General features: G+C 60.5%; 53 protein-coding genes and 5 pseudogenes (1 of these 58 running past the window's edge). 37 read left to right on the top strand and 21 right to left on the bottom strand.

The window, feature by feature from the left end; genetic code table 11:
• From AB4Y36_RS36225 to AB4Y36_RS36115, 23 genes are all read left to right on the top strand, one after another.
• Window positions 1–368 carry the 3' portion of a lytic transglycosylase domain-containing protein gene (locus AB4Y36_RS36225; RefSeq protein WP_069268379.1) on the top strand. It extends 304 nt beyond the left edge of the window, so the window shows 368 of its 672 coding nt (coding positions 305–672); its start codon lies off the left edge, out of view; the stop codon is at window positions 366–368.
• A 12-nt stretch (window positions 369–380) separates the two neighbouring features.
• Entirely contained in the window at window positions 381–725 is a 345-nt protein-coding gene (locus tag AB4Y36_RS36220) for a hypothetical protein (RefSeq protein ID WP_028215745.1), read from the top strand.
• Window positions 726–731: 6 nt separating this feature from the next.
• On the top strand, window positions 732–1160 hold the full coding sequence (locus AB4Y36_RS36215; RefSeq protein ID WP_069268378.1) for a VirB3 family type IV secretion system protein: 429 nt from the start codon (window positions 732–734) through the stop codon (window positions 1158–1160).
• Window positions 1153–1362, top strand: coding sequence for a hypothetical protein (locus AB4Y36_RS36210; protein WP_368685522.1), 210 nt, complete (start codon window positions 1153–1155; stop codon window positions 1360–1362). The genes AB4Y36_RS36215 and AB4Y36_RS36210 overlap by 8 nt, the downstream gene beginning before the upstream one ends.
• Window positions 1353–3752 (top strand): transporter, encoded by a 2400-nt coding sequence (locus AB4Y36_RS36205; protein ID WP_368618993.1) that lies wholly within the window; start codon window positions 1353–1355, stop codon window positions 3750–3752. Before AB4Y36_RS36210 ends, AB4Y36_RS36205 begins: the two co-directional genes overlap by 10 nt.
• A 123-nt stretch (window positions 3753–3875) precedes the next feature.
• Window positions 3876–4487 carry a type IV secretion system protein gene (locus tag AB4Y36_RS36200; protein WP_368619013.1) on the top strand — a complete coding sequence of 204 codons (612 nt, stop codon included), beginning with the start codon at window positions 3876–3878 and terminating at the stop codon, window positions 4485–4487.
• Between the two features lie 14 nt (window positions 4488–4501).
• Window positions 4502–5434 (top strand): type IV secretion system protein, encoded by a 933-nt coding sequence (locus AB4Y36_RS36195; protein ID WP_368618994.1) that lies wholly within the window; start codon window positions 4502–4504, stop codon window positions 5432–5434.
• A 25-nt stretch (window positions 5435–5459) separates the two neighbouring features.
• On the top strand, window positions 5460–5816 hold the full coding sequence (locus AB4Y36_RS36190; RefSeq protein WP_368618995.1) for a hypothetical protein: 357 nt from the start codon (window positions 5460–5462) through the stop codon (window positions 5814–5816).
• A 185-nt stretch (window positions 5817–6001) separates the two neighbouring features.
• A complete protein-coding gene (locus tag AB4Y36_RS36185; protein ID WP_368685521.1) occupies window positions 6002–6904 on the top strand; it encodes a virB8 family protein in 903 nt (300 codons plus the stop codon).
• Window positions 6901–7737, top strand: coding sequence for a TrbG/VirB9 family P-type conjugative transfer protein (locus AB4Y36_RS36180; protein WP_069268372.1), 837 nt, complete (start codon window positions 6901–6903; stop codon window positions 7735–7737). The genes AB4Y36_RS36185 and AB4Y36_RS36180 overlap by 4 nt, the downstream gene beginning before the upstream one ends.
• On the top strand, window positions 7730–8938 hold the full coding sequence (gene virB10 / locus AB4Y36_RS36175; RefSeq protein ID WP_368685520.1) for a type IV secretion system protein VirB10: 1209 nt from the start codon (window positions 7730–7732) through the stop codon (window positions 8936–8938). Before AB4Y36_RS36180 ends, virB10 begins: the two co-directional genes overlap by 8 nt.
• Window positions 8939–8959: 21 nt before the next feature.
• On the top strand, window positions 8960–10111 hold the full coding sequence (locus AB4Y36_RS36170) for an ATPase, T2SS/T4P/T4SS family (protein WP_368618998.1): 1152 nt from the start codon (window positions 8960–8962) through the stop codon (window positions 10109–10111).
• 97 nt (window positions 10112–10208) lie between these two features.
• Window positions 10209–12530, top strand: a complete 2322-nt coding sequence (locus tag AB4Y36_RS36165; protein WP_368685519.1) for a type IV secretory system conjugative DNA transfer family protein — start codon at window positions 10209–10211, stop codon at window positions 12528–12530.
• Window positions 12523–15138 (top strand): DUF5710 domain-containing protein, encoded by a 2616-nt coding sequence (locus AB4Y36_RS36160; protein ID WP_368619000.1) that lies wholly within the window; start codon window positions 12523–12525, stop codon window positions 15136–15138. The genes AB4Y36_RS36165 and AB4Y36_RS36160 overlap by 8 nt, the downstream gene beginning before the upstream one ends.
• A 41-nt stretch (window positions 15139–15179) precedes the next feature.
• Window positions 15180–15908: a StbB family protein gene (gene stbB / locus AB4Y36_RS36155; protein WP_368619001.1), complete on the top strand. Its 729-nt coding sequence runs from the start codon at window positions 15180–15182 to the stop codon at window positions 15906–15908.
• Complete coding sequence (locus tag AB4Y36_RS36150; protein WP_069268367.1) at window positions 15905–16396, top strand: hypothetical protein; 492 nt, start codon at window positions 15905–15907, stop codon at window positions 16394–16396. Before stbB ends, AB4Y36_RS36150 begins: the two co-directional genes overlap by 4 nt.
• Window positions 16397–16435: 39 nt before the next feature.
• Window positions 16436–16771: a killer protein gene (locus AB4Y36_RS36145; RefSeq protein ID WP_256095006.1), complete on the top strand. Its 336-nt coding sequence runs from the start codon at window positions 16436–16438 to the stop codon at window positions 16769–16771.
• Window positions 16772–16833: 62 nt separating this feature from the next.
• Entirely contained in the window at window positions 16834–17235 is a 402-nt protein-coding gene (gene mobC, locus AB4Y36_RS36140) for a plasmid mobilization relaxosome protein MobC (RefSeq protein ID WP_069268366.1), read from the top strand.
• A complete protein-coding gene (locus AB4Y36_RS36135) occupies window positions 17225–20257 on the top strand; it encodes an LPD7 domain-containing protein (protein ID WP_368619002.1) in 3033 nt (1010 codons plus the stop codon). The genes mobC and AB4Y36_RS36135 overlap by 11 nt, the downstream gene beginning before the upstream one ends.
• 331 nt (window positions 20258–20588) lie before the next feature.
• On the top strand, window positions 20589–20855 hold the full coding sequence (locus tag AB4Y36_RS36130; protein WP_069268364.1) for a BrnT family toxin: 267 nt from the start codon (window positions 20589–20591) through the stop codon (window positions 20853–20855).
• Complete coding sequence (locus AB4Y36_RS36125) at window positions 20842–21144, top strand: BrnA antitoxin family protein (RefSeq protein ID WP_069268363.1); 303 nt, start codon at window positions 20842–20844, stop codon at window positions 21142–21144. The genes AB4Y36_RS36130 and AB4Y36_RS36125 overlap by 14 nt, the downstream gene beginning before the upstream one ends.
• A gap of 514 nt (window positions 21145–21658) precedes the next feature.
• A complete protein-coding gene (locus AB4Y36_RS36120; protein WP_368685518.1) occupies window positions 21659–22114 on the top strand; it encodes an antitoxin Xre/MbcA/ParS toxin-binding domain-containing protein in 456 nt (151 codons plus the stop codon).
• The gene (locus tag AB4Y36_RS36115; RefSeq protein WP_368685523.1) at window positions 22111–22581 is read left to right on the top strand and encodes an RES family NAD+ phosphorylase; all 471 of its coding nucleotides are present in this window, start codon (window positions 22111–22113) and stop codon (window positions 22579–22581) included. The genes AB4Y36_RS36120 and AB4Y36_RS36115 overlap by 4 nt, the downstream gene beginning before the upstream one ends.
• A 72-nt stretch (window positions 22582–22653) precedes the next feature.
• On the opposite strand, the gene AB4Y36_RS36110 is transcribed toward AB4Y36_RS36115, so the two are convergent.
• Together AB4Y36_RS36110 and AB4Y36_RS36105 are read right to left on the bottom strand one after the other, a co-directional pair.
• Window positions 22654–23055: a DUF6283 family protein gene (locus tag AB4Y36_RS36110; RefSeq protein WP_141710876.1), complete on the bottom strand. Its 402-nt coding sequence runs from the start codon at window positions 23053–23055 to the stop codon at window positions 22654–22656.
• A gap of 196 nt (window positions 23056–23251) precedes the next feature.
• Window positions 23252–23680: an H-NS family nucleoid-associated regulatory protein gene (locus tag AB4Y36_RS36105; protein ID WP_083245601.1), complete on the bottom strand. Its 429-nt coding sequence runs from the start codon at window positions 23678–23680 to the stop codon at window positions 23252–23254.
• A 511-nt stretch (window positions 23681–24191) separates the two neighbouring features.
• Between AB4Y36_RS36105 and AB4Y36_RS36100 the strand changes: the two genes are divergently transcribed.
• The gene (locus tag AB4Y36_RS36100; protein WP_368619005.1) at window positions 24192–24809 is read left to right on the top strand and encodes an H-NS histone family protein; all 618 of its coding nucleotides are present in this window, start codon (window positions 24192–24194) and stop codon (window positions 24807–24809) included.
• A 578-nt stretch (window positions 24810–25387) separates the two neighbouring features.
• Here AB4Y36_RS36100 and AB4Y36_RS36095 read toward each other — a convergent pair.
• From AB4Y36_RS36095 to AB4Y36_RS36085, 3 genes and pseudogenes are all read right to left on the bottom strand, one after another.
• Window positions 25388–25579 (bottom strand): hypothetical protein, encoded by a 192-nt coding sequence (locus tag AB4Y36_RS36095; protein WP_069268359.1) that lies wholly within the window; start codon window positions 25577–25579, stop codon window positions 25388–25390.
• Between the two features lie 516 nt (window positions 25580–26095).
• Complete coding sequence (locus AB4Y36_RS36090) at window positions 26096–26473, bottom strand: hypothetical protein (RefSeq protein WP_368619006.1); 378 nt, start codon at window positions 26471–26473, stop codon at window positions 26096–26098.
• A 415-nt stretch (window positions 26474–26888) separates the two neighbouring features.
• Window positions 26889–27809: pseudogene (locus AB4Y36_RS36085) on the bottom strand (IS110 family transposase); the annotation flags it as partial.
• Between the two features lie 393 nt (window positions 27810–28202).
• On the opposite strand from AB4Y36_RS36085, the gene AB4Y36_RS36080 reads away from it, so the two are divergent.
• Entirely contained in the window at window positions 28203–28499 is a 297-nt protein-coding gene (locus AB4Y36_RS36080) for an H-NS histone family protein (protein ID WP_083245599.1), read from the top strand.
• Between the two features lie 40 nt (window positions 28500–28539).
• On the opposite strand, the gene AB4Y36_RS36075 is transcribed toward AB4Y36_RS36080, so the two are convergent.
• Window positions 28540–31008, bottom strand: a complete 2469-nt coding sequence (locus AB4Y36_RS36075; RefSeq protein ID WP_368685517.1) for a hypothetical protein — start codon at window positions 31006–31008, stop codon at window positions 28540–28542.
• Between the two features lie 67 nt (window positions 31009–31075).
• Window positions 31076–32647, bottom strand: a complete 1572-nt coding sequence (locus AB4Y36_RS36070) for a DASS family sodium-coupled anion symporter (RefSeq protein WP_368685516.1) — start codon at window positions 32645–32647, stop codon at window positions 31076–31078.
• A gap of 137 nt (window positions 32648–32784) precedes the next feature.
• On the opposite strand from AB4Y36_RS36070, the gene AB4Y36_RS36065 reads away from it, so the two are divergent.
• From AB4Y36_RS36065 to AB4Y36_RS36045, 5 genes are all read left to right on the top strand, one after another.
• Window positions 32785–33543 (top strand): GntR family transcriptional regulator, encoded by a 759-nt coding sequence (locus AB4Y36_RS36065; RefSeq protein WP_368685515.1) that lies wholly within the window; start codon window positions 32785–32787, stop codon window positions 33541–33543.
• A gap of 2339 nt (window positions 33544–35882) precedes the next feature.
• Window positions 35883–37103, top strand: coding sequence for a GSU2403 family nucleotidyltransferase fold protein (locus AB4Y36_RS36060; RefSeq protein ID WP_368685514.1), 1221 nt, complete (start codon window positions 35883–35885; stop codon window positions 37101–37103).
• Window positions 37104–38196: 1093 nt separating this feature from the next.
• The gene (locus AB4Y36_RS36055) at window positions 38197–38439 is read left to right on the top strand and encodes an H-NS histone family protein (RefSeq protein ID WP_368619011.1); all 243 of its coding nucleotides are present in this window, start codon (window positions 38197–38199) and stop codon (window positions 38437–38439) included.
• Between the two features lie 86 nt (window positions 38440–38525).
• Window positions 38526–39557, top strand: coding sequence for an IS110 family transposase (locus tag AB4Y36_RS36050; RefSeq protein ID WP_069268353.1), 1032 nt, complete (start codon window positions 38526–38528; stop codon window positions 39555–39557).
• A gap of 633 nt (window positions 39558–40190) precedes the next feature.
• Complete coding sequence (locus tag AB4Y36_RS36045; protein ID WP_368619638.1) at window positions 40191–40781, top strand: hypothetical protein; 591 nt, start codon at window positions 40191–40193, stop codon at window positions 40779–40781.
• Window positions 40782–41264: 483 nt separating this feature from the next.
• Here the strand turns inward: AB4Y36_RS36045 and AB4Y36_RS36040 are convergent, their stop codons facing one another.
• Window positions 41265–41612, bottom strand: a complete 348-nt coding sequence (locus AB4Y36_RS36040; RefSeq protein ID WP_069268351.1) for a transcriptional regulator — start codon at window positions 41610–41612, stop codon at window positions 41265–41267.
• A 416-nt stretch (window positions 41613–42028) separates the two neighbouring features.
• Between AB4Y36_RS36040 and AB4Y36_RS36035 the strand changes: the two are divergent.
• Window positions 42029–42880 (top strand): annotated as a pseudogene (locus AB4Y36_RS36035) (acyl-CoA dehydrogenase family protein); the annotation flags it as partial.
• Between the two features lie 46 nt (window positions 42881–42926).
• Here the strand turns inward: AB4Y36_RS36035 and AB4Y36_RS36030 are convergent.
• The 9 genes and pseudogenes from AB4Y36_RS36030 to AB4Y36_RS35990 form a co-directional block, all read right to left on the bottom strand.
• Window positions 42927–43457 (bottom strand): annotated as a pseudogene (locus AB4Y36_RS36030) (sigma 54-interacting transcriptional regulator); the annotation flags it as partial.
• Complete coding sequence (locus tag AB4Y36_RS36025) at window positions 43450–44220, bottom strand: IS110 family transposase (RefSeq protein ID WP_368619637.1); 771 nt, start codon at window positions 44218–44220, stop codon at window positions 43450–43452. The pseudogene AB4Y36_RS36030 and the gene AB4Y36_RS36025, both read right to left, overlap by 8 nt.
• Before the next feature lie 115 nt (window positions 44221–44335).
• Complete coding sequence (locus AB4Y36_RS36020) at window positions 44336–44821, bottom strand: hypothetical protein (protein WP_069268286.1); 486 nt, start codon at window positions 44819–44821, stop codon at window positions 44336–44338.
• 76 nt (window positions 44822–44897) lie between these two features.
• The gene (locus AB4Y36_RS36015) at window positions 44898–45197 is read right to left on the bottom strand and encodes a ferredoxin family protein (RefSeq protein ID WP_083245578.1); all 300 of its coding nucleotides are present in this window, start codon (window positions 45195–45197) and stop codon (window positions 44898–44900) included.
• Window positions 45194–46507 (bottom strand): FAD-dependent monooxygenase, encoded by a 1314-nt coding sequence (locus AB4Y36_RS36010; protein ID WP_368619636.1) that lies wholly within the window; start codon window positions 46505–46507, stop codon window positions 45194–45196. The genes AB4Y36_RS36015 and AB4Y36_RS36010 overlap by 4 nt, the downstream gene beginning before the upstream one ends.
• Window positions 46508–46518: 11 nt before the next feature.
• Window positions 46519–47631: an electron transfer flavoprotein subunit alpha/FixB family protein gene (locus tag AB4Y36_RS36005; protein WP_069268288.1), complete on the bottom strand. Its 1113-nt coding sequence runs from the start codon at window positions 47629–47631 to the stop codon at window positions 46519–46521.
• The gene (locus AB4Y36_RS36000) at window positions 47628–48479 is read right to left on the bottom strand and encodes an electron transfer flavoprotein subunit beta/FixA family protein (RefSeq protein ID WP_069268289.1); all 852 of its coding nucleotides are present in this window, start codon (window positions 48477–48479) and stop codon (window positions 47628–47630) included. The genes AB4Y36_RS36005 and AB4Y36_RS36000 overlap by 4 nt, the downstream gene beginning before the upstream one ends.
• 55 nt (window positions 48480–48534) lie before the next feature.
• A pseudogene (locus AB4Y36_RS35995) lies at window positions 48535–48733 on the bottom strand (nitrogenase-stabilizing/protective protein NifW).
• A gap of 145 nt (window positions 48734–48878) precedes the next feature.
• Window positions 48879–49997 (bottom strand): annotated as a pseudogene (locus AB4Y36_RS35990) (homocitrate synthase); the annotation flags it as partial.
• 408 nt (window positions 49998–50405) lie between these two features.
• Between AB4Y36_RS35990 and nifB the strand changes: the two are divergent.
• The 6 genes from nifB to AB4Y36_RS35960 all read left to right on the top strand — a co-directional run bounded on the left by nifB (window position 50406) and on the right by AB4Y36_RS35960 (window position 53810).
• On the top strand, window positions 50406–52007 hold the full coding sequence (gene nifB / locus AB4Y36_RS35985) for a nitrogenase cofactor biosynthesis protein NifB (protein WP_368619635.1): 1602 nt from the start codon (window positions 50406–50408) through the stop codon (window positions 52005–52007).
• 67 nt (window positions 52008–52074) lie between these two features.
• Entirely contained in the window at window positions 52075–52269 is a 195-nt protein-coding gene (locus AB4Y36_RS35980; protein ID WP_083245579.1) for a 4Fe-4S binding protein, read from the top strand.
• A gap of 64 nt (window positions 52270–52333) precedes the next feature.
• Complete coding sequence (locus AB4Y36_RS35975) at window positions 52334–52756, top strand: HesB/IscA family protein (RefSeq protein WP_368619634.1); 423 nt, start codon at window positions 52334–52336, stop codon at window positions 52754–52756.
• A complete protein-coding gene (locus AB4Y36_RS35970) occupies window positions 52728–53192 on the top strand; it encodes a nitrogen fixation protein NifZ (protein ID WP_368619633.1) in 465 nt (154 codons plus the stop codon). Before AB4Y36_RS35975 ends, AB4Y36_RS35970 begins: the two co-directional genes overlap by 29 nt.
• 119 nt (window positions 53193–53311) lie before the next feature.
• Entirely contained in the window at window positions 53312–53530 is a 219-nt protein-coding gene (gene nifT, locus AB4Y36_RS35965) for a putative nitrogen fixation protein NifT (RefSeq protein ID WP_069268344.1), read from the top strand.
• 1 nt (window position 53531) lies between these two features.
• Window positions 53532–53810 (top strand): hypothetical protein, encoded by a 279-nt coding sequence (locus AB4Y36_RS35960; RefSeq protein WP_069268291.1) that lies wholly within the window; start codon window positions 53532–53534, stop codon window positions 53808–53810.
• A gap of 620 nt (window positions 53811–54430) precedes the next feature.
• Here AB4Y36_RS35960 and AB4Y36_RS35955 read toward each other — a convergent pair.
• The 4 genes from AB4Y36_RS35955 to AB4Y36_RS35940 form a co-directional block, all read right to left on the bottom strand.
• Window positions 54431–56029 (bottom strand): neprosin family prolyl endopeptidase, encoded by a 1599-nt coding sequence (locus tag AB4Y36_RS35955; RefSeq protein WP_368619632.1) that lies wholly within the window; start codon window positions 56027–56029, stop codon window positions 54431–54433.
• Window positions 56026–56268: a zinc ribbon domain-containing protein gene (locus tag AB4Y36_RS35950; RefSeq protein WP_083245582.1), complete on the bottom strand. Its 243-nt coding sequence runs from the start codon at window positions 56266–56268 to the stop codon at window positions 56026–56028. Before AB4Y36_RS35950 ends, AB4Y36_RS35955 begins: the two co-directional genes overlap by 4 nt.
• A gap of 12 nt (window positions 56269–56280) precedes the next feature.
• The gene (locus AB4Y36_RS35945) at window positions 56281–56862 is read right to left on the bottom strand and encodes an ankyrin repeat domain-containing protein (RefSeq protein WP_069268293.1); all 582 of its coding nucleotides are present in this window, start codon (window positions 56860–56862) and stop codon (window positions 56281–56283) included.
• An 89-nt stretch (window positions 56863–56951) separates the two neighbouring features.
• A complete protein-coding gene (locus tag AB4Y36_RS35940) occupies window positions 56952–57560 on the bottom strand; it encodes a hypothetical protein (RefSeq protein WP_069268294.1) in 609 nt (202 codons plus the stop codon).
• Window positions 57561–57671 lie beyond the last annotated feature (111 nt).

Below are 57671 nucleotides of genomic sequence, written 5' to 3'. Positions count from 1 at the left end.
CCATCCTCGCCGAATGCTACACCCGCGCGGCCGCCGGCGGACGCGTGCCGCAGGATGCCGTGCGTGCGGCGCTTAGCTGTTACTACAGCGGCAATTTCACGCGCGGCTTCAAACCGGATGTGGGTGGCACGAGTTATGTCCAGCGCGTGGCTGCGAACGTCCCCGATAGCGAAGCCAGCGCTGCTGTCGTGCCGCCGATCGCTGTCGTACCGGAGGGCAAGGCACCCGTTGTGCATACAGCATCGCGCGCAGTAGTGCACCCGGCCCGTGTGCGGCGGGCCGATGACTCAGTGAGCACCGACACCGGGGCCGAGCACGCCCAACAGGTCAATCACCATCCAGCCTGGGACGCCCTGGGCGATTTTTGACGGAGCAGGCAGATGAAGAAGATTCTTCTCGAACCCTTGACCGGCCGTGCCGCGGCTTTGGTGCGTTTGCGTGGCAGGAATGCCGGGCGCATCGGCGCCGTGGTCATGTCGATGGCCGCCCGCGGAGCCCGGGCGGGCGGTGGCCTGGCAGCGGGCACGTCGGCGGCCAACACCTTCACGCTATGGTTTTACGGATTCTGTGGCGTGATGGCTGGTTCGTATCTGCTGTGGGTTGGGGTCCAGTGCTGGTCCAACAAGGCCGACTGGATTCATGACTTCGGCGGCGGCATCGCGAAGGTGGCCGGCGTGGGTTCGGCACTCGTGCTCGCCGGCTGGGCTTTCGGACTCTTCGCCTGAATCACCATGGAAGACGAACGCACGCTGTACCCCTCCTACGCGGGTCTTAACCGTACCGCGATGATCGGCGGCGTCCCGATGTTTCCGGCGCTGATCATCGGCTGTACATCGCTGATCACCAGTATGGTCGGTGGGTTCGTGCTCGGTCCCGGTGGTCTGTTGATAGGCTCGGCTGGTGTGCCCGTCTTCCTGTTTTTCCGGCATGTCTGCGAGACAGATGACCAGGCACTGCGCCTGACGTGGCTGGAATTTCGCTGCTGGCTGGACCGCCGTCGTGTGTCGGTATTCGGCAGGACATACACGCTCGCACCGATGCGGTATGGCCGCGACCTGAACGTGTACACCCGCTCGTTTTCGCGCGGCCGGGACCTTGAGCGCTTCGAGGCGCTGCGTCAGCGCCTGCTTGCGCAGGCAGAGGAGGACGAAGATGAATGACCGCAAGCCTGCGCACAATCCTGCGCTGTCAACAGATGGCGCTGCCAGTGCGTGCACGCCTATTGTGGGCTACGCCATGACGGCTGGTGCTCCCGGTTCGGGCAAGACAATGTATGACGTGTTTCGCCGGCTCGCGGAGGAGCGCCGTCGCATTTGCGGCGCGGACGACATGCCGTACGTGGGAGACGAAGCATGCGCGTGACCAACGAACTGAACCGGCTTGTTACGTCCGCGGAGGACAAGCTGCCGCGCATCGGCCGTCCGGTGTCGGAAACGGTGACAAGCGTCGACAACGGCGGCGCCTTCCTGGTGATGCGCGTGAACGGCGTGCCGTTCGAATCGGTGAGCCGTGGCGAGATCGAAGCACGCTACGACGGCTGGAACCGTCAGCTGGCCGCGATGACGCTGGAGAAAGGTAATCGCCTGTCGCTGTGGACCACGTTTCGTCGGCGCAGCATCTCGTTCGGCGACGAGTACCGCTTCTACAATCCGTTCATCCAGCAGGCCGTCGACAAATACCTGCGGCGTTTCCGCAGGCACGATCACTTCGAGAACAGTTTCTACATCACCGCGATCCTGCAGGGCGACGACCTGGACGAGACGGTGCGCGAGCTCGAGGAGCTGGGCGAGGGACTGATGAAGGCTATCGTTGCCTACGATCCTCAACTGCTCGAAGCATACGGGCACAACGGCATCCTGTTCTCGGAGGCGTATCAGTTCATTGGCGAACTCGTGAATGGCGTCGACGAGCGCGTGCCGGCCACGCAGGCCACCGGACGCGACCTGATCCCGACGTCGCACCTGCACTTCCACTACGACACGGTTGAGATCCGCACCGATCGCTCAACCCGGTTCGCGGTCTGCTACGACCTGAAGGATTTTCCGAAGGCCGGCTGGGGGCAGACGAATCCGCTGCTGTCGCTGCCCGTCGAATTCACCTTCACGCAGAGCCTGGGCTGTCTGAGCACTGCCGAAGCGATGAAGGCGATCGAAGACCAGATCAATCACCTGAGGTCGGTCGAGGACAAGGCGAAACACCAGATCAAGGAACTGGAGGATGCGGTGGCGCTGATCGCCGGTCGGGATCTCGCATTCGGCGACTATCACGGGGCGCTCGTCGTGTACGGCGACACGCCGGAGAAGGCCATCAGCAACGGCGCGTACGTAACCAGTCGGGCGCTGAACGATTGCGGTTTCAAGTTCGTGAAGGCGACGGCATCGGCACCGTTCACGTACATGAGCCAGGTGCCGGGATTCAGGACGAAGCCGCGGCCGATGCCGAAATCGACCCGCAGTCTCGCATCGTCGTTTTCGATGCATACCTATTCGGCCGGCAAGGCACGCGGCAATCCGCTCGGCGATGGCTCGGCCCTCATGCCGGTGCAGACCGTTGCGAAAAGCCTGTTCAGCCTGAACTGTCACGCTTCGCGCCTGGATGAGGACAGCGTGGGCGAGAAGGTTGCCGGCCACACGCTTATTCTCGGCTCGACCGGCACGGGCAAGACCACCCTCGAGACGATGCTGCTCGCCTTCCTCGAGCGGTTCGACCCGAAGATCTTCGCGCTCGATCTCGATCAGGGTCTGCGGATCTTCCTCGAGGAGATGGGAGCTGTCTACTACACGCTGCGCGAAGGCGAGCCGACCGGTCTTGCGCCGTTTGGCCTGCCCGAGACGAAGCGCAACCTCGCGCACCTTTACGACCTGGTGGGTGCCTGCTGCCGCGACGAGAACGGCAAGCTCAGTGCTGACGACCAGCGGCAGATCAAGCACGCGGTCGACACGGTCATGAAGCTCGAGAACATCGAGCACAGAACCTTCAGCCGCCTGCTGGAGTCGATCCCGGATACGGGCGACGAGAACGGCCTGTGGGTCCGTCTTAGCCAGTGGTGTGGTGCAACTAACGGTCGATTCTCGTGGGCGCTGGACAACATACCGGATGCGTTGACGAACATTGCCGAGGTGCGCCGGATCGGTTTCGACGTCACTGACTTCCTGAAGAAAGACTATGCCGCCACGGAGCCGGTGCTTGCACACCTGCTGTACCTCAAGGACCAGATGCAGAAGAGGGGCGGACTGCTCGCAACGGTGATTGCCGAATTCTGGCTGCCGGCCAGCTACCCCACCACGCAGGAGCTGATCCGCAAGTCGCTCAAGACGGGCCGCAAGGCAGACGAATTCCTGATCCTGGATTCGCAGTCGCCGGAGGACGCAATCCAGTGTCCGGTGTTCGCCGAGATCCGCGACCTGACGGCGACAAAGATCTATCTGCCGAACCCGGACGCGACGCGCGACGGTTACAAGCTCCTGAACCTGACCGACCGCGAATTCGACACGCTCAAGAGGCTGTCGAAGGAGTCCCGCACGTTCCTGATCAAGCAGAGCAACCAGTCGGCGTTTGCAACACTGGACCTGGGCGGCATGAACGACGAGATCGCGGTGCTTTCCAGCAGTCTGGACAACGTTGCGATCTGGGAAGAATGCACGCGCGACGCACATGGCGACACGGACCTGCGAATGCAGCTGTTCCAGGCACGCCGCAAGGGCAAACGCGATCGAAAGCACGAGGCCGAGGTTGTTGAGGAAACCGAATGACGACGACACACGATCTTCAGCGCTCGTCGTCGATCGAGCCAGCGACGGGCGAACATCCTAGCAGTCCAGCTTGGGAGCGCGACGATGAAAATTATTCGCAATTTGACGGGCGCCGCATTGATCGTGGCCACATTCACGATGCAGGCAGCGCAAGCGCAGGGTGTCCCGGTGATCGACCTGCAGGCGATCGCGCAGGCGATCTCGACTGTCAAAGAGCTGGAGCAGCAATACAGCCTGCTCTCTGACCAGTACCAGTCGACGATCGGCAATCGCGGCCTAGGAAACATCTTCAATGACCCGTCGCTGCGCAACTACCTGCCGGATCAGTGGCAGTCGGTCTACGACGAAGTGAAGAGCGGACAGTTGAACGGAATCAGCGGCCTCGCCAGCAGTATCGAGAGCCAGGAGGGGATGACCGCGTACACGCCCGGGCAGCAACGTCTGAACGATACTCTGGCCGCCAACAAGGCAATGGCGATGCGCTCGTATCAGGCGTCGATCGACCGGCTGACGAACATCCAGCAGCTGATGCAGCAGTCAAACCTCACGCAGGATCCGGCGGCGAACGCCGATTTGCAAAACCGGTGGGCGGCAGAGAACTCGTCGATCAACGCGGAAAAGATGCGCCTCGATCTCGCGGCGCGACTTCAGGATGCGGAGAAGGATTTCGCGCAACAGGCTGCCCATAACGACATGCAGCAACGGCTGAACGGCGACGACGACGCCGATCAATAACGCGGAGTGCGATCGTGCAACTGCAAATCTTTACCGAAATGTTCAACTCGTTCGATCAGAACGTGCTGAACACGATCAATACCGGCTCGGCCCGGATGATCTCACTCATCAGTCCGCTGGTCGCTGCCTGCTTTAGTCTCTATGTCCTGCTCGTACTCGTGTCGTACTGGCGTGGCCACAACGACAGCCCGATATCCGACTTCCTGCTGAAGATGGCAGGGTGGGCGGCTGTGCTCACGCTCGGGATGAATATCAGCTATTACAGCGAGTACGTGGTGCCGTTCTTCAATGGCCTCGGGGACGATCTAAGTAGTGCCTTGATGGGTGGCAACAGCCTGAGTAGTGGGCTCGATACGCTGTTGAATCTCTATATATCCGCTATCAAGAGCATGTACAACGGATTAGGCGTTACTGATGTTGGTCTATTCGTCGAGGTTTCAGTGCTCGCACTCTGCATCCTCCTAGTTGGTGTGCCATTTCTTGCTATTGCTGCGGCCTACATCATCCTTGCGAAGTTCGCACTTGGATTGCTGCTTGCGCTAGGGCCTGCGTTCATCGTTGCGGCGCTGTTTCCTGCCACGCGGCAATTTTTCCAAAACTGGGTTGGGCAATGCCTGAACTATGGTCTGCTCGTTGCGCTGTTCGGTGCCGTGGGTGCAATCGAGGTGAGTTTTATGACCTCGGTGCTGCCGAAGAACTTCAGTGTCAGCGATGTCATGCTGACCTACACCATTGAGGGAAAGATTATCGCTGCAGGGCTGGTGTTCATCGTGGTGTCGCTGAGCATGCCGTCACTTGCATCGCAATTGGCAGGTGGCGTAGGTATCTCATCGATGGTCGGTAAGATCGGCAACGCGGCCAGTGGAGCCATGAGGGCGATGAAGCTGATGGGTGGTTCCAGAGGTGACGCATCGTCAGCGTCCACTAACTCAATCGGCCGCGCCTGATCTTGACTACTACCAGGAGGAATCGATGAGGGCCATCGGGTTTATGACTGCGGCAGTTGTGGTCATTGTTTCATTGACACAATTCGGTTGCGGTAAGCATGACGGCAACGAATTTGTGGGCACATGGAAACGCGTCAGCCAGAACGGCTGGTTCGAAGTGAACATTGCTCGGAATGGTGATGGAGACGACTTCTACGTTTCACACAAGGTTCCCAATCTCGGTGCCGATGGCGAAGCGGATAAATGGAAAATCGTGCGGGAACCAGCAGTAGCGCAGGACGGAAAGATGGTTGTAAGTGGTGGGGTTCCGTACGTCATCACGATCGACAAGGCAACTGGACATCTTGTTGTTCCCGGTGCCGAGTTTGAACGCTCGAAGTAAATGATGCGCCGTCCGTCGGAGCAGCCAGCGACGGCGGACACTACACCCCGATCGGAGATTGACGTGAAATTAGTCGTCGTGCTTTTCGGCGCCGCGCTGCTTGCTGCGTGCTCGTCGGCGCCAAAGCCGACCCAACCTGAGGGGCCGTGGATGCCTGTCAACCATGCGACACAGGGGAGTGCGCCATGAAATGGATGCCATGGAAGCCGGCGCGGGTGCAGGCTGAGCCAGTCGCGGTTGCCGTCGACGGCAATTGCGCGGCCGCGCTGCAGCACATTGCGGCAAAACTCGCCGACGCCGAGCCGCGCGAGATGGCGCGGATGTATTTCAGGGAAGCGCTCTCGTTCGAGAAGTCCCGGCAGCAGCTGCAGGAAAACATGACGAAGATTGCATGGCGCGTTGCGGGCGGGGCCATGTTCATCGCACTTATCTCTATTCTTGGCTCGTCAGCCTTAGTACAACTAAAGAGACCGTCACCACCCGTGATTATTAAGGATAACACCGCGACCGGCGACGTGCAGGTGATTGATGTCGCGCACAGTGGATCCGTGACGTTCGGTGAACTCGAGGTGCGGGCAGCACTGCGCACGTATGTGAAGCTACGTGAGAAGTACGACTGGTACACGATCCAGGACGCGTACGACACCGTGACGCTGATGAACTCACCACGCGAGCAGGCGTTGTACGCGGCGCTCTACAACCGCAAGAACTCGCCGCAAAACGTGCTCACCGACAAATATCGCGTGATTGTGCGCCCAGGTGCAATTACGTTCGTCGGATCCACCGCACAGGTGTTCTTCTCGAAGACGATGCTTTCGCTGCCGTCGCAGGGCGGCTCGACGTCACCGCCGCCTAAAACCGAATACTGGATCGCGACGATCACCTACGATATAGGCGATCTGCCGACCCGCAGCGACGAACAGGAGCTCAATCCAACGGGCTTTCGTGTCACCAGCTACTCGGTTGACCGCGACTGGACGCGCAGCACCGCAGACGGCGCGACACCGATGCCGTCCGCGGCCACATCGTCCCAGTCGGCACCGTCGAGTATGTCGTTGAGTGCACCGGCCGGAGGGGCCAATCCATGACCATCCGGTTCCCGAAAGCGCTTACTGCAGCGTCGATCGCTGCCGCGCTATTCGGCATGTGGCTACCGGCTGTCGCCGAAGTCGTGCCCGGTGCATGCGGCAGCGACCGGCACATTGCGTGCGCCGTGTATGACCCGAATGAGACGTACCGGATCGCCTATCGCCCGGGCGAGGCGACTGTCCTCGTCTTCGAGAAAGGCGAAAAGATCGACGGCGGCGGCATGGGCGACGGCAAGGCATGGACGGCTGGCCCAGCCGGCAACGGCTTCTTCTTCAAGCCGAAGGCACCGCAGGCGGCCACCAACCTGATTCTGCTCACGAACAGACGTCGCTATGTGCTCAAGCTGGTCCCGGTCAGGAGGCACGAGGAAGCAGTCTGGTCGCTGACCTTCGATTATCCGGACACGCGTGCAAAGGCGTCGGCGGCGGCCGCGGTGCGCTCGGCCGAAGCGCGGGCACTGCTGGCGCAGACCGTCAGCGCGTCTGGCGTGGGCAACTTCAATTACGACATGCATGGTGATACGACACTCGCGCCAACGGCGCTGTGGGATGACGGCCGCTTTACCTACTTCGAGTTCAGTACGAGCCGCGACCTGCCGCAGATCTATCGCGTGTACGGGGACGGCAAGGAAGCGCTCGTCAATCCTGATGACGTGCGCGGCCCCGTGCTGGTGGTGCACGACACGGCGCAGCGCTTCAACCTGCGCCTGGGGGACGCCGTACTCGGCATTCGCAACAATGCATACCGGCCAGACGGCCAGCTGAACCCGACAGGCACGACGATTCCGGGCACGGTGCGGCTCGTGAAGCAAAAGGAGGCGGGCGGTGAGTGACGATATCAATCTGAGCGGTCCGAACCCGGCGAACCCGACCCCGGTCGAGCCCGCCGGCATAGGCGAGCGCGGGGTGCCGGGTGTTGGCCGCACGAAGCGCAAGAGCCCGTTCCGGATGTTACCGATCGTCATTGGGATGGTGCTGGTCCTGCTGTTCGGTGCGATCGCAGTGGGTGTCGCGATCAAACGGTGGTCGGCGCAGCATCACGCCGAGTCCGAGGCGGCAAGGGCGGAAGCGGCAAAGGACAAGCCGTCAGATGACCGGCACGACTTTGCGCGCGACAAGGCAAAGATCGAAAAGCAGCGGGCAGAGGAAGCGGCGATGGCGTCGGAAGCGGCTGTAGCAAGCGCGGCGCTTGCTACACCTGCGCATGCGAACGCAGCCAGTGCAGTGAATGGAAACGGCGCCGCTGCAGCGACGGCGGCCAGCGCCGCCGAGACGCCGGCGCAACGCAAGCTCGATGGCGACGTGCTGCTCACATCAAAGGATGAGAGGACGACCGACGCGGCAGCCCCTGGTGGCACGCCCGGGTTGACCGGTTCGCATGCCGGATTCGCGAAGGATGGACTGGACAGCAAGCTGCAGCCATCGAAGCTGGAAACGGTGAAGGCGGAACTGATGCCGTCGCGAGACTTCCTGCTGATTGCGGGGACGACGATCCCGTGCGTGCAGGGTGCGGAGATCGTGACCGACTACCCGGGCATGACCAACTGCCACGTGGCGAAAGATGTGTACTCGGCGAACGGCAAGGTGCTGCTGGTCGAGCGTGGCTCCGAGGTCGTGGGCGAGCAGCGGCAGGCGCTGATGCAGGGTCAGGCGCGGATCTTCGTGATCTGGACGCGGCTGACGACGCCTGATGGCGTAAAGGTGCAACTCGATTCGCCGGCGGCCGATGCGCTCGGCGGCAGTGGCCTGCCGGCCTACGTCGACAACCACTTCTGGACGCGGTTTGGCGGCGCCATGATGGTCAGCCTGATCAGCGATGCCGGTCAGGCGCTGTCGACACTGGCCGCGAACTCGGGCAGTAGCGGCATCCAGTTTAACAACACCACGAATGCCGGTGGTGAGGTAGCGGCCGAAGCACTGCGCAACACCATCAACGTGCCGCCGACCGCGTATTCGCAGTACGGGTCGATGACGACGATCTTCGTTGCGCGCGATGTGGACTTCTCCGACGTGTACGAACTGGCGACGCCTTGATTCATTTAATTCGAGGTGCTTATGAGTATGCAATACGACGACAGTCTTACGGTACGCAGTCACCTCAAGACACTCGGCATCGCCGCAATGCTGGCGATGCCCGGCGTCACTGAGTTTGCGGTTAACCGTCCGTATGAAGGCTGGACCGAAACGCTCGACGGCTGGCAGCGCCATGATCTTCCGAATGCGTCGCTGGAAATGCTGAACCAGTTTGCACCGGCTCTGGCCATCTACAACAAGGCGAAGCCGCCGCTATCGGCGGCCGAGCCGGAGAAGCCGGTGCGCCTGCCCGACGGGGAGCGCGGCCAGATCGTGATTCCACCGGCGTGCGAGCCGGGCACTGTGTCGCTGACGATTCGCGTGCCGAATTCAACGCGCCTTTCGGTACAGCAGTGGTCGGATGCCGGGCGGTTCGCCAGGTTCCGTGATGTGGTCCGGGGCGGACCCGGCGGTAGTAGCGCAATGACGCCGGGCGAGATCGACGCTGCGGCGGCACGGGCAGGCTCAGAGGGCATGGACGTCAGTCGTGCCACTGCGGTGTTCAATCCGTCCCGGGCGCTGGGCGCCTATGGCCTGGCGCGCTTCCAGCATGAGATGCTCGACGCGCTCGCGCAGCGCGATGTCGTGCGGTTTCTGAGGCTGGCCATCCTGAACCGGCTGAACATCGTGCTCGTGGGCGGCACGGGCTCCGGCAAGACCACGCTGATGAAGGCGCTGGCGGACCTGATCCCGATCATTCCGCGCGAGGCGCGTCTGGCGACGATCGAGGATACCCACGAGCTGCCGTTGCCACTGCATCGAAATCACGTTCACCTCTTCTACAGCGAGGCGGTTCCAGCGCGACGCCTGGTGAAGGCGACGTTGCGCATGAAATGCGATCGCGTGCTGCTTGCGGAGTTGCGCGGCGACGAGACCTGGGACTACCTGACGCTGCTCAACACCGGACACCAGGGCGGGTTGACGACGGTGCACGCGAACGACTCGATCGCGACGCTCACGCGCATCGCCACGCTGGTCAAGCAAAGCCCGGTCGGGCAGACGCTCCCGTTCGATTACCTGATGCGCGAGATCCGCATGACGGTCGACGTGGTGCTGTTTATGGAGAACCGGGACCTGACAGAAATCTGGTTCGATCCGGTCAGTAAAAACAGGCTGCTGCGAGGTGATGCATGAGATTGCGATCGAACGATTCCGCCATTGGTGACAGTGGCAGGCACACCGGCCGGGAACCCCTTGAGCGGCAGACGCACGCGGCAGCGGGAGCGTCAGCATGAAAGCCCGTCTCCTTGTTGGCGGCCTGCTTGGCATTGTGTCCGGCGCAGTCGTTTTCGCCGCCGGCCGTCTGCTTCATCTCGACGCGATCAGCGATCCTGTCGAAATGGGGGCCGTGATTGCTCTCGTCGTCGTGACGTGCGCGTTGTGGGGCGTGTGTGCGAGCGCCGTGCTGCTAAAAACCGCGACGCTTGCCGACCGGGTCATCGCGGCCGGTCTGCTTGCACTGGTGGTTCTGATCGGTCTCGCTGCGGCCGGCCAGTACGTCGGCGCGATGCTGTTTGCGAAGCTGGAAAAGTTGCCGGACTCCGCAATCGGGCTGTGGACGCTGCACGACTACTGGCGCGCCTTTGGCGACGTGAAGGCGGTGAAACGCTCGCTGCAGATGGCGACAGCGGCATCGATCATCGTGCCGCTTGTGCCGGTAGCGGCGATCGTCGCGGCGCTGGTCATGAAGCCGAAGCGCGAACTGCATGGCGATGCCCGCTTCGCCTACAGCTACGAGGTTCGGCGGTACGGCCTGCTCGATGAGGCTAACGGGCGCGGTCGAAACAGGGGCGGCCGCAAGGGCGATCACCGCGACCCGTCGATCATCGTAGGGCGGTACAAGGGCAAGTACCTGACGTTCCGCGGAACGGAGTTCGTGATGGTTGCTGCGCGAACGCGTTCACGCAAAGGTGCAGCCATTGTGATCCCGAATCTGCTCACCTTTCCGGATTCGGTGGTCGTACTCGATGTGAAGGGAGAGAACTACGACCTGACGTCGCGGTACCGGCAGGCCTGCGGCCAGCAGGTGTTTCGCTGGGCGCCATTTGATCACACTGGCTACACGCACCGCTGGAATCCGCTTTTCAGGATTGCGAAGAGTGCATCCTTCGTGCGGGTCGGTCGCCTGCAGGCGATTGCAGCGCGCCTGTATCACACGACCGACGGTCGCAACAAGTTCTTCTATGAGCAGGCGAGTGACCTGTTCATGGGCTTCGCGCTCTACCTGATGGAGATGACGGGTGACTGTACGTTCGGACAGGTGTTGCGGCTCGCGACCACGCCCGACAAGAAAGTGCGTGAGCACCTTTCGGATCTGATGCAGCACGAGCCGCAGAAGGGGGTGCCGCTGTCGGGCGATTGCCTGGGCGCGCTCTCGCGCGTGCTGGCCTCGCCCGACGAGACGATGCTGAACATTGTTGCGACGTTTAACGCCGGTCTGCGCCTGTTCAGCAACCCGATCGTCGACCAGGCGACGAGCGCATGCGACTTCGAGCTCGACCGCGTGCGGCGCGAGCTGATGTCGATCTACGTTGTGCTGCCGGTGCGTGAGCTTGCCGTCGCGAGCCTGCTCGGCAACCTGTTCTACACGCAGTGGATCGAGGACAACCTCGACGTGCTGCCGGGCGACGATCCGGCCATCAAATATCAGTGTCTTGGCGTGGGGGACGAATTTACCGCGCTCGGTCGCATCGAGGTACTCGACAAGGGCAACGCGTTCATCGCGGGCTACTGGATTCGCCTGCTCACGATCCTGCAGTCGAAGGCGCAGCTGGAGCCGAACGATCTGTACGGGCCGGCCGGGGCGCGCACGCTGATCACCAACCACGCAGTGCTGGTGGCGTACGCGCCTGGCAACCAGCAGGATGCAAAGGAACTGTCCGAGACGCTGGGGACGTTCACCGAGAAGGCAACCTCGAAAAGCCGTAATCACGGCCGCAACACGTCGACCGGCACGAACACGTCGGATCAGGGCCGCGCGTTGATGCTCGATCAGGAACTGAAGCGCATGGAGCAGGACCAGGAAATCGTGCTTGGTTTCCAGCGTCCGATCCTGTGCGAGAAGGCGACCTATTACGAGGATGACCTGTTCATCGACCGCATGCGCTCGGTCAGTCCGATGCTCGCTGCGATCAACAAGCGCCTGCCCACCGAAGACGAAATCAAGGCGGCCTGGCGTGCCGGTGAGCTGCGAGCGAACGGCATCCCGACGCACAACCCGGAGACGTATCACGCGGCGCTGTCCGCGAGGGCCGCTGGCGAAATCCGACTTGCACGTCAGGCCGGTGCGAAGCCGCTGACCGCGGCCGAGCTTCTCGTGCTCGACCAACGCGCGCCCGGGCCACTCGCGACCGGCATGGCGCTCGCGGGCTTCGAGGCTGACCTGGCCGAGCTTGGCGTCGCGATGCGCGAGGACGTGCGCGAAATGCTCGCGGGCATCCGCATCGATTTCAACGTGGCAGGCGGGGATGACGCTGTCCAGGACCGGATTGAACCGGCGCTCGCGTCTGTCGCGCCGGCGGACAACGAGGCAAAGGAGGTATCACATGGCTGACCCGAACAGGCCGAAAGGCAAACGGACGTATCTGGACGTCCCGTTCAGGGAGAAGGACGCGGCGCACGATCTGGGCGCCAGGTTCGACCGGCGATCGAAAAAATGGTACGTGCCGCGCGGCACTAACGTGGCGCCCTTTGCGCGGTGGATGCCGACGCAAGAGCCGCAGGCAGGGCAGGCACCCGGAGCAGTGCGCGGGCAGCCGCAGACGCTGTTCGGCAGTGAAGCCGACATCGAGCGGGAAGCCGTGCGGCTGAGCGAGCTAATGGGTCAACCGCTCGATGAGTCCCGCGCCTTCGTGCGGGACTCCCTTCAGGCCGCCGCGGAAAGGGCGGGACTGGAGGCACGGGACCGGTTGCGCGCGCAGGGTGCCTCTGCGTTCGAGATGATTGACGGAGTGCGGGAAGCCGGTGTCCACGCGCGGCACCAGTATTTCGCCGACCGGCAGCATCTGTATGGACGGGGCGCGCGCGTTGGCCAGCAGGCTGCACAGCCGAAGCTCGACGACGCGGCGCTCGGCCGGCGCTTTCGCGAAATGATCCAGTCGATTACGACAGCGGTCACGCTGCGTGGCAACGAGGTCAACCATACGCTTGCACTTGAGCAGCGGCTGGAGTCGATCCATCGTGAAGCGTGGCGCAAGTCCGGCAACGCTGTTGATGGCGAGCGCGCGATTGGCGAGCAGATCCGCAACCGCACTGGTTTTGCGGCGGAGACCCTGCCGCCACGGGCAGCCAAAGCGCTGGCCAAACTTCGCGATGAAGCGGGCTTGAGTCCGATGGAAATCGACGAGCGCACGCCTGCGCGCGACGTGACGGATTCCGACCCGGTGGACGACGCGCTTCCGGTTGACGGGGCAAGCGTCGCGCCGCAAAACCGGCATCGCCATCGCGAGCCAGAGCGCAGCGACGGCATTGCCACCTTCGCGGACATCGCCGAAGCGTTCGAACCGGTGGCGACGATGCCCGCGACCGGTAGTGAGCAGGAGGACAGAACGGACTGGTCGATGGTGGCGAAAGACCTGGCCGACTTTCGGGGGATGACGGGGCGTATCAGGGAGGAGTTCGGGAAAGGCAAGGCCGCGCCTGAAGTTGCCGCCGCACTTGATCAAGAGCTTGCGTTTCTGTCGCCGGCCGCCCGCGAGCCGTTCGTGACCTACGTGCGCGAAGCACTCGACAGGCAGGTCGATGCATCACTGGCGCAATCTCCAGCCTCGCAGGCGCAGCCGGACGTCAAGACGGATGGCGATTTGGTGACCTTTGCCGACGTCGGCGATGCAGCGGCAATCAACGACGCAATGCGCCGCCGTGGCATCACAGGAAATGCCGTGCCCGGCAACGAGGACGTCGCTCGCCCGACTGTCGACGCGGCGGCGGCGAACGAACCCGTTGTTCAGCCCGGCCGCGCTGCGAACGATACGTCGATGGACACACCGGCGGTGTCGGGCATGATCGACACGCAGATCGGGCGCACGCAGACGCCCGCGCAGAATGAAACGGACGCAAGAAATCCGGCGAACGATCCGGAGCGCCCGGCGTTTGACTCCGTGTCGACTCAGGATCTGGAGCGCGTGCGCACGGTGCGCGAGGGCGAGCGAGTGGCCGCCGAGCGGTTGCTTCGCGAACAGGGCAAGCCGATGCCAGGGCTGCACGCGGGCGACGCCGGTGCAGCGGCAGACGCGCACGAGGCTGGCGTTGCGGGTATCGCCGACAGCAGCGACAACCAGATCGGCGTCGATCCTGCCTCACGCAAGCCGGTCGTGACGAAAGACGGCTACGACGTGCCCGCCCATATCGCGGCGCGCTACATGGTGAAGGATGGCCGGTTCTGGAAGCTCGATGGCATGGAGGCCGGGTTGGGTACGTCGGGCGCGCAGCGGGATCCGACAGCGACCACGCAGCCGCACTTCGAGGATGTCGGGGCACGCCTGTACTCCCGGCAGAACGATCGCTCAACGATTGCCGACATGATGGCAGTAGCGAAGGCCAAGAACTGGGATTCGATCGTGGTGCGCGGCAGCGAAACGTTCCGCCGCAACGCGTGGATCGAAGCGTCCCTCGCGGGTGTGGATGTAAAGGGCTTCAGGCCCGCCGAGAGCGACGAGGCATTGCTCGAGGCCGTGAAGCGTGAACGTGCGGCGCTGACGATCAAGGCCGGAACGTCGCCGACGCCGGATGTCGCGCAGAAGACGAACCCGGCGAAGGAGAATCCAGCGGCCGCGCCGTCAAACCCAAAACCGGAAGCGGCGGCCAGCGCAGCGCGTTTCTCGCCTGCTGCGGACATGGCGGCAGCGCCCACGCCTGAAGCACTCAAAACCGTCGCGCAGTTGCGCGAAGTCCTCGAAAAGTCACTTGAGCGGGCACCCGCGCGCATGCGTGCCGAGGTGATTCGCCGGTTCGATGCTCGCATGCAGGCGGGCACGGAGATCGAGGCCCGGATTGCACGCGGCGAACTGGGTCGTGACGCCGGCCCGGCCGAGATCGACAGGCGCGCGGCCGAGCTGCATGCGGCGTGGACGGCACCGAAGGCCGCGCCTGCCCAGGGCCCGTCGAACATCCCGCTGCCTGCGCAAGCGCAGACAGGCGGCATGGCACCGAAGATGATGTAAGTGGCGGCACTCCAAATATTGATAAGGATTGGAAAATGAGTATGGCTATCGTGAACTGCTCAGGCAACGTCGGCAAGACTACCGTGACCCGCGAACTGCTCGCGCCAAGGCTGCCGTCCATGTCGGTACGCCAGATTGAGTCAATCAATACGGATGACTCGGCCGGCCCGAAGGTCGAGGTGATGATTGCCGCGCGCTTTGACGAACTGCATGACGAGCTGATGCGCGGCCGTGATCTGCTGGTCGATATCGGTGCATCGAACGTCGAGGAGTATCTCAACCGCCTCAATGGTGCCAAAGGGGCACAGGAGGATTACGCGTGCTTCGTTGTGCCGGTCGAACCGGAGAGCAAGCAGATGAAGGACTCCATGAAGACGATCAACATGCTCGCGGATCTCGGCGTCGAGCCTGGGCGCATCCGTGTGCTGCTCAACAAGGTCGATCTGGTCAGGAGCGAGGACCGCGAGGTAACGCTGCGCCGGCACTTCGGGCAACTGTTCGAACTGCATGAGAGGGAGCGGACTTTCGAACTGAATCAGGATGCGCTGATCCCAAAGAACGACGTGTTTGCGCTTGCGGCGGCCGCCGGTCGTACGATCCACGATATTGCGACAGACGGGGTGGACTACAAGGCGCAACTGATCGACGCTGCGAGCGCCTCTGAGAAGGACCGTCTCGTGAGGCTGGTTGGCCTCAAGCGCAAGGCGCTGTCGATCAAGCCGTTGATGGACCAGGCGTTTACCGCACTGATGGAAGGGGTCGATGCATGAACGAGCCGACGCCGCAGCCGGATCACGCCGGGCGAGCGTCTGAGCGCCTGGGCCGGGTGATCGCCACGATGCCGGCGTCGAACGAGCTGGCCGTGCTCGCGGAGATCCTGATCGAGCAGATGAAGGTCGTGGATGCGCAACACCATGTTGTCGCGCTGATGGAGTCCACTGACCAGAAACTGACCGCGACGGTGCAGGCGCTGCGCGAGGAGAACACGCAACTGACGAAGCTGCTCACGCAATCGCGCCAGGCGTTCATCGGCGAGGTAGCCGCGAAGGCGGCTGACCAGGCGCGACGTGCGGCAACAGCGGATGTCGTGGACGAACTGGCGCGGCTGCGGGCTGCCGTTGAATCGCGTGGTCGCGTCGTGCCCACGAATCCGGCAGTTGCAGCAACCGGATCGCTCGTCGCCTTCATGGGCATTGCGTTCTGCGCGGGCGCCGCGCTCATCTGGGTCGTTGCCCGTCTGGCACACACGCTCACCTAGCCGAAAACCACCGCATCTCATGGAGGGGAACCTTAGATCATGAACGCAATGAAACGACGGTCGATTGCGGCCGCGCTGTGCAGCGCGGCACTGGTCTGTGCGCTCGCCACGCCGTCGTCGCACGCCGATGATAACCAGGATGCGTGTGGCGCGGTGCTCTGTCTTGCCGGTTTGATCATGGGTGGCAATGGCGGCAAGACATGCGCCGAATACGAGGCGGGCTACTTTTCCATCGTCCGCTTTCACCACGGTCACTTCGATGAGGGCGGCACGGCCAACGCGCGAGGCGATTTCCTGAACCAGTGCCAGTCGGCCGGGAGTGACGTGAAGGGGCCAGTCAATTCGCAATACGGGCGAACCCAGTACGGCCCCTGACTCTTGCACGCCGGTGGCGGCAGTTCGCCGCCCGATGTCTCTCTGGTAACGGAAAACATGCGATGAGCGCAGACGATCTCAATGTTGTGGCGGAAGCCAGGCGCCGTGGTCGCAAAAAAGCGCAGAAGGCCCTTGGCAGGCCTGTCAGCACGCGGCTCACCGACGACCAGTGGCAGGTCTTCAATGAAAAGGTCGCACGCTCCGGCATGAGTCCGTCTGTTTTTTTGCGCGAATGCATCCTGACGAACCGCACGCAGATCGTCGCGCGCCCACCCGCGACCATTGAGCGACAACGGATCATGTACGTGATCAACAAGACCGGCAACAACCTGAACCAGCTGGTCCACGTGGCGAATACGGCGCGCGTGGCTGGCCAGCTATCCGAATCCACGTTTGTCGCCCTGGTCGACGAGCTGGAGTTGATCACGCAACTGCTGAAGGCCCATCTCCATCGTGTTGATTAGAGTGGACGGCCGTCACGACGGCGTGAAGCAGTACCTCGAGGAAGGCCGCAAGGTTGGCCGCGACCTGGATCGCGATGACCTTGACGAACGTGTGGTGCTCGCCGGTGATCTCGACCTGACCGACGCAGTGATCCAGTCGATCAGTGCCGCACCCGGTGTCGAACGTTACCTGTCCATCACGCTCTCCTTCAAGGAGGATCACGTCACTCGGGAAACGATGTTTCAGATCGTGCGGGAGTTCGAGGCGTTCGCGCTGCACGCCTACCGCCCGGACGAATACAGCTTCTATGCCGAGGCACACCTGCCCCGGATCAAGAGCTATGTGGACCAGCGGACTGGCGAACTGGTTGAGCGCAAGCCACACATCCATATCGTCATTCCGCGCTGGAACCTGCTGGCTGAAAGGCACCTGGAACCGCTCGGCTACGTGCGCTCCAACCTGAGCTTCATCGACGCGTTCCAGGAGCATGTCAACGCGCGGTATGGCCTTGCGAGTCCGAAAGACAACCGGCGCACGCTGCTGACCGACGCATCGGAAATGATCAGCCGCTACCGTGGCGACCTGTTCCGTTCCAACAGTCGCGAGCTGAAGGAACAGATTCTCGACGCGGTGCTGGATCGCCAGATCGAGACCCATGCGGATTTCATGGCGCTGCTGCACGAGCACGGTGCCGTGCGCATGCGCAATACCGGTCTCGACAGCGCCTACCTGAATGTGAAGCCGGCTGGCGCCGACAAGGGTGTGAACCTCAAGGAATACGTATTCACGCCTGAATTCATCGCACTGCCGACCGCCGAAAAGCTGCAGGCGCTGTCGGCAGATGCGGCCGACTGTTATGAGGCTGGCGTTGCGCCCAGACGCACACCAGCGCATATAGCGACAGTGCTCGATGAGTGGTACACCACCCGCGCGCGCGAAGTGAAGTATCTCAACAGCGGTAGCCGTCAGTACCAGCGTTACCAGGAATCCTCGCCCCACGACCGCGAACTGATGCTTGCAGATCTCGAACGCGGCTTCTACGCACAACATCTGAAGGTACATCATGAACGAGCAGACGACTCCCTACCCGGCTTCGCAGGACACCTTCAACGAAGCGGACGCGCATTTGAATTCGGCGCCCAGCCGCCCGACGTCGTCGACGGGCCAGGCGCGCGCGAATCAGAACACGACACGTCCGAACCCTTCGACGATGGATACGGCGGGCTCGATGCCGAGTTTGACCTTATCCCAGGTGGGGCGTACCCGGCGCCCGAACCCTTCAACTCTGTGCGAAACGTGCCCGGCCGCCCTGTGGACGGCATCAGACATCGATCTGCAGTGCTATTGCCGCATCATGCGTTTCACCAGCTGGAGCCAGACGGCGCCGTATCCGCGCACGGCCTGCGACGGGCTGCAGATCGCGATGGAGAGCCTGCAGCGCAACGAGTAGGGCACGCAGCCCCCCCAGTCGACGGGCTGGACGCGTACCACCGTGCGCTTGAGAGGCACTATGCGTTCGGCGATCCGTTCGACAGCCTGCCAATGATGCGGTCGCATCCGGCATGGACACCATCCGGCACGTCGCCGCCAGGCTGGTTTTCGGGCAACCGGCGAGACGCGTTTCCAGACCGGTTCGACTCGATCGACGCGTCATTCGAGTTCGAGGCAAGCCGGCGAATCCTGCGGACGCCGGACGCATTCGCGGTTGATGCTCCAGCGTACCGGTCGCGCCGCTCTCGCGCCGACGACGCCACGTATGCCACACCGCGACACACGGGCCGCGTCTCGGACAACGTGGTCTCGCAACTCGCGCGCGAGCTTCGGCAGCGCGATGAATCAGGTAGTCAGCACACTGAGTTTCGTGAGATTCGCCAGGGTCTCGATGCCAGTCGCCTGCTTGCCGAACTGTCGCACACCCATGGCGTGCGGCCCGCGAAATATGCGGTCACGACGGGCCGCGACGGCGCCGATCGTATCCGCGCGGGCTCGCGCAACCTCAACGTGTCGGACTTCCTGACTAAAGAACTGAATCTGTCGTGGCGTGAAGCCGCACCATTGCTACGCGCAGTGTATGAGCGACAGCAGGCCGGTGAGCCGGTTCCGGCTCCGCGCGAGCTGCCACGCGCGGCACTTTGGCGCGAATACTCGGTCGCGCGCGAAGCGCATGTCGTGGCCCGTAGCGACGCGTGGCTCACACAGCGCGCAAATGAACAGTGGCGCCGCGCTGAGATCCGCGCAGCGTTCGACACCAGGCGCGCGGAAATCCGGCAGGATGTGCGGCTCACACCGGCTGGTCGACGAGCGGCGACGTCACTCGCACGCGCCGGGCAGCTGGGCCGCGACGACGCGCTGCGGGAGTCGATCTCACGCGAGCGGGCGGCACTCAAGGAAAAATTCGGAGCCGCAGGCGGCCCGAGCTTTTCCGGCTGGCTGCGCACGCGGGCGGAAGAGGGCGATGAGCGCGCGCTCGAGGAGTTGCGACGCACTGCGGGCCCGGAGCGTGTATCGGGCGCGGTCAAGGTCGATGCCGAGATCGGCGGCGAGGCGTTCAACGTGATCCGGCCGAACACGCCACGGCAGCACGCGCAGGACGAATACAATGCGATCATTTTCCGCTCGCCGGGCCTATCCTGGTCGGTCAACGAACGTGGCGACGTTACCTACCGGCATGACGGCCGCGACATTGTTCGTGATCGTGGCACAAGCGTTCAGGTGCTGCAGGCGGAGCGGTCCGCCATCGAAGCCGGGCTGCGGCTCGCGCAGGGCAAGTTCGGCCGCACGCTCGAACTGACTGGCGACGACGCGCACCAGATGGCGGCCGCGAGGGTGGCCGTGGACGCAGGGCTGCGCGTGCAGTTCAGCGACGAGCAACTGAACCGGGCGATGGATCAGTATCGCCACGCTCGCGTCGACCAGCAGGTGCAGGACACGCTCGGCACGTCTGGCGCCTGTCCGCCCGCCGATCCACTGCCACAGGCGCAATCCGATCGACCGGCACAGGATTGGCCGAAGCCCTCCGAGGACGGTAAGCCAACCCTCTGATGCTCGATCGGACCGGCAACTCCGCGTCGAGCGCCTCGTGTCCGCTCGTCACCGTGCGGCCGTGCGCCGAAGCCAGTTGCGAGGCTCGCCACACAGATCCGGGTGTATCGTCTCGACGTTCAGTAGCGGCAGCGCCATGGTGCCCCCAAAGAATGCCTGTATATATATATAGTAATCGTGTCGGGTCTGCTCGCAAAAGTCACGCGGTCAGTCGGTGCGTGACTGCTTTGTATTCAAATCATGCTGAACTGCGATCTTGCGCCAGGACGCACTTTCTGTAACTCCAGAAAGTCCTTGCGTGCTCCTATTTTTCGACACTACAATAAGTTGCATGCGAATCACATTTGACCTTGCGAAGGACGCGTCGAACCAGGAAAAGCACGGCGTATCACTCGCCGAGGCTGCGCGGCTCGACTGGGATGGGATGCTGGTGGTCCAGGACATTCGGCACGAGTACGGAGAGGATCGGTACAGGGGCATCGCCCTGTTAGGGGGCAGGCTGTATAGCGTGGTTTTCACGCCCCGCGACGAAACCATGCGCATCATCAGCCTGCGCAAGGCGAGTAACACGGAGATTGACGCTTATGAGCAAAGCTAAGCTGACACGCAACACCGCCGCAGAGGAAGCGGCAATCCAGCGCGGAATCGAGTCCGATCCGGACAACCCGGAATGGACGGCTGCGGATTTCGCCAGCGCGCGTCCATTCGCTGAAGTCATGCAAAAGCGCATGGGCCGCCCGCCGAAGGAGAATCCGAAAGAGCAGGTCACGATGCGCTATGACGCAGAGGTTCTGGAGGCGTTTCGTGCGACCGGCGCAGGCTGGCAGACGCGCATGAATGACGCGCTAAAAACCTACCTGAAAGAGCACCCGCTCAAGGCAGCATAAGAAAGCTGTGGAGTGGCTTGTGGTTGAAACGGAGTTCGTCGCGCTCCCTCATATCCATCGTCCAGGTCGGCGTGCTGTTCGTCCCATTTCATGGTGGGAAGATTGTCGTACAACGCATCCATGTGCGCTACGCCTCATATCGAAAGGTATCCTGAATATCTCGCGAGCGGCGTCCTGGCAATGGGGTCGTGGCCAGGCAGTAGACGGCACGCTTGAATGCCGATCAGGCAGGCGGGGCGCTCGACCGGAACAGATCGGGATGGATTGGCCTCGACGTCCAGTAGTGACAGCGCCATGGTGCCTCCATAAAATACTGTATAAATATACAGCTCTCGTAGCTGCTCTATCCTGGAAAGTCACGTCGGAGGCGCCGGTCGGCTGTGCCGGGCTGCGGAGAGCGGATTTGCCGTAAGTCAGCGGTCGCCCGCGATCGGTGCCGCGCAGACTGCACAACAGGCAAGCTCAATCTGTGGCAAAATGCCCGTATTGATTGGGCATTTTGCTTGGAGGGTCCATGGCTACCGTTGAATATCGTCCCACTGGACGGGGCAACCCGCGACATACCGAGTTTTCGCTGCTGGGAAACCTGCTCCAGGCGCACATCCGGTCCGGGAATGACCTTGCTGCGCTCGCGACCGAGCGCGTCGGCGTAGAGGTGCTCGACCGCCTGGGCGAGCACGGCCTCAAGGCTGAAGAGCTGCTCTTCATCATTCCGCGTCGAACGCTCTCACATCGTCGCCAGAATGGTGAGCGGCTCTCGAGTGACGAGTCGGACAGGGCCATCCGCCTTGCAAGGATCGTTGCACAGGCGGAGACGGTCTTTGGAAATCCGGAAAAAGCCATGAACTGGCTTCGCGGCAGCAAAGATCGATTCGCCGGGAAAACGCCGCTTGAGATGGCCGCAACTGAACACGGTGCACGGCTTGTCGAGGATGCACTGGTTCAGATCGACGAGGGATACTTCGCCTGATGGAATTCTGGAGGATCAGTAATTACGCGGACCTTCGCGGCATAGGCGGGTTGAGGGCGTCTGGCCGGTGGCATTACCAGGGGCAACCCGTCGTCTATCTGGCGGAAAATCCCGCGCTTGCGCTGCTTGAGACCATGGTGCACCACGAATTCGGGTCTCCGCAGGCGTTGCCTGATAACTATCAACTGCTTCGCGTGGAAATTGCGGAGGGCGCCGCGATCGCGGAACTCACGGCAAACGGTATCCCGGATGACTGGCGTGAGAACGCGGACTGGACGCAGGCCGCCGGTAGCGAATGGCTGGCAGCCGGGCAGGAACTGCTCCTTAAGATGCCAAGCGCCATCCTCCCTCATTCGTACAACTATCTGTTTAATCCCGCCCAGCCCGGAGCAGGCTCGGCGATTGTCGCGGAAGTGCTGAAAGTGCCATACGATCAGAGAATTCGGGCTATCCTGGGTGATACGTAAGCGTGGCCGACTTACTGGAGCCCATTCGCGTAGCGGGCAAGATGATGTTCATCACCGGGGCAGGCGGTTGGATCACCCGATTTTCACTGCAGACTCATCTCCTTTGGCCTCGTCTCCAGAATTCGACGTTGCACGCAGCTTGTCCAGCACTTCCCGATAGCTGTCATGCAGTTCTGGCCAGTCTACGCCAGGCTCCAGTGCCGCTGAATCAAGTCGACCAGAGACCACTGCCAGGCGCACTGCGGGATGGTGGTGTCCGACTTTCGCCAACCATCCCGCGCACGCGAATTCCTCTCCTTCCCTGGATTGATGGCACGCAAACATGCTGGCTCCAAAATCGGGCCCCATGCCGCGGTCATCAGGGCACGTATCGGCCAGCTTCTCTGCCAGAGCGAGATCGAAGTTTGGAATATCTCCTGCACCCGCAGCGCGACGCCAGGGACATGATGCGCAAGGCTTTCCTGATGTTTTCATGATTCAATCGTTGCCCTTAACTTGGTCGGACTCCGGAATTCCAACTTCTTGCGTCCAGAAATGGGGCGCAGCCTTTCACCCTGTAACAGTATTTGCGCCCCTCATCTGCCAGGAATGAAATCGCGTAAACGTCCGAACCGATGGGGCAACGAGGGTGATTCCTGACGCTGGATTCTAGCTGGTTCCGGTCCAGCTCTCAGGCGCCAACGCCCTCTGTTTTGATTTTCGCCAGTCTGGTGCCGGCAAACGGGTCGTTGCGCCAGTCGGCACCGGCGCGTTTGCCAGGTTCCTGGGTCGATGCCGAATCAATTGCAAAATGCTCAAGAGACTGTCCGGCGCTGGTCGCCTGGACCACCCATTGTGGCGGAGCGCCTTTGCCGTCCCATGAATTGCCAGAGGCGTCGCGGAAACGCACTGCCCGCAACCGCTCCTGATCTGCCGCAATTGACGTGGCGATGTCTTCCGGTTTGATTCCAAATTCAGCCATCCGCCGCCGTAGATAGGCAACGATGCTTTCGCGCTTTCTTTCATCCATTCGGTGTACTCTCCGCGCAACAATCTGTTGTTGAGCAGGTAATTGCAAATCGCGTGCCGCCAGGATACCACGCGACCCAACGCTGCCCATGCTGCAGGCGCGAAGAGGGTGGAGCACTTTTAATCGTTTTGCTGGGAACGGCACACGGCAGGTGTCGCGACTGGCGACAGGTGTGAACCCAGTATAAATCAATCCGCAAGCGACGCCAGGTTTGCTTGCGCACCTTACGTCATCTTTTGTAGCGTGAACGATTCATCCTGTGGAAAGAAGAGGAGCTTCGCTCACAGGATCGATGATTCGTGCGTACATGTCTGGACAATTGAGAATTGAGTGTTTTGCTGCAAGGTAGCATTCGAACGGAAAAGGAGCGTTGTAGTACCCGCAGGCAACACCGGACGCAGCTCAATTTTAATCTCCAGTGACAATTTAAATCGCTGCGCACCGTGCGATAAATTTGCACGAGCGTACTGATGAAGTCATAATCACGACCGCGACGATGGCGTCAATTCTGACGGGCAGACCGAACTTCGAAGTGCCTGGGAAATAAGCCAGGGAAGTTCCAGGATCGCATGGACGGTAAACCCCACAGGGAGGAATAGACATGGTTACCTTGGACGCAATCAACTCGAAAATTGCAAAACTCCAGAAGCAGGCAGTAGCGATTGCCGAAAAGCAGTCGTCGGTGGGCCTGACCAAAATCCGTGAACTGATGCACAAGCACGGACTGACTGTTGCCGATATTGAAGGCTTTGTCGCTAAACGGCGCGGTCGCAAGCCGGCTACGGGTGCGAAGGCAGCAGCAAAATCCCCGCGGGCGGCCGTGCATCACGTTGCGCCGAAATACGTGGATCCGAAAACGGGCGCGACCTGGTCGGGCCGAGGACTTGCACCGCTCTGGATTCGCGATGTCAAGGATCGTTCGAAATTCCTGATCGAAGCCGGTGCAACGGCAAAGGTCGCCGGCGTCAAGGCTGCTCCCGCGAAGAAGGCTGCTCCTGCGAAGAAAGTTGCCGCGAAACGTGTCGTGGCTAAAAAGGCAGCGAAGACGACGGTCGCGACGAAAAAGGCTGGCCGGGCAGCGGCTGTTCCCGCAAAGGGTGTGCGTGGACGCAAGGCTGCAGCACCCGCGAAAAAGGCTTCGGCGCCGCGCAAGGTTGCAGCCAAAAAGGCACCGGCCGCAGTTGAGACTACAGCGACGCCTGAAGTCGCCGCGGCGTAACGGGGAACGGGCGATCCAGTCGTAGCTGGCGGAGCAAGATGCCGAACGCAGTGCTTTGGCGTCCCGCTACGACTGATCACTCAGGACCCCTTGTGCATCGCCTCCGTCTGGGCGACGCCACGTATGTACATGAGGAAGCACGGACACAGAACCGTACGCCTTCAACCCGATGGCACACCGTTTCGAGCTTGTTTCTCTAGCGTTGCCGGCTGATTGTCCACCGGAGTCGATTCCTTCGGTGGTCAGTCGGCTGATCTCGCTCGCGTGGCCGGGTATGAGCCGTGCACAGCTCGTGGACCGTGCTCGTCGGCTCGACATGCATGCTTCGCTGCGGGCGCAGCCCGGTATCGGACCGGATGGGCTGACGCAGTTCAGGCTCACGCTCAGCTTTGCGGACGCGCATTTCGTTCTGGTTGCCCACGTACGTCGTCTCGCTCGCCGACGCGCAGGCGCAAGACGCCAGAAACCGTCACTGCCTCCAGCGCGCGATATCAGGCAACCAAGCCTTTTCTGAGTTTTTTCGAGGCCGCGCAACAACGCCGTTCGCCAGGCAGGTGTCACCGCGGGATCACCATCTGCTAGAGAATCATGAGATTGCGAATCTTTCCGATTGTCGGGGAGCGTTCGACGATCAGGCCGGTGATGAACTCCGGCAACAGCGCGCGCGGCACGTTCGCGGGAATATCGGTCACGAGCTGCGAGGGCACCAGAACGATGAATTCTTCCGGCGCGGACGCCAGGCTGTGTTCGTAAGCGACGCGGATTTCCATGTGGTTTTTTTTCTTTGGGGACGTGGTTGTCAGCCGCACAATTTATCGCGCGCAGGACTAAGCAGGGATGTGGACGCAGTGTAGCGCGGGATGCACCTGTCTTCGTTGCATTGAGCGTTACTGGATTGTCTGTTGTGAGCGCTTGCGCGCTTTCCCAGACAATTGCAGGCTGTACCGCTGGCGATCCACTTTACTTCGCGACACACGCGCAGGGTTTGGTCTCCATCTATGGGGGCTGGTTACCATCGGGCTGGCGAATACCAACCGTATGACGTTTGCACGCGACCTTCTCTCGCCCGTGCGTATTCACTTGTCCGGCGAGCTTTCATGCATGTCGCCCTGACGGATCCGTGAATCCGGCACGCGATCCGACGTGAAGTTACCGTGCAACCTGGAGTTGACTGTCGTTGGTGTGCGTGTCTCTCGCAGCCAGAGCAACAAGTTTTCCAAGGTGATCACTCGCCCGGACAACGATCTCCATCCGGGTCGCGCAGAGCTGGCGGTCGTACTCGTTAATCACGTTCGTGAGTCCCGCGACCAACGATTCAGACACATGCCACCTCCGGTGTGATCGGCCTCGCTAAGTACCTCTCCGAGGCCACGCTCAACACTTTCGATCTCCGCGATATCGAGCTGCCCGTGTCCCGCCCGGCTGATGAAGCTCGTGATGATAGCCACCTGCGAGACAAGATTGACGAGGGAGCGGTCCGCCTCACCATTGCGCAGACGCTCAAGCGCGATCCGTGCACGCAGTGCGAGATCCGAGGCTTCGTGGCGGGGCATCGGGAGATAGAGCGACTTTGCGTGCGTTCCGGCAACTGGCCGACGCGTGGATCGAGAGTTCTTCTTGTTGGGCATGTCCGGTAGGCGGTTGATCTGGATTTGACACGTCATATTGAGATCGTCACCCCGGGATCAAGAGCGCCCACCCGATTTAATTTGCATGACCGGGTCAGCGAGTTCGGTGGCGGGTCCAGACGAAAGCGGCCGCCCAGTGTGATGGTTCCGGCGGTCCTCTATCACTCCGATGAGTTCGCCCGACGCTGCGCAGCGGACGAACTCATCGGAACGGTGCGTCCGCGCAAGACTGTGTGCCGCGCGGCGAAGCTTCCTGGTCAGGTGGGACTCCCGGGCAAACAGCACCGGGAATCATGAGTACCAGATGCAACTAACCGTCAATCGCCACTTCGAACCACGAACGCCTGTCGGCGGCAAAAATCGACGTTCAGCATGGGACTGACCTGTCAGACCGTACGTCGAGGCCAGGTAAAGTCACGGCGCAAGTGAAAAAGCGCCCGGTTCGGAAGTAGAGATCAGCAGCGCCTGTTCGGGCGGGATGCCGGTAGCTCCAGGCAGATTCCACCAGCAGCTTACGTGCGTAGCTGTTGCCGGTCTTCGTAATGCTGCCTTGCCGTCGTTTCCCACTTGATGAATGTTCTGAAGGCGTCACGCCAATCCACGCCATCAACTGCCGCGGATGTTCGAAGCGCGCGAGGTCGCCCAGCTCCGAAACCAGTCCGATCGCCGACGTAAAGTTGATTCCGCGCATGGCCTGCAGGGCAAGTACGACTGGATAAAACCGCCAGTTAGTTACCGCTTCGCGCAATGCCAGTTCCAGCCGCTCGCATTGCGCGAGCCGGTCTTCAATCGTGCGCCGATGTTCGTTGAACGCCAGTTGCTGCCAGGCGCTGTCGCATGAGAACGTACTTAACCAGCGTCGGTGTGTCGGTCCCCAGTTGGGACGGCCGAGATAATGGACGCCGTGGGCAAGCAGAAACGATTTGAGCCTGCAGCGTGCTGCCTTCAGGTCTTCTCGAGCCGCCGACCAGGCGCGGGTCAGGTCGCGGAACGCTTCGTCTTCAACTGTTGGTACATGTACCGCCGACAAGTCGCCGGCGCGCAAGGAGCGCACCAACTTGATCGCGTCACGGTGGTCCGTCTTGACACGATCACCCGGCCTGCGTGGGGTGAGCGATGGTGCGCAGACCATGCAGTCGAAGCCTTTATCGACCAGCCTTCGATACAGGCCGTATCCGCATGGGCCCGCTTCATAGACAAAGCAGATGTGCCGTGCCTTCTGCTGCAGTCGCTTGCAGAGCCGGTCGACATCAATCTGCATGGCGCCCACCTTGCCGAACAGTTCGACGGTGCCCATGCCGATCGCATAGGCAACCGTGATCGAGTCCTTGTGGACATCAAGCCCCACATACAACGTGCTATCGTCTTCCATGCTGGCCTCCGCGGCGGAATACACCGTTGAGTGGCGGTTCCGTCGCCACTCAATGCGGCTCTGGCAGCCATGCTAACCCGCGCAAACTTCCCCACGGCGGCCAGCCTCGCCGAATGGGAGTCATACTGACTTGCTGAGGCTGCGCGTAAAGCATCTGGCTTTCCATGAATCTGCATACCGCGGTAGGCGGCACCGGCTTTGCTCCTCTCCATCGTGATTCACGACGCCCGAGCGTCCGCCATTGTGGATGGAGTCGCGAGGCACCTCTATCTGCAAAAAAATCCACCGACACCAGCCTGACGCAATGCCCGGCGACCGTCGTCCCAGTTCGGATCAGCGACATACGAAAGTCACTATCATGACCCAGTGATTTCCATATGCGGGAGACGCTTCGTGGCAACGTACAGGGAACTGAGAGCGCAGATCGCCGAGCTGGAGAATCAGGCAGCAGCAGTCCGTCAGGAGGAGTTCGACGCCGTCCTTGCCGATATCCGTACAAAGGTGGCCTATTTCGGATATACACCACAGGACATCTTTGGACGTCGCCGCGGCAGGCCGAGAGGTTCAGGCGGCGCGCTGCCAGCGAAATACCGTGATCCGGCAAGCGGCGCCACCTGGTCTGGCAGAGGGCGCGCGCCGAACTGGATCAAGGACGTCAGGAACCGCGACCGGTTCCTGATTCACAACTAGATGGCGGATTCAAACCGGAGCCGGTTGCTGCGAGCGCTGTTCACCTGCGCCCGCGGCGAACCTGGTCAAAAGTAATGAACTGGGCCGACGACCACACCTTGCTGTCGTCACGCTGCCGCCCGAAGAAGTACACCGGACGAAAACCAAACGACGCATTCTGCGCGGCAACCTCTACACTACCTGCCAGATCAACCGGCAGCGGCCTGTCGGTCAGTCGCTCAACCGCGACGAACAGTTCCGTGCCGCCGAGCGCATGTGTTGCGCTGCCCCGCGCAAGCAGATCCACGCCGCGAATCTCGAAGCGAAACGTGGGCGCATGCGCGAATGGATTACCTGCGAGCGGATCGCCGACCTTCACGAAGCCGTCGATGGTGCCTTCGATCACGATGGTCGCCGCGGCCAGATTGCTCACGTCGATCTCGATGCTGTCCGCGTCGCCGTACGTGTCGCTACTGAATTCGATGTCCGTTGCGCCTGTGCGCCACGCGGATTCCTCGACGTGTTCGAAGCCGTGAGAACCGAAGTTGTGAATCGTGCCGTTGAGAATGCGGATGCGGCCACGCCACGCCGCCCAGCGATACCGGTCCCGAATGCGCGCACCACCCCAGCGCACGCGGATCAGACGCTCAGCATAGCCGAGTTCCTCATGCAGGTTCCGCTCCCATATCAGGCCATTGTGATCGTAGGCGGCGACGTATTCCCAGCCGGCGCGTCCGAGCAGGCGGTAGTCGAGCGTAGCCGGGCCGCGCTGCCTGAAGGCGTCGCCTTGCCAGTGATCGCCACTGCGCACGAGCAGCGCGCTATGCTCGCCTGTTGTCGCCCACGTGCGGCGTGCGCGTAAGGCCTGGCCGACCGTGCGCCGGTCGAGCGTATTGGCGAGCACGCCCGTGAGTCCGCCATGTACGCCGAAGACCTGCACGCCCGGCGCGCCGCCGCCGGGACGTCCGCGATGTTCGTCGCCGCTCGCAGCCACGCCGAGCTGGTAGCCCCGTGCGATGACGTCCTGGTAGAGCCAGCCGAAGTGGCCCCACGTCGAAGCGATTTCGACGAGCCGCTCAAGCTTCGGATGGTGCCAGTCCGGAATGTAGCGCCGCCCGCCAACGTGCGGCATGACGAGGTGGTGTTCGGCGTCGTCGGCGTAGGCATCCCACAGTTCCTCGACGGGCCAGCGACCGAGTTCGACCGCGTTGCCTTTCATGTCCTCGTTCCACACAAGGGTGCGGTTGTGCTCACCGCGCGCGTTGTACGGAAAACCGGGACGTTCGTCGCCGAGAAATACGACGTTGTGGTCGCCACCCGCCGTCGAACTGCCACACCACTCCTGCACGGGATAGACGACGAAGCGGCCGGGTTCGTTAAACTGATCGACGGCCTCGACGCCCAGTTGCCAGTTCGCATCCGTGATCTGGAAGTCGTTCGCTGTATAACCGAGGATGTCGATTCCACCAATATCGCGCGCGTACTGCGCGTTGTATGCGGGACTGTTGGTGCCGACCGTGTCGTGCGCATGGACGTGAAGGTCGGCGTAGAGTGCACGCGGGGCGGGCAGTGTGGCGTCGACCGTGAGCCAGGCAACGGCTGCGCGGATTTCCGGCCGCGCGGGCACGTCTGCGACGATGTACAGCGTGCCCCGGTCCGTTGGCAGGTCGTCGAGCGCGAGCGTCGCGAATCCCTGCGTGGGGAATGCATGCTCGCGCTGATAGACCGTTGTGCCTTCTGCGTTGCGGGCGATCACGTTGGCGGTCAAACTGGCGATCGAATTGGCGACTACCGGCCGTGCATTCGCGTTAGCGCCCAGCTCCCGGCATGCATTGCCCCAACGATCCTGCAACGCAAGGCGAAACGGCGCAGCCTCGCCAGGACGCACGAAGCGCGGCCCGTTGAGCAGCACGTCCGTTGGATCGCCCGGATGGATGTCGATGGCAATGTCGCCAGGCACTGCAACGAAGCGCGACGTGCCCAGCGGATCGACGTAGAGCCGGAAGCGGAAATCGTCTTCAGAAAACGTCTGAATGCGCGTGCCGGGACCCCGTCGGCGATCACCAAGACGGATCACGATGCGGTCGCCTGCGTTCAGATATCCGTCGACGACATCGACGATCACGGCTTTCTGGTACGGCCGCTCGTGGCCTTTCTGGTCGAAGCGCACATTGAGCGCCTGCACCGTGGCGGGACTCTGGCCCGGCACGAGCGGCGCCGCATGATACTCGGCGCTGATGTAATTCGTCGCGGTGGGGTCGCTTGTCTGGAAGAGCGCCCAGTCCGAGTAAAACTTGAACGTGGCCTTCAGCCACCCTCCATCGGCGATGCCCGACGAGCCGACTTCGTAGTCGAGCACGACCTCGGCCCAGCTGCCCGCTTCGAGTCGGGAAACGCTGCAACGCACGCTGCCCGCGAAGGGGCGCTGTTTCAGTTGCTCATAGAGGCCGGCGGGGGCGACATGATCGCCAAGGCGCTCGCGCAGGGCACGCGCGCGGGCGTGCAGACCGGTTTCGTTCGATTCGCTCATCTGGGATGGGTGTCGACAAGACGGGTAAGGGATCGCGCGCACATGACCATGCGAGTGCGCGCAAGTATCAATGCGCAAATGGCCATGCCGCGGACGCGTCCCACACGGGCACGCCCATGAACGCATACCACGGTGCGATCACGCATAGCCCGTACAGGATCGCAATCAGCACCGAGATCACGCCGACGCGGGCGTAATCGGCGGTGGTGAACGCGCCGCTGCTGTATGCAATGACGCCCGCCGTGATCTGCGTGGGCAGCAGGTAGGCGAAGCTGTCGGTGTCGCTGACCAGCATCGTGAACGCGACCGGATGCAGACCAAGGCGCGGGGCGAGCGCAAGCGCGATCGGCGCGATCATGGTGACAGCAGCGACGTTTGACAGCATGCCGATACGGATGATGTGCGTACCGGCCATGACGATGCCAATGGCGAGCCACCAGCCATGACCGTGCGCGACGATATAGATGTGATCGGCGGCCCATTGGGCGAGCCCCGACGAACTGATCGCAGAGGACAGCGATAGCGCACCGGCGAGCAGAAACAGTGTGCCCCAGATCGTGCGCTGCTCGACTTCGGCCCAGCCGAAGCGCAGCACGCCTGGCGCGAACAGAATGGCAAGCGCGATCAGCGCGACGATTTCCGACGACAGGTGATGCAGCGGCTCCGTTGCCCACAGGACCGCCACGCCCGCGAACAGGACCAGCACCAGCCAGTCATTGCGCGAGGCAGGCGGGAGTGCGCGACGCATTGTCGCGATGGCGGCGCGTCCGCCAGGAATCTGCACGGCGCGCGAGCGGAAATAGTACTGGACCCAGCACTGCGTGATCGCGAACATGCCCAGATACGGCCACTGGAGCTTGAACCACGTGAAGTATGAAATGTGGATGCCGAGCTGCTTTTCGAGCAGGCCTGACACGACCATGTTCGGCAGATGCGCCGTGAGAATGCACATGCCGCTGATCATCGCTCCGTAGACGAGCGACTGGATCACGATGGCCTTTTTCGCGGCGCGCTCACGCGGCGAATCGCCGAACAGCTGGACGATGCCGTTGGTGACGGGCAGCAGCGCGGCCGAGCGCGCATTCGCGGCCGGCACCACCATCGACATCACGAAGTTGACGGCGAACATTGCCCAGATCACGCCGTTGGCGGTGCGCACCTTCAGGCGCTCGAGCAGCGCCAGCGCAATGCGGCGGTCGAGGCCGCTTGCCTGCATGATCGCCGAAAAGAGGAATGCCGCGAGGCAGAGGAACACGACGGGCGCCGCAAAACCGCTTGCGGCCTTCGGAAAACCCGGACTCGCATGTGAAAGCACAAGCAGCATCGGTATCAAAACGCCGCTCACGCCGACGGGAATGGCCTCGGTCACCCAGACGATCGCGACCCACGCGACCACGGCAAGCGTGGCCTGGCCGTTCGCGTCGAGCCCGGCGGCTGTCGGCATGAGCCACGCGAGCGCGATGAAGGCGAACCACGCGGCCACGAAGCCGAGGCGGGCACGCAGGAGCGCGGAGCCGCTGCGCGGGCCAGCGTGGCCATGTGCATCCGCAGGTTCGTTTTCGCGCGGATGGAGGGCCGCTTCATCATGTGGTGGGCGCTCGAGCGGCGGCGCGTCGAGGATCTTGTCTGTCACTGTCATGCTTTCCTGCGTTCGTTATTCGAGCCGATGCTGCTATCGTTGGCGGGTCAGGATGGCATAATACGTATTAATACAAGCTGGGCCATCCAATTGCTTTTCATATCGATATCGCGAATCTCGCTCAAGGCGAGGCGCGAGTGCAGCGAGGGACCTTAATCATGTTGGTGCGGGAAGACGTGACGTCGCTCTATGAGCAGATTGCGACGACGCTTGAGCAGGAAATCGGGCAGGGCATCTATGAGCCGTCGGGCAAGTTGCCGTCGGAAGCCGAACTGGGCGATCGCTTTGACGTGAGTCGGGTGACTGTCCGGCTGGCGCTCGGCCGTCTGGTGGAGACGCACATCGTGGAGCGCAAGCAGGGCAAGGGCACGTTCGTGAAGCCCCGGCGTCTGCAGCACCGGCTCGACGTGTTGCGCGGCTTTTACGACTCGCTGGCGGCGCAGGGCGCGCGGGCCAGCATGGAACTGCTGCGCATGCAAGCGTGTGCGGTACCGCCCGGCCTGCGCGAGACCTTCGCCGCCGATGTCACGGATTGTGTGTATCTTGAACGCCTGCACCGCGTCGATGGCGCGCCTGTCGCGCTCGCGCAGACCTGCCTGCTGCCCGAAGCAAGTGTCATTTCGCGCGAGGAGGCGCAAGCTCTCCCGTCGTACGAAATGCTCGAACGGCTGCCGGGCTGGCATATCGTCGATGCCGACATGACCATCACGGCGGTTGCCGCGGCGAGCGATATCGCCGCGTATCTGGAAGTGTCCCCTCGTGCGCCGCTGCTCGTGCTGCGCCGGACCTCGCGACTTGCTGACGGGCGCGCGTGCGAGGCGACGGTGTTCCATATTCGCCCTGAGCGTTTCGATCTGGCGGTACGCAGCGGGCTTGAGGCGCGGGTGGTCGGATAACGACGCCAGGCGCGGGTCACCCTGCGGGGGACCTTCGTGCCTGGATCTTTGCCGATGTTATGGATTCCAAAAGATTCCGGAAACTGGCGTTGTGCGAACGCTCGCTACCAGGGAGGGGACGAGACTGGCGCAGTCGCGAACGCGCGGAATCTGGCCTGCGGCGTAAGCGTCGTTGCCGTCGATCAGGATAGCCGTGTAATTTCCCGCGCACCATGACTGTGCGCGGCTGAATCGGACAATGCTGACTGCTCCAGGGACCTCCGTTGTAAAAAAAATTCTCGCGGCGAAAACGCATAATTTGTATGAAGAAATAAATGATGCCGCCGATAACCGAGTCAGGTACTGCGCTGTTCGCGTGCCCGGGCGTCAGGGCCAGACATCCATCGCACCATGAAACCTGACTTGCACGTGCTCGTTTAATCGATACAGGGTTGCCGGCCTTTTCGGGATTGATACCGCGTCGAACTGGGCACGAACCCGCTTGTCCGTCTCGGTATCGGCATCTGGATGATGCGTAGCGTCACCCGGCAACTGGGTACCGAGCCTTCGACCGCCGCCGCCGTGGCCAGAAGCGTGGCCACACCCTGCTCGAACGCCAGCTGGTTGCCCTGGAGACACTTGGCGGGGCCATACGGCCTCGCGTTACGCGGGACGGCGATTCGCTCCTTCGTACCCTCGCTCGGCTGCACTGAAACGTTGATACCGTGGCGCGTGAGTGGGCGGTGTGATGCCTGAGCCGTCGCGATCAGCTCCGGCCTGCATCTGCCCGAAGCTGCCTGCGGGCACTGCATGCATTCGACGTGTGAGGCGCGTGCGCTGTCACAACAGCTGCGTCACCAGACTGACCGACCGCCAAAGAACATTTCTGCGCCGCGGGGATTCCCGAAGTCCAGAGTCACACTGCGTCCTGGGATCCGGCATTTCAACAGTTTCGCGTCGGCGAGCGGGCGAATGACTCGTCGCTAACCTACGCGGACGTTTCGACGGGCGCGCGACAGGCCAAAGCCCGGCACGTGCGCGTGCGTTTAGCGGAACGGGGAAGAAGAACTCACTGCATGTTGTGAAACCGGTGTGGACCGACCATACTTCCCTGTAGCGGAATGCTGGAGTCGTATATTTTTAAGGCCTGTCCCGTAGGCCAGGACTCCCAAAGTCGACGCTGTTATCCGACGCGCCGTTGCGCGACTTGCGCTGCCCGTCGTGTCCTGCTCCGCGGGTGGAACTGCGGTCGCAGGCGGGCAGCCTGGCGCGCTTCGCTCTAATGGGAACACGCGGTTGAGCCGGCCCGAACCGCAATGCTGAGCCAGTATTGGACGATTATCTCCAGCATCGTTGCGCGACGCACCACGGGATCTACACTGCGCCGGACATCTTCGCGCTTTCGAGGGATGCATCCCTCCGTTCCGGACCGTGGACGTGCCGACCACGTTGGCGTGCCGCTTTGTCACCCAGGCTGCGGCGCCGCGCTGCGTGTGCCGGTCCTTGACGGAGACGGTCATGCAAGGGCCATCGGATAGCTGGCGCCGGGCAATGCGGCGCGTCACTTGCGCGGCGTCTTTTTTCCGCAGGCCTCGGCATTGAAAATTATCAAACAATTGACCGGGATTCCAGCCTGGCCATCTCGTGGACGGCGATTCGCTAGCGCTCACGTCAGTCGCGGGATGAATGGACAGCGCAATACGGAGCGGATGGTGCAGGACACGACTCTTCAGGAACGCGAACCTGCACGAATGGGCCTGTACGGCCAGCTCGCGCGGCTGGAGCGCCGCTTCGCAGTAACCGTAAGCCGCAGGAGGGCAGCGATGACGACGTTGATACGTAGATACTTCGTGTGCGTCAACGGACACGACGGCGAAGAGGTGGCGTGCGATGACGATGAACCGTACTCTTCTCAGTGGGACTCGATTCGCACGACCGGACTGGTGAACAACGGCAGGGACTCGCACGGATACGCCTCTTATACATGCAAGACGTGCGGCGAGCTCATGTCGGAAACCGGGAAAAGGTGATTGATAGAAAGCCAGAATCGTGGCTCGACGTTCTGCATGGACGTGCGCGATCGACTGCCGCAACCGGAATTTGAAAAACGTAAGTTTGCGTCATTCTCTTCATCAATCGGCTAACAGGCTTCGAAGTCCTGCATCTGGTGAGACCCGATGCCCGCGCGCAGGCATTGGGTGGCCCTCGGCGTGCTAAAGCACGCGGACGGGGCCACAGACGTTGGCCCAGCGATGCGCCGGAACATGAATTCGAGACGTCGGCGATTCGTCAGCCGGTGCGTGGTGAGAAGTCCGACAATGAGGTCGCGGACCGGGCATGGCCCGAACAAATCCTAACCGATGCGCCCGGTACCGCCGGGTAACCTTGTACCGTTCGCCTGGGGTATCGGACAGGCGAGGGGTTGGTGGCCTGAGGGATTCCAAGTTGATTGCAGTAATTTTCATAAAATTACTGCAATCACGAACTCGCCTTTTGCAGTAAAATCCAAAAAATTACTGCAATTTTCTGGCATGCACGGACTTCCTCTTTACCAGCGACACGATCAGGCATTTTGCTCCCAGTACGCGAACGTCGAGCAGGCGGTCGCCGCCCAGGGGCGGGTTCTCGTGGGTGCGCCGGGCACGATCACCGAGCACCATCGCGGGAACGCTGTCTACTACTATCGGCAGTTCATGAACGCGGAGGGCAAGCGGCAGCAGGAGAGTCTTGGCGGACCCAAGGGCGATCCGGCGGCCGAGGAGCGCGTCGCTGCGGTGATGGCACAGATCGAGCAGTCCAAAGACCTCATCAGCCGCATTCGGGAGCTCGCGAAGCTCGGCTTCCAGATTGCCGACAACAAGACCTACGCGACCATGGCGGTCCTCCACAATTACGGACTTTTCGAGGCCGGCGCGGTGCTCGTGGGCTCTCACGCGTACGCGGTTCTGCTCAACAGCCTTGGCATCAAGGCGCTTGCCTACGAGACCGAGGACATCGATATCGCGCGCGCCCGCCAGCTCGCGCTACAGGGTGTGCCGTCAGGTGGCCTGCTCGAAATCCTGAAAGAAACCGGAATCGACTTCGTGCCGGTGCCGGGGTTCAACAGGGGCGATCCGTCCACGTCGTTCAAGCAGGCGGGTCGGACGCGTTTTCACGTCGATCTGCTTGTGCCTTCGAAGGACAACACATTTCCGACCGTCGCTGTTCCAGAGCTCGGTGCGCATGCGAGCGGCATGCCTTATCTCGCCTACCTGCTCGGCCAGTCCCACATGGGCACGCTGCTTTCAAGGCACGGCGCGGTGCCGGTTCGTGTGCCGGACCCCGCACGCTTCGCGATCCACAAGATCCTCGTTTCACGCTTGCGCACCAACATGCTGGTCAAGTCGCAGAAAGATATCCAGCAGGCGTGCGTGATGCTCGCGATGCTCGGCGAGCACAGAAGCGGCGATATCGAGCTCGCCTGCTCGAATCTCCCGAGGTCTGCGCGCCCAATGGTTCGCCGTGCGCTGCCCGATATACGCACCATGCTCGAGGCTCACGAGGGAGCGCTATTCGAATTTGAGGAAAGCATTGCCGCCTGACGGGCCATGTCGCGCTCCGACTGGCCCGGAATACGTATGATCAACCCCCGTGCTGTATGCCATCCCGTCACCGCGCGTTCCGTGTGTGGATGCCGTCATTCCGGTTGTTCGCGCATCCCACAGGCACTGTCCTTCAATGGCGTCGCGTCGGATCCTTAGCCAGCTACCGTGCACCGAATATGAGTACGGGCTGGACTACGGACGCGTTCAATAGATTACGCAAAACAGTCTGGGCGGCCGTTGAAATTGCAATCATTCGAGCTGTAATGTCGACTCTGGTGAAACTTCATCGTTGGTCACTGAGTGTCGTCACCTCATATCAATTCGTATAGCGAATTAATTGTGCGACAGCCGGCGAGGAATGCCAGATAGTCCAATCATTCGCTGCATGGCTGACACACGATTTGCGTGCTGCCCGGCTCAAGGATGTGAATACGGATTCTGAAGCGGTGACGGGTGGATTGGATGGTGCCGATGGTGCTGCCGGTGCTTCGACTTCGATTTCGCCTTTGGTTGGGACTCTAACGTCGGCTTCGTGTGCGGATGCGGCTCACCCTGGGGCAGCGGCTCCGTAGTCTGGGCTGCGGGCAGTGGCGGAGGAGAAGTGGTACGAGCACGTTGCGGCGAGTCCTGGCCTTCGCCGAAGTGAAACGTCTGCGAGGCTTGCGCGTAAGCGGTGGTGGACAGCGGCACTGCCATCAGTAACAGGAATTTCGAAAGCTTCATGCGTGTTCCCTTTGGGCGGACGCTTCAGGATAACGCAATGCGCAGCCTTTGCCGCCTTGTCCTGTTCATTGCTCGCGTGGCCGACAAGGTGTGCGCGGTGTTCAAAACTGCATGATGCGCCGCTTCAAGGGTCCGTCGTGTCCGCCGACCCTCGTAAAAAGCGCTGGAACGAACTGGCCACGCGTCAGTCCATCCCTGCAAAAGAGTGTGAACGTTCGTCATGGAACGGCCGCCGAATATTGCCCGTGATTTGCGAATTCGCGGACACAGGCCCAAGGCCGGACTCGTCGATCGGTCATCCCGATTCGGATCAATGCCGTGAGAAAGTCACTATCATGACCGCGAGGTGTCCACATGGGGGAAGTCCGTGGCAACGTACAAGGAACTGAAAGCACAACTTGACGAACTCAAAAGTCAGGCGACCGCTATGCGGCAGCAGGAGTTCGACACGGTGCTTGCCGATATACGTGCAAAGGTTGTGGAGTTCGGATATACCGAGCGGGATATCTTCGGGAGCCGACGCGGCAGACCAAGGGTCGCGCACGGTCCACTGACTGCGAAATATCGCGATCCTGCTACCTGGTCCGGGCGGGGACGCGCGCCAAACTAATGGAATGGGCGCCCCCACCCGAAACGGCATCGGTGTGCCAAAGTGGAAGTGTCGAAGCTACCACTTAATCGAGGAGGGCGCCCAACATGAAGATTACGACGATTGGCATTGATTTGGCAAAAACCGTTTTTGCAATTCATGGCGTGAATGAGCACGGTCGAGCCGTGCTGAAGAAAGTGCTAAAGCGTGATCAGATGGCGGCGTTCTTTGCCAACCTGCCGTGTCTTATAGGAATGGAGGCATGTGGTAGCGCCCATTACTGGGCTAGAAAGCTGCAGGGCATGGGACATACTGTGCGCCTGATGGCGCCGCAGTTCGTGAAGCCGTATGTGAAGGCAAACAAAAATGATGCCGCGGATGCCGAGGCTATCTGCGAGGCCGTCGCGCGGCCGAACATGCGCTTCGTCCCGATCAAGAACGTTGAGCAGCAGTCGGTGCTGTCGCTGCATCGCGTCCGTCAAGGTTTCGTTCGGGCGCGCACCGCACAAGCTAACCAGATACGCGGTCTGCTAAGTGAGTTTGGGCTTGTTATCCCACAAGGAATCACACACCTCGCCGGGCGAGTACCCGGCTTGCTCGAAGACGCGACCAACGAATTGACAGGATCCTTTCGGCAGCTGATTGAGCGTCTCCTGGAACACGTGAAGGAACTCGACCGCCAGGTCCGTGAGCTGGAAGCGCAAATCCGGGTGATGCACCGCGAAAACGAAGTCAGCTGCAGGCTCGCGCGCGTGCCGGGCATTGGTCCGATTACTGCGAGCGCGCTAGTGGCCTCTATCGGTGATGCCAAGAGCTTCGCAAACGGGCGCCAGCTTGCTGCATGGCTGGGTCTGGTGCCCAGACAGAACTCCAGTGGCGGCAAGAATGTGCTGCTGGGCATAAGCAAGCGAGGCGACACCTATTTGCGGACGCTGTTGATACATGGAGCGCGTTCAGTCATCTACGCGGCCAATCGGAAAGAAGATAAGGAGAGCTGGTTGCATAACTTGCTGCAGCGGCGCAACGCGAATGTTACCGCGGTAGCACTCGCAAACAAGAACGTGCGCGTCGTGTGGGCACTATTGACTCATGCACGCGAGTTCCGAAGTGACTACATGGCGAGCGCGAGTGCGGCATAAACTTCGATGCACCTATAAATTGTAACGAACAGCAGGAGACTTCAGCCGATTGCACAGGCTATCAAGATGTGATGGCGAGATAGGTAAGACCGTGGTCAAGAAAATCTGATTGATCCAGTGTGCGCGAGAGCACGCCAAACTGATGAGACCTTGACCAGCAAATTCCATCAGGGACCGCCGGCGAGTGCCGTGCGAAGTCCGAATGCATGGCTGCAATCTTGACCTATAACCTGTCACAAACTGAGCGCTTGGCAAACTGGGGGCGTCCATGCATGGATCAAGGACGCGAAGAATCGCGACCGGTTCCTGATTTACAAATAGATCACCTCGGCGGGCATCGATAACAATTGCATGCCCGCGGCCAATACTTGAATAAAAGCCATTCCTGTTTGCGGGCCCACCCGCCACGATTCGGAAAGATATGAGACGCATATTCGAGTTGCTCGGTGCAGGAATTTAGTCTCATTAATGTCAGTGGGAGCAAAGCGCCCTGGCATGTCCGTATGGCGCTTCCCCGCGTCCCGGGCGCCTGATCAAGTGTGACGGACAGGGCCGCGTCGCTTCATCCCCATGGCAGACCCTTGCACGCAGCGCAGCCATTCGTTATTATTTTTATAACGAATGGAGATCAGCATGGCTACGCTGCACCCGGGCCTTCCGGAATTGAATCTGCCTTCGCGTCAGGGTGGCAGTCCGTCAGTCAGTTCATGGCTGCTGTCCTACCCGATGTTTCGCGACGCCCTGCAACGCGAGGAAACGGATTTTGTCGCACTGCCGTCGTACGTCAGGCTTCCCGTTCCGAGAAGGATGACGGAGCCGACGGATGCGTCGTCTGCCCGGTGGGCAGATCTGGGTGGGGTGCGCGTCTCCTATATCGAGCTCTGTACATCCTGTGTTGCGGACGTCGTGCGGGATCACCTGTTGGCCGGTGCAAACAAACCGGAGACTGCCAATGAAGCCGCGGACGAACTTGAAACGCTCTGTTCGATATTTCCTGCGGCCCGGGTGCCTCTTGTGGCGAGACCTCCGTGCCTGCTCAGTCCCGGCGTGGGCTTTTTCCTCGAGGGTTGGGCGCGCTTTCTCGCGTACTGGTCCCGCAATGACAGGACGATCCCGTTGCTTGCCGTCGACTGGCAGGCCCTGTATGGGCGCCTGACTGACGATCCGCCCAACGGCGCCAAAGCCGCGGCGAAAATCCGGCCATCGCTTTTCTGCATGGCGTGAGGCGACGTAACTACGTCTGGTCCGCGGCGGTGGGCGCTCCTGCAGGCGTTACATCGGGTCTGGATGTTCTGGAACCTGCTTTTGTCGAAACCAGATGCACTTGCTGGCGGCTCACCGCAGCCTCGAGACGGTAGCGGGGCCCTTTTTGTGACAGGCGCAAAAATACCGAACTGAGCTTCCCCTGGGCGTTGTTTTAAGCCACTGCCAGGTTGCCTTGGCCTCGCAAACCCGGTATGTTTACTGTTCCAAAAGTTATGACGGTTTGTGAAAACCCGAGCTTTTGGCGTGTGTTTGCGAACCCACTGCCCGATATGGTCCGTGGGTTCTTTTTTGGTTACTTCGGATCGCGAACGATTTCTGTGCGATTGGGAAGGCCGCTCGCAATCACGCAGCACGGCTGAACGGGGACAACTGCCTTGATTAGCCGATCCGGGCAGAACGCCCTCTATTGGCGGGCTCGGGATCGCGGGGTATGCCGCCGGCTCAGGTGCCCTTCGCTGCCTTCGAGAGCGCTTCGGCGAGCTTGTCGAAGTAGCGCAGCGCGGCAGGCGTGAGTTCGATCTGCTTGCGCCGGGTGTCCTCGGTGTCGGAGAGGGTGAGCCATCCTTTCTCGCGCATGGACGCGATGCGACCGTGAAGTGTCGCAGGAGAGCCCAGTTCACCGTGTCCAATCATGTCCCGGACCGACAACCGGTCCTTGTTCTGTGACGCGCGAGCCACGAACTCGAGAATCTTCTCTTCAAGCGGATCAAGCGCTGGCAGCGTGGGCAAGCCACGAATGGCTTCAGTCAGTTGCAGGAAACGAAGATAGATGTCTGCAGGTCGTTTCATTGCTTTCGCCCATACGCGATGGGTGCGCACGCCGCGAAGGCGCGGGTCAGCTATGATTGGGGAAGGAAAAGCGAATGGAACAATTATACCGTCGTGGGAAGCTTGCGCTTACATTTCTGGTCCATAGCTGGCGGCTGGCCGCACTGTCGCGAAACAGGCGGGCAGCGATGACGCCAGTGACCAGTCCGGGCATCACGAGATCGCTCAGGCATCGCTGCAAATCCAGCAGTGAATCAGCTGCATGCTGTTGCTGAACCAGCAACACGCATGCGGTTTTCCCGACCTGCGCACACCTGATCCCCGGCCAACGATTGGCATGGCTTCTGCTTTATCGGTAAGGAACGAGGCCCGAACACGGGCCACCCATCAAGCCGGTACCTGGAGCCCCTATTACCGCATTGAATCTCGCCAGCACGGTGGCACTTGCTCCCGTTCTTTCTCCCGGTACGGATTACGAGCGTCTCGCTTCACGTTTTCGACCCGTTTTCGCCCGCATCGCAGAGGGCGTGCTCGAGCGTGAGCGCGATCGCAGCCTGCCCTATGAGCAGATCGAATGGCTCAAGGCCGCCGGATTCGGCGCCGTTCGCGTGCCGGTCGAGCATGGTGGCGCGGGGGCTTCGCTGCCGCAACTGATTCAGCTGCTGATCGAACTGGCCGAGGCGGACTCGAATCTGCCGCAGGCACTGCGCGGCCACTTCGCGTTCGTCGAGGACCGGCTCAACGCGGAGCCAGGCCCGGCGCGCGACGTCTGGTTCAGGCGATTTGTCGACGGCGAACTGGTGGGAAACGCCTGGACCGAAGTCGGCAGCGTGGCGATCGGCGACGTGATCACGCGCGTGTCACGTGATGGCGCACGCTGGGTGGTGAACGGAGAGAAGTACTACAGCACGGGCAGCATCTTCGCTGACTGGATTGACGTGTTTGCGCGCCGCGACGACACGGGCGAAGACGTGATCGCGGCCGTGCGCGCGAGGCAGCCCGGCGTGACACATCACGACGACTGGGATGGCTTTGGCCAGCGCACGACGGGCAGCGGCACGACCACGTTTGTCGCCGCCGAGGTGGACGAGATCGACATCATCGATTTTTCGACGCGCTTCAAATACCAGACCGCGTTCTACCAGCTGGTGCTGCTCGCCGTGCTCGCGGGCACGGGCCGCGCCGCGCTGCGCGACATCTCGCAGGAGGTGCGTTCGCGCCGGCGCATCTTTAGTCATGGCAATGCGCCTTCGTTCGCGCAAGATCCGCAGGTCCAGCCACGAGGCGAACGTCGACGCCGAACTGGATTCCGCACGCGGCCAGAGCGCGATTGCCGAGGTCGCTGCGGAAATGCCCGGCCGCCACCGCGTGCTGCAGGTGGACATTCGTCGCCGCCACCACGCGCACGTCGATCGGAATACCGTGCTGGGATCCAAGCCGCACGACCTCGCGCTCCTGCATCACGCGCAGCAGCTTGACCTGCATCGACAGCGGCAGGTCGCCGATCTCGTCGAGGAAGAGCGTGCCGCCGTTGGCCGCCTCGAACCAGCCCGGCTTGGCGTTGAACGCCCCCGTGAAGGCGCCTTTCTCGTGGCCGAACAGTTCGCTTTCGACCAGCGTTTCAGAAAACGCGCCGCAGTTGACCGCGACAAACGGCTTGTCGCGCCGCCCGCTCAGGCTGTGGACGTGGCGCGCGATCAGTTCCTTGCCCGTGCCGGTCTCGCCGATGATCAGGATATTTGCGTCGCTGGGCGCGACCAGCTGGATCCGCTCAAGCAGTTCGATCGAGCGGGGATCGACGAAGACCTGCGCGCGTGCACGGATCGAGGCTGATGCCCAGCAGACGCGGCGTGCCGCCCTACGAATGCTGACGCGGCACCAAACCCAGCCATGCAGCAAGTTCGCGGCCGCTGCGAAAAGATCCGGCGTTGCCGATCGAGGCTGCGAGGGCCGACGCGGTAAGTGGCCCGATCCCGGGTATTGTTTCGAGAAGCCGACCGGGCGCATCCGTGCGATGGATCGCGCGGATACGACCTTTGAGCTCAGCCACCTTGCTGCCAAGTTCGCGCAAGTGCTCGACGAGCATTTGGATTAACGCCCGGAACGGCTGAGAATGTCCATCATCACGTGTGGAAGGAGCGGCCATGGCCCGTTGGCCACGCAGTTGGATACCCTGTGGCAGCACGATGCCGAATTCGCCAAGAAGCCCGCGTATTTGGTTGGCAAGTGCTGTGCGTGATTTGACTAGGCCGGCGCGTGCGCGATGCAGCGACAGCACTGTCTGTTGCGCCTGCGTCTTGAGCGGTACAAAGCGCATGTTTGGTCGCGTTATCGCCTCGCAGATTGCTTCGGCGTCGGCCGCGTCGGTCTTGTTGCTCTTTACGTAAGGCCGGACGAACTGCGGGGCGATCAGTCGAACGGTGTGTCCGAGCTTGGTGAGCTCAAGGCCCCAGTAGTGCGACGAGGCGCACGCTTCCATGCCGATTACACACGGTTCGAGCGTAGCAAAATACCGAAGTACATTCGCGCGTCTTAGCTGTTTGCGTACAACGATTTCGCCTTGCGAATTCACTGCGTGAGCCTGCATCACGCTCTTGGCCAGATCCAGTCCAACAGTCGCTATATTCATGATGAACGCTCCTTTGCCGTGAACGCCACGACTTCTCCACTTTGGCATAAACCCCTCGCTGGGTAGCGGGGGTCGTCCATCACATCAGAGCCGACGGCTGGCCTGCCGGTAGGGCTTATCGACGCCCGGACTGCGCGAGAAGGGCTTCCACCACGTTGAAGCCGACGCAGTCGGCCGGATCCAGCCGGCGCAGCTTCGCAAGGAGCCTCAGGGCAACCGCGCGTTCGCAGCGGCGAACGCTGATAAAGGCCAGCGCCTTCAGCGTGAAGAGCCAAAAGCGTGCCGGTCCAGGAATCGTGAAATCTGTGTCGCCTGGCTGTACGGCACACCAGTCAATGTCAATTGACGCTTCCCGGGCTGCAGCTGTCAAAGCCTTGGTTGCAACTTCCTTCGCCTCGCCAAGTTCGCCCCGGTTCGCGTGAAACTTGTATAGCAGATAGTAGGGTGGCAGGCAGCGCGGGTGAGAAAGAACGGCGGTCCACAATGCAGCGGTCACATCGTCCCAGCGGCCGCCACGTGTGTCCTCGATTAAGCGCAATACGGAAGGAGGCACGGCGCCGCCAAACAGATCTGCCGACTCAATGCCAGTAAGGATATTCATTGATTTGCTCCGAAGCGATAAGCCTTCTGCACCTTCCTGTGGTAGGCGGAAGCCGAAATGACGAGGTCGTTTTCGTCTATCCGAACTTGAACTGGATTCCGTGACCACCCCTCGGATACTCCCAGGAAAGGTTGTGGTGTTCCCCGCATAGAATGCGACAACTGCCGCATTCAAGGCAACCGTCGGTAATTAGTGTCACGGCGCCGTTGTTCTCATTCCGATAACAGGAAGCGGGGCAGACGAACGTACAGCTTTTATCGCTACATTCATTAATGCAGGTTTCGGGATTTCTTATTTGGACGTGTGGCCGGCCAACGTCAACGCGGTAACGGTTTTGGAATAGCTTCTCGTCGATGTTCACAGTAAGTCTGGTCATCGGAAGGCCCTCCAGAGTTTGTATGCGTCGCCCACCAGGCCTGTTAGTGAGCGACTTTTGCGGAAGCTCGCCATGACATCCACTTTCTTTGTCTGCTTGTCCACGCCGTCGACCGTAATCATTGTCCGAGCCGCTTTAGCGACTAGATCAGGATATGTCGTGAAAAACTGCGGATTGTGATGCAAGATCTTCGGCATGTCTCGGTACTTGAACAGGTCCTTCATCACGAAACTCTTGTCGAGCGCGGCCTTGTACCCGGAGAGGGCGCTAGCCCGATAGCTGTGGCCTCCGGAGGCTTTTGTGGCTATCGCGGTCTCCGCGGCGAGACGTCCTGTCGTCATGGCAAGATTAGAACCTTCGCGATGTACGGAATTGACGAAGCCACCGGAATCGCCGACGATCATCCAGCCGTTCCCGTACACTTCCGGGATTGCATTGAAGCCCCCCTCGGGGATCAGATGCGCACAGTACTCCTTCATTTCACCGCCGGCGATGAGCGGGGCGATGGACGGATGACGCTTCATTTTTTCAAGTAACACATATGGGCTTGTACGGTTCGAGTTGTTTTTGAAGTCGCTCAGCATACAGCCGACGCCGATTGTCAGCGACTCCTTGTTAGTGTACAAGAAGCCGGTTCCAGCCATGCCATCGGTGATTCGGCCGACCATCTCAATGACGACGCCTTCGTTATCGGCAACATTAAACCGCTGGCAAATTGTTTCCTCAGGCATAAAGAGAATCTCCTTCACAGCCAGCGCGACATTGCCCGCCTTGATTTCGCCGTGAAAACCTGCCTTACGCGCCAATGTCGAATTGACGCCGTCCGCGAGGACCACGATGTCCGCATAAACTTCACCGTGTTGGCGGTCGCATTGCACGCCGACAACCTGGTCTCCGTCCATTATCAGGCGATTCACGGTGGTCTCGCAGATCAGCAAAGCGCCTGCTTCACGTACTTTCGACGAAAACCACTTGTCGAACTGTGCCCGTATGATCGTGTAACGGTTATATGGGGGATTGTTGTAGTCTTCGCTGCGCGCGTGCGTGCCCACAAACGAGGTATCGTCGAGCATCCACAGGCGTTGCTCGATGATGTGGCGCTCGAGAGGGGCATCGTCACGGAAGTCCGGAATGATCTGTTCCAGTGCATTGGCGTAAAGGATCGCGCCCTGAACGTTTTTGCTTCCGGGATACTCGCCGCGTTCAATCTGAAGCACTTTCAGGCCGCCTTTCGCCATAACGTAGGCTGCGGCGTTGCCTGATGGTCCAGCTCCGACCACAATGGCGTCGAATTTGGGGGAGGTTATCATGTTTGTTTTCCTTACGAGTCTAGCCGCTGCGGTATCAGGTGCTGCTTAAAGGCCTGTGTTAGTTCCGGTAGTACGCGCATTGCGTCCCCCACAACGCCGTAGTGTGCGTAATCAAAAATCGGTGCGTTTGGGTCGGTGTTGATCGCGACGATGACGTCAGAGCTTTCCATTCCGACCCGATGCTGGATCGCACCAGAGATTCCCGCGGCGATATAAAGCTTGGGCCTGACAGTTTTGCCGGTCTGTCCGATCTGGCGTTCGGCTCGGACCCAACCCGCCTGAACGCATGGGCGGCTCGCGCCGACTTCGCCACCGAGCACCTGCGCCAGCTCGAATAGCAGCATGAAGTTCTCGCGATTCTTGAGTCCCTTGCCGCCGCTTACGATCACGTCCGCGTAGGCAAGGTTGATTTGATCACTTGTCTCGTCAGGGATGAAGTCAAGCAATTTGGTTACTATATTGGCCTCGATCATCCCGAGCGTTTCCTGCACGATCTCGCCACTGCGGCCTTGCTGCGCCGGCGGCATGGGCATGACTCGTGGACGCACAGTCGCCATCTGCGGGCGGGATTCGAGCGTCATGATCGTACAAAGCAGAGAGCCGCCGAAGGTCGGCCGCGTCGCAGCTAGTACACGCGAGGCGGGATCGATATTCAACTCAGTGCAGTCGGCTGTAAGGCCAGTCAGAAGCCGTGTTGCGACAGAGCCCGCGAGATCTCGGCCCATTGAAGTCGCACCGAGCAACAGTATCTCGGGGCAGTACTTGCTAGCCAGATCTGACAGGCCTTTCGTGAACGGTTCGTTGCGATAACCGCGCAACACCGGATCGTGGATGACATACGCTTTGTCCGCACCCAAGGTGAACGCCTCAGCGGCAAACTGCTCGAGTGGCTCTTCAGTACCACCGAGTACCGCGACAGCGACGTCGCTGCCGAGTTTATCGGCGAGCTTGCGAGCCTCACCGACCAGTTCCCACGATACGCTGTGCGCACGGCCACGATCGTGCTCGATGAAGACCCACACGCCCCGATAGTCTTTCATACGGTCGCGGAGTTCTACGTTGCAGCCGTTAGCGTGTGCGATCGGCTCGGCCGGTTTTTGTTTCCAAGCAACAAGCGAATTCATGCATTCCTCTCCGTGAGCCGCAGGTCCATCTCTAGCGTCGGATGGCGAGTAAAGATCTTACGCACAAGTTGAGCCGCCGCGTCCTGGAGACTCGACTCGTCGAATTCGATCATCTCGGTATCTTCTGCACGCGGCGTTGCGCCGAACACCTTACGTACGACGGTAGGTGAACCCTTCAGCCCGATCTTGCTGGCGTCATCGATCCCGGCCTGCTGGCGGTTCCACTTGCGCACGGGGAAGCCAGCGGCATGGATTACTCTGGGCAGTGTTGCGAAACGCAGATCGTTCGTGTTCTCAAGCATCGTGACAAGGCACGGCAACGCCGTCTCGAGTACCTGAACGCCCCCTTCAGCACGGCGTTCGGCCATGATCGTGCGTCTGCCGAGGTCGATCTCGAGGATTCTCGACACGTAGGTAAGCAGTTGGATGTCCATGCGCGTCGCGATGCCCGGGCCGACTTGGGCTGTATCACCGTCGATCGTTTGTTTGCCTGCAAAGATCATATCCACTGAGCGTTCACTCGCGATCTGGCGGATCGCGGCGGCCAACGCATAAGAAGTGGCGAGCGTGTCGGCGCCGGCGAACGACCGGTCGGTGATGAGCACGGCGTCGTCTGCACCGTAGCTGATGCATCTACGCAGTGCGTCCTCGGCCTGTGGTGGTCCCATAGAAAGTATCGTGACCCATGCGTCGAAGCGGTCTTTTAGCCGTAACGCTTCTTCTAGCGAGAAGAGATCGTAAGGATTGACGATTGCCGGCACGCCTTGCCGCATGATGGTGTTGGTCACAGGGTGAACCCGAATCTGGGCAGAATCCGGTACTTGCTTGATGCAAACGACAATATGCATTGAGATTCTCCTAATCAGACGCCGCTGGGTGCCGACTGCGACGCGCACAGGCTTTTCAGGAAGACGACATGGCGGTCGGCGGCCTTCTAAAGACTTTAAACACTCGTTGTTTAGGGGGCGCGGATACAACGAAGTCGTCGCAGGCCTTCCGCAGCAAGCCGTGATAGATCAGCCGTCGTGGAGGGCGGCGCGTCGTCCTGTTGTTCGATGTACCGAAAGAAACGTTTCATGATGTGCAGGCGGTTCAACTTCACTATCCTTTTGTCGAGGGCAATGCAAAAGAGACGCGGAAATCCTCCATAGATGAAAACGGACGAAGTCTCGGATAAGTCCTTCCATGGGTTTGCTCCTCCTAAGTCCGTTTCTCGCTATGAGCGGCCTCCAGGACGCTCTGACTCGCGTGCTCCGTACCTCACTCAAAAAGCGGCGGAGATCGATTGCGCTAGGCGCCTTCTTATGTCGCGTGGCGAAGGCGCGGATGTGCGGCGGCAGTAGCGGCACAAGCCGCTCCGATACCTTCAGGCCCGAAGCGTCATATGCGTCACGTTCGCCTTGAGACCCAGAATGGTTGCCTAGCACTGTAGACCGTTGCCGGCAGACCTCTGCAGGATCGAATCCTTCGTAGGTTGCGACGTGTTTGGAAAGGCCGTCTGTGTGAATTCCCGCTTCGTGAGTAAAAATGCCTCGACCGATGATGCTTTTTCCAAAGGAGACGGCTCGGCCCGACGCATGTTCGACCAGCAACGAAATACCGGGCGGCGCGTTAGTGTCGACGCCGGTATCTCGTCGCAGAAGATGACGTGCTCCCATCACGACTTCCTCTAGCGCCGCGTTGCCGGCTCGCTTGCCTAGACCGTTGACGGTGGTGCTGGCATGTGTTGCGCCTGCCGCAAGGGCCGTTAACGTGTTGGCTGTGGCAAGCCCGAGATCGTCGTGCGCGTGGATTTCGATCTCGAGGTCCACGGCAACGCGCAGCGCCGCAATCGCCTGGTATGTCTTAAACGGATCCAGCACGCCGACCGTGTCTGCGAAACGCAAGCGCTGAACCCCTTGCTGCTGTGCGCATTGAGCCACTTCGATGACAAAGGAAGGATCCGCGCGCGAGGCGTCTTCCATGCCGAGAGAAATGGTTGCGCGACTTCCGATTGCTATGTCGACTATGCGGTCAATTTGACGCAGAACGCACGTACGGGACTGCTGCAGCTTGTGGCGCAGATGAATATCCGAAACAGGGATGGAGAGGTGAGCGATATCGGCATTGCAACGCAATGCCGCCGCGAGGTCGCCTTCGGTGAGGCGTCCCCAAACGACTATACGAGAGTCGAGACTTAAGCCGGAAATTTCCGCTATGCACGCCATTCCCTCGTCGCCCATTGCGGGAACCCCGACTTCGAGTTCCGTCACGCCGGCCTGAGACACGGCGCTCGCGATCGCGCATTTTTTCTCGGCGCGAAATGCGACTCCTGCAGTCTGCTCATCATCGCGGAGCGTCGTGTCATTGATAATTGGAAGATGCATGTCAAGTCTCTCCAGAGGTGTCGATTGCGCCGCAAACATCGTGCCAATGGGACGTTCCGGCCGGAGTATGGTTCTGTTTGAACCTGAAAGGCATCATGTCGGGATTCGGAGTACTTGGTGTGATAAGTCGCGTCGGGAATGTGCCATTCCCAACAGTGTCGCGCTTGAATCTGGCCGATCGGGTTATCGGCGAACGCGAAAGCGGTTGCTTTGATCGCGAGTAATTCAAATGAATAAGAACTGAGACACAGCGCCAGCGTGGCTGGACTACCCATGTGTCATGGTGACGGAGCACACGGCGATGCTCTCGGCTTCAAGTATCGTCCACTCGCACATCGTGCGTTTTCGCGATGGCATGGATTTCGCTGGGAGCAATGGCACACCCACCGTTCATTGCGGAGAGATACCATGCACGACTGCGCGAATGCCGGCGCTCTGATCTTGGCCGACGGCGCCAGAGTCACACACATCATGCCATCGGTGTCGGCCGCGGATCCACTTGCCGGATACGGCCGCCCCGATTCAAATGGCGCACCAGCCGGGTCAAGTTGCTGTTCGACCGACGCACCAGAGAACATCAATGCGGAGGTGTGGGAAAGGATCAGAGATCACCCGTGTTATTCGGAGGAAGCGCATCGCCATTATGCGCGCATGCATGTCGCAGTGGCGCCCGCCTGCAATATCCAATGCAACTACTGCAACCGAAAGTATGATTGCTCGAACGAGTCGCGGCCTGGTGTGGTATCAGAGAAGCTCGCGCCGGATCAGGCCGTGAAAAAGGTGATGACCGTCGCCTCGAGGATTCCGCAATTGACTGTCGTCGGGATCGCGGGCCCGGGGGATGCACTGGCCAATCCGAACAAAACGTTCGACACCTTTCGTATGCTTCGCGAACTCGCGCCGAAAATTAAGCTATGTCTTTCGACGAACGGCCTTTCTCTGCCTGACTATGTCGACGAAATTTGCGATTACGGCATTGATCACGTGACGATCACTATCAACATGGTCGACCCTGTCATCGGCGAAAAGATCTATCCATGGATCTTTTGGGATCACAGCAGAGTCACGGGCGAAGAGGCCGCGCGAATTCTGCACGAGCGGCAGATGCTAGGGCTCGACATGTTGAGCGCGCGTGGCGTACTTACGAAGATCAACTCGGTACTCATCCCTGGCATCAATGACGAGCACCTGGTCGAAGTGAATCGTGAAGTAAAGCGGCGGGGTGCGTTTTTGCACAACATCATGCCGCTGATCTCGGATCCTACGCACGGCACGTATTTCGGTGGCCGTGGCCAGCGCGAGCCTACCGCTCGCGAGTTGAAGGCCGTGCAGGACGCCTGCATGGGCGGCGCGGCCCTAATGCGCCATTGCCGGCAATGTCGTGCAGATGCCGTAGGCCTTCTGGGCGAAGACCGCCATCACGAGTTTTCGCTTGCAAGCATCGAACACATGGACGCCGTGGACAAGCTTGATCTTGGCAGTACACGTCAACGCCGCGTGGACGCCGCAAGCGATGGAGAGCGCGAAATGAAACATAAGACACGAAGCTTGTCAGGAGCGACCCAGGTGCTAGGCGATGTCGAGGTGCGGATTGCCGTTGCGACGAAGGGAGATGGACTCGTCAACGCACATTTCGGCCACGCTTCCGAGTTCCAGATTTTCCAGGTCAGCGCCGCTGGAGCCCTCTTTGTCGCGCACCGCCGCGTGGGCGCCTATTGCCGCGGCGGCGATGGCGATGAGGATGACTTGCGGCCGATCGTACACGCGATCAACGATTGCCATGCTGTGCTGGTTGCAAAGATTGGCTTGTGCCCACGGAAGTCGCTATTAGAAGCGGGAATCGAACCCGTGGATATGTACGCCCACGAACCAATCGAAAAAGCCGCGCTTGCATGGCTCACCGATTATTGTGGCCGTCTCACGACTGGCGAAATTGACCACGCGGACCGCGGCGACGCGACAATCCCACAGATCGGGTTGACTAGGGTGGGAGAAGACGCCCCTGTTTGAGCGGCAGGTAGCGCAGTCGTCCTGACGTGCTCGGTTACACCGAAAATCATCACAAGGAGTGCATGGTATGGCCCTAAAGATCATTTCCTCCGCCTGCACTGGCTGCTCGGCTTGCGAGCCACAATGCCCAAACGTCGCCATCATCGAGAAAGGCGGCGTCTTCGCAATTGATCCGAGAAAATGTACCGTGTGCGAGGGGCAATTCGATAGTCCGCAATGCGTGGCGGCGTGCCCTGTGGACGGGTGCATCGTGCCGGCCTAGCGCTCTGTTCCGCTTGCCTTGCGCAGTGTACCCGACGATTGTTCAATTCGACGATTTTTAAATCATGTTGCCAAATTTTGCAGTGACACCCGCCGCCGAAGAGTTCCTTCACCGTATCGTGCGCTTTTCCGGTCTGCCATCCGGTGCGGGCGTTCGTATTTGTGTGAGTACTTGCGGTTGCTCCAGATACGAAGCCGGACTGAGCGCCACGGCCGATGCGCAGCCCGGTGATGAGACTACGGAGATCAATGGACTGCGGATTCTCTTGCCGGCAGAAACTCGGCTGTTGCTCGACGGCTTTACCGTCGACTTCGTCGAAACACAAGACAGGTGTGGCCTTGCATTCAAGAGTGGCAATCATGCATTTGGCGCCGCCGCGCGCGCGCGGCGGCGCAGGCGAGTTGAGCGTCTCGCGCATCGATCGGACGCCGACGTAACTCATTGCCACGGGAGGTGTCATGAAGCGTGCATCCCGGTATTTAAATGAGCTGGGCGTGAGGGACGTCGAGAGCGACGATGCAGTCGAACTTGCTTTTCCACCACGGTTCGCCGTTGGCGAGCGAGTGATTGCACGTGCCGTGATTCGTAACGACGGTACATACAACGGTAAGGCTATGGGGGAGCTGCTCGTGAGCCAGGGCGATGCCGGTTATGTCACTGCAATCGGCACGTTTCTGCAGCGGTTCTACGTCTATGCGGTTCACTTTTTCGAAGGAGACCGCCGCGTTGGAATGCGCGCGAAGGAGCTCTGCACGCTCGATCGCCTGCCGCAGGACGTGCTCGCCCAACTGGGGAGGCGCGCCGACGCGCTTCGCTGGATCGGTTCGTGGCACGCCGATATGGAGAAGGAGAACTGCGCGCAGATGCCGACGCTAAGCGCTGAGCGCATTAGCGAGCCGTTCGATGATGGTGGACTCCCTTAACTCAGCCAGTTTGTGTGGGATAAGGCGGGATCGTACTGCGCACGTGCGGCATGTCCGCCGGTTGTTGCAGCCATACGTCTGGTGGCGCGAATCGCTTAACCAACCCGGGAGATATCAACGTGAAGGTCACAATCCGAAAGGATGACAATGGCGTATTCAGGGCCTATGTTCCGAAGAAGGATGTCGAGGAGCCAATCGTCTACATCGATGGAGCGCAGCTTTGGGGTGGACGTATTACGCTTGCTAACGGCTGGGAGTTTCAGTTGCCCGAACTTGCGAGCGACACCTCGCTTCCGGTAACTGTCGAGGCGCGGCGGGTGTCAGGCGGGTGGGAATGACATGGGCCTTACTGTGGAACAGATTCATGCGATAACTGAGCTGGTTTGTACCGAACCGACGCTGCAGGAAGCCGCGGTAATTTGGCGAAAGCGCTATCCCGATGTGCGTATCATTCGGATCACCGCAGTCGAGCTAAGCGATGAGAAGCCCTTCCTCGAGTTCCGTGGTCGCCGGGTCTATCTAGCGACATGGACCGGCTTTTGCATTAATGTGACCACGGAGGCAGCGCAAGCGGATATGCTAATATTGGCAGAAGAGGCGTTTTGCGATGGCGACTGAAGAATTCGCACTTTGCGAGCTTGCATACCACACTACGGCGATCTAGTGTTTTCCCGGGCTTTTGAGTCGTTGGAGCGGTGGTCCGACGCTCGATTCGTTCGAGCTTACGGTCGCTCGGCGCAGCGATGCCGTTGTCGCGGTGAATCGACGCTCGGCAGCTCGATGACCCTGCGTGTGCTGGGCATCGGGCTGGGTGACGCAATTACCAGCGCACCCTGCACATCTCATCCCATAGATTGCACATGGATTATCTTGGCCGGCTTAGGGCCTCGCATGTATTTGCCGATATCAACTGCCTCGACGTGAGGAGGACAGTGCAGAATATCGGTGAGCGGACGTACGCAATTAGTCAGTGACGGCGAACGCTTGGCCTACGAATTGCAATACCGGTTTTCGGTCACGGGAAGGTGGGTTGACCGTCGGTGTCTCGCGGTTTTCGTGTGCCGTTTAAGGCTGGCTCCGGGTCAGCTCGCCGCCTCGTTCGGCATCGCGCACGTAGGATGCCTCGATGAACCAACTGCCAAACGCAACATGTGGAAACCTCGCTAGCGCGAGGCGTCGGGATGTTAGGCGGGGCTATGCATCATAGAACAATAGGAATCACGCGCTCTATGCCGTCTTCACCTGCACTGTGTTCCGCCTGGGCCGCCAACGAAGACGTATCGGGTCCACCAACTTGGATTGTGGTTATCGGCGGAAATATAACCGCCATCTCCGTTGCTGAATGGACCGGCCGCGTGGTAGCAGGTCGATCGCACCGACAAGTGCGGATCATCCCAGGCAGCAGTGTCAGCGAGGTTGTAGTAGTAGAGGTTGCGCTGATAAGCTGCGTGGCCATATAGTGGGCTGTCCCAATTACCACTACCGGCGCCTGGCCAAGACGTAAGCCCAGTTGTTTCTGTACCAAACGAAATCAAGGTCGCGTTATGACTGTTCTGTCCGCCTTGATAGAACTCCGCGGGGTAGTAACCAATCGCCACGCCGTCACGAAAGAGCCACCAGTTCCCGTGTGCGTCGCGATGATATCCGGCACTGAACTCGTGCTGTTGACCGCCGGGAGAACTGATGTCAACTAACGCGCCCCCGAGTACCGCTTTCTCCGAAACCTGCACGAAATCCCCGCAGCTGTTGTTCCAGCATCCGGTGTTCACGTAGTTATCGGCGGTGCTGTAGATGAAGAAGTGCGGCAGATTGTCCCCAAACTTGGAAGGCGAGACTACCCAGCCAGTCTCTTCTGACTGTAAAGGGTTTGCACCGCCGGCTCTGTCTCCACCAATAATCCAGATCTGGGACAAACTAAAGAACTGACCCGCCGCAGCATCCACTTTCGGATTCCAGACATTGAACGTGACGTTGCCCCCGAGATTCTCGACGTTTTGCTCGAATGTCGCATATTTGTGTGTATAGGTATCCGCGGAGAGTAATTGACTCGCGATAAAGGGTGCATTCGCTGATTCGCTGCTTGACGGGAGCCTGGTCATCGGTGGAGGCGCCTTTCTGTGATATGCATCTACTGTCGGAAATCGACTAAGCTCTTCCAGTGTGACTCTATTCAAGGGGACGCTGCCCGTACCACAGCTTGGCGTATTCACGCCGTTTTGCAACTGTTCCGACGACCCTACCGATCGGCTGGATAAGTCACCGTTGAGGTTTGTCGCTGACGCTAACTGTGGAGGTGTTGCGATTTTCCTTATTTGATATCTCCGGACAGCAGGTTGCTCCATCACCGGAACGCAGTCATAGGTTTGGCCGTTCGCAATAAAGCTCCCTGAGACGTGTACTCCGTTGTAACGTTCAATAATCGCTTGGCGCATCACTTCGAAAGCAGACGGATCATTGACTTTGTAGGTGCGCGATATTGGAGGCTGATTGTCTGACTCAAGATGCGCCCCGGACCCTCGCCAAGGGTGGCCAATAAAATCCTGAGCGGCGGCAGCTTTCGTGTCAGCCATGAATCTGTCAAATGATTCCATATGGGAATCCATGCTCTGCGAGTATGCGGGCATTGTCCATGTTGATATCCCGATCAGGAACGCAGAAGAGACATATTGAATTGTGTTTGCAAGTCTACCGAGTTGTTTCCCGTTGCGAGGATTTACAACGAGGAATTCTTGTGCACAGAGGTAAATAGACTGCGGCGACATATGATTTTCCTTGGACTTAACTTTTTTGCAAGCCAGATATGGAATGACAGGCGCCGGCTCATTGTGGCGTTTCAAGGTCGATTCAATAATTGCATGCGCTCAGCCGCGGAATAATTGCTCAAATGCCCTTCACGAGCGGCCTGGCGGCGTGCTGCCGTAATGAGTGCCTTGTTGCGTGGAGGGGCGGACGGTGCGCTGACCTGCTTATCCATCGCATTACTGCTACAGCGCGGACAAGACGCCAACGAATTGGTGCGTACAAGTGTCTCGAACCGAAAATTGCAGTTGCGGCATACATAGTCGTAAAGCGGCATGAGAAGTTTTCCTCAATGGGCAAGGTTGTGCGACGGAGCATCATCGGCGAAACGCGACGATTCGCACATGCCGTTTTTGAGTCGGTCTACCGTTAGCAGCAGCTGTAGTCCAAAATCCGTGGCCATGTCGAAAGCGGTTCGCCCATCTGGCGCGACCAAGCTGTTACTCGCACCAAGGGATATTAGCAACCACATGACGTCGACTCTGCCGTTGGCGGCTGCCTGCATCAGGTATGTGACGTCGTGCGCATTGGCATGATCGACATTAAGACCGGCACTGATCAACCGTAGAATCGGTCCGGGCGTTCCGCATAGACATGCGTACCATAGCGCATCGTTTCCGTTGTCGTCGAGCGCACTGACGGGTGCACCTTCGTCGAGCAACGCGGCGACGATACGGTCTTCCCCATGCATCGCTGCGAGCATCAACGGCGTTATTCCGTCAACGCTGCAGGAATGGGCATCCGGAAAGTCGTGTGCCGACAGCCATCTAGCGACTGACGAACGTGCACGAGCTTGCAGACCCTCATCAGCGTGCGGGAGGCTTTGAGCGTTCCCTTTTCGACGTGCGGCATCATCGATTAGCAGTGCCATGGAAATTCTCCAGTTAGATTACGTGAGCGTTGTGATAGCTTGTGTGCATGGTGGATTCTTCATGAGGAAGCACCGCTGCGGAATGCAACCTAGACCGGTCTGTTTTCGTTAGGATCACGGACTGGGCCCATCAGTTCGAGTCCATGCGCGTAACTGATGGGATCGAAACACAAGTCGAACTTCGACCCGGCGTCGGCGACGGCGTCGAGTTTTCCCGCTGTGTCCTTTTTCTTCAGCTCTGCCTTGTCGAGATACAGGAGCTCAAGTATTTCGTTGTAGACCGTCGATTCCACGATAGGGAGGACATAGAATACTGCGCCCTGATAGTGCGCCTGATAGCGGCTCGAGAGATCGATGTTGTCGCAGAACAGAAAGTACTTTCCGTTGGGCGAGAGTGCGTCTCCCAACACTTCGGCGACGTCTTTCAGATGTTCGAAGCTCAATAACCACCCCGCGAAAAATATGAGATGCGGGTTGCCGACGTCGGCCACTGCCATGACCTGCTCGCAAGACAGCTCTGGCGGGCGCGCTTCATCAGCGAGTTGCGGTCCGAAGCGCAGCGCGAGTTCGCCGCGAAAACCGATGCGCCGAGGTGTACTGGTGGGACCCTTGAACACTGCATTGAGTAAACGGCCCTCGAGTTGCAAGCGGGCGAAAACGGTCTGGTCAAGTTCCTTGTCAATAGTCATATCGTTCATTAGGTTCTCCTCTTAAGTTTGAATAACTTGTGAATTGGCAGTGACAGTTCGCAATCGGTCAAGAAGGATGGAGTTTCACTTGCAACTTTCGTACCACCACATCCCTCCCTC

The organism is Paraburkholderia sp. BR10936 (genome assembly GCF_040965735.1).
GTDB lineage: Bacteria > Pseudomonadota > Gammaproteobacteria > Burkholderiales > Burkholderiaceae > Paraburkholderia > Paraburkholderia nodosa_A.
The sequence above is the reverse complement of the archived record's forward strand: the minus strand, read 5'-3'. Positions and strand labels throughout refer to the sequence as shown.

Bases quoted from the DNA above. Each gene is read 5' to 3' on its own strand.
- AB4Y36_RS36005 (WP_069268288.1), bottom strand. From the start codon at position 47,631: ATGAATTCGCTTGTTGCTTGGAAACAAAAACCGGCCGAGCCGATCGCA.
- AB4Y36_RS36075 (WP_368685517.1), bottom strand. From the start codon at position 31,008: ATGAGCGAATCGAACGAAACCGGTCTGCACGCCCGCGCGCGTGCCCTG.
- AB4Y36_RS36130 (WP_069268364.1), top strand. From the start codon at position 20,589: ATGCGAATCACATTTGACCTTGCGAAGGACGCGTCGAACCAGGAAAAG.
- AB4Y36_RS36145 (WP_256095006.1), top strand. From the start codon at position 16,436: ATGAACGCAATGAAACGACGGTCGATTGCGGCCGCGCTGTGCAGCGCG.
- AB4Y36_RS35975 (WP_368619634.1), top strand. From the start codon at position 52,334: ATGTTGCCAAATTTTGCAGTGACACCCGCCGCCGAAGAGTTCCTTCAC.
- AB4Y36_RS35980 (WP_083245579.1), top strand. From the start codon at position 52,075: ATGGCCCTAAAGATCATTTCCTCCGCCTGCACTGGCTGCTCGGCTTGC.
- AB4Y36_RS36060 (WP_368685514.1), top strand. From the start codon at position 35,883: ATGCGCCCGGTACCGCCGGGTAACCTTGTACCGTTCGCCTGGGGTATC.
- AB4Y36_RS36120 (WP_368685518.1), top strand. From the start codon at position 21,659: ATGGCTACCGTTGAATATCGTCCCACTGGACGGGGCAACCCGCGACAT.
- AB4Y36_RS36160 (WP_368619000.1), top strand. From the start codon at position 12,523: ATGGCTGACCCGAACAGGCCGAAAGGCAAACGGACGTATCTGGACGTC.
- AB4Y36_RS36150 (WP_069268367.1), top strand. From the start codon at position 15,905: ATGAACGAGCCGACGCCGCAGCCGGATCACGCCGGGCGAGCGTCTGAG.
- AB4Y36_RS36185 (WP_368685521.1), top strand. From the start codon at position 6,002: ATGAAATGGATGCCATGGAAGCCGGCGCGGGTGCAGGCTGAGCCAGTC.
- AB4Y36_RS36100 (WP_368619005.1), top strand. From the start codon at position 24,192: ATGGTTACCTTGGACGCAATCAACTCGAAAATTGCAAAACTCCAGAAG.
- AB4Y36_RS36110 (WP_141710876.1), bottom strand. From the start codon at position 23,055: ATGAAAACATCAGGAAAGCCTTGCGCATCATGTCCCTGGCGTCGCGCT.
- AB4Y36_RS35940 (WP_069268294.1), bottom strand. From the start codon at position 57,560: ATGAACGATATGACTATTGACAAGGAACTTGACCAGACCGTTTTCGCC.
- mobC (WP_069268366.1), top strand. From the start codon at position 16,834: ATGAGCGCAGACGATCTCAATGTTGTGGCGGAAGCCAGGCGCCGTGGT.
- AB4Y36_RS35950 (WP_083245582.1), bottom strand. From the start codon at position 56,268: ATGCCGCTTTACGACTATGTATGCCGCAACTGCAATTTTCGGTTCGAG.
- AB4Y36_RS36105 (WP_083245601.1), bottom strand. From the start codon at position 23,680: ATGGGCAGCGTTGGGTCGCGTGGTATCCTGGCGGCACGCGATTTGCAA.
- AB4Y36_RS36165 (WP_368685519.1), top strand. From the start codon at position 10,209: ATGAAAGCCCGTCTCCTTGTTGGCGGCCTGCTTGGCATTGTGTCCGGC.
- AB4Y36_RS36205 (WP_368618993.1), top strand. From the start codon at position 1,353: ATGCGCGTGACCAACGAACTGAACCGGCTTGTTACGTCCGCGGAGGAC.
- AB4Y36_RS36000 (WP_069268289.1), bottom strand. From the start codon at position 48,479: ATGCATATTGTCGTTTGCATCAAGCAAGTACCGGATTCTGCCCAGATT.
- nifB (WP_368619635.1), top strand. From the start codon at position 50,406: ATGCACGACTGCGCGAATGCCGGCGCTCTGATCTTGGCCGACGGCGCC.
- AB4Y36_RS35945 (WP_069268293.1), bottom strand. From the start codon at position 56,862: ATGGCACTGCTAATCGATGATGCCGCACGTCGAAAAGGGAACGCTCAA.
- AB4Y36_RS35970 (WP_368619633.1), top strand. From the start codon at position 52,728: ATGAAGCGTGCATCCCGGTATTTAAATGAGCTGGGCGTGAGGGACGTC.
- stbB (WP_368619001.1), top strand. From the start codon at position 15,180: ATGGCTATCGTGAACTGCTCAGGCAACGTCGGCAAGACTACCGTGACC.
- AB4Y36_RS36215 (WP_069268378.1), top strand. From the start codon at position 732: ATGGAAGACGAACGCACGCTGTACCCCTCCTACGCGGGTCTTAACCGT.
- AB4Y36_RS36025 (WP_368619637.1), bottom strand. From the start codon at position 44,220: ATGAATATAGCGACTGTTGGACTGGATCTGGCCAAGAGCGTGATGCAG.
- AB4Y36_RS36045 (WP_368619638.1), top strand. From the start codon at position 40,191: ATGGCTACGCTGCACCCGGGCCTTCCGGAATTGAATCTGCCTTCGCGT.
- AB4Y36_RS36190 (WP_368618995.1), top strand. From the start codon at position 5,460: ATGAGGGCCATCGGGTTTATGACTGCGGCAGTTGTGGTCATTGTTTCA.
- AB4Y36_RS36040 (WP_069268351.1), bottom strand. From the start codon at position 41,612: ATGAAACGACCTGCAGACATCTATCTTCGTTTCCTGCAACTGACTGAA.
- AB4Y36_RS36180 (WP_069268372.1), top strand. From the start codon at position 6,901: ATGACCATCCGGTTCCCGAAAGCGCTTACTGCAGCGTCGATCGCTGCC.
- AB4Y36_RS36010 (WP_368619636.1), bottom strand. From the start codon at position 46,507: ATGATAACCTCCCCCAAATTCGACGCCATTGTGGTCGGAGCTGGACCA.
- AB4Y36_RS35960 (WP_069268291.1), top strand. From the start codon at position 53,532: ATGGGCCTTACTGTGGAACAGATTCATGCGATAACTGAGCTGGTTTGT.
- AB4Y36_RS36095 (WP_069268359.1), bottom strand. From the start codon at position 25,579: ATGGAAATCCGCGTCGCTTACGAACACAGCCTGGCGTCCGCGCCGGAA.
- AB4Y36_RS36170 (WP_368618998.1), top strand. From the start codon at position 8,960: ATGAGTATGCAATACGACGACAGTCTTACGGTACGCAGTCACCTCAAG.
- AB4Y36_RS36220 (WP_028215745.1), top strand. From the start codon at position 381: ATGAAGAAGATTCTTCTCGAACCCTTGACCGGCCGTGCCGCGGCTTTG.
- AB4Y36_RS36015 (WP_083245578.1), bottom strand. From the start codon at position 45,197: ATGACCAGACTTACTGTGAACATCGACGAGAAGCTATTCCAAAACCGT.
- AB4Y36_RS36210 (WP_368685522.1), top strand. From the start codon at position 1,153: ATGAATGACCGCAAGCCTGCGCACAATCCTGCGCTGTCAACAGATGGC.
- AB4Y36_RS36050 (WP_069268353.1), top strand. From the start codon at position 38,526: ATGAAGATTACGACGATTGGCATTGATTTGGCAAAAACCGTTTTTGCA.
- AB4Y36_RS36125 (WP_069268363.1), top strand. From the start codon at position 20,842: ATGAGCAAAGCTAAGCTGACACGCAACACCGCCGCAGAGGAAGCGGCA.
- AB4Y36_RS36070 (WP_368685516.1), bottom strand. From the start codon at position 32,647: ATGACAGTGACAGACAAGATCCTCGACGCGCCGCCGCTCGAGCGCCCA.
- AB4Y36_RS36020 (WP_069268286.1), bottom strand. From the start codon at position 44,821: ATGAATATCCTTACTGGCATTGAGTCGGCAGATCTGTTTGGCGGCGCC.
- AB4Y36_RS36090 (WP_368619006.1), bottom strand. From the start codon at position 26,473: ATGACGTGTCAAATCCAGATCAACCGCCTACCGGACATGCCCAACAAG.